We start from the raw sequence: 50,571 nt of genomic DNA, 5'->3' as shown, positions 1-50,571 counted from the left end.
GTCGCGCAGCTCGGCGTCAGCGGCCAGTTTCGCGACCTTGGGGCGTTTCGCGCGCTGCTCCGCGGCGTGCTGGGCGCTGCTGGCCCGGTAACCCGAGGACCCGGTGTTGCGGGACAGTTCCCGCGACACCGTCGACGCCGGCCGCCCGAGCGCCCGCCCGATCGCGCGGACGCCGTGGCCCGCCGCCCGCAAACAGGCGATCTCTTCCCGCTCGGCCAGGCTCAACCGCACCGGCCCCGCCCGACGGGGCGCATTCCCGATCACCCCGCCAGCCGGGCGGAACAACCGCACCCCGGTGTTCGGGCTCAGCCCCGCCGCGCGGGCCGCCGGCTTCGCCGCCAGCCCGCGCCGCACCTGCTCCCAGAACACCACCCGCACCGACCGCGGCAACCACCGGTACTTCCGCACCCTCGCCATCACAACCCGCCCCCTCAACCAGACGGCGTTGCAACCACCCCATGACCCCAAGGTCCCCTCACGGACTCCCACGGCACCAACCCGGCTCAGCGCACCGTCACCGGCACCGAACGGGTCACCCCGTTCACCGTCACCGAGATCTCCGCCGTTCCCGGGCGCAGGCCCCGCACCGTCCCGGTGGCCGGGTCGAGCGACACCACATCCCAGGGCGCGGGCGGCCAGCCGCCGATGTGCACCCCGCGACCGCCCCAAGCGGCGCTCACCGGGTACGCCACCGGGATCGATCGGCCTTCCTGGGTCATCGCAGCGGTCACCTTTCCGGTCCCGCCCCGCGAAAGAGTGCCCGGGCCGGTCACCGTCAGCGCGTCGACGTTCGGGCGCGTCTCGAACTGGACCGGCTGGCCGCGGTCCGACGGGTCGACCCGCACCAGCGTCCAGCCGACGAAACCGCCGTCGCCGGGGGCCGCGGCGGGGGTCTTGCCCGAGTTGCCGTTCACCAGGTACGGCACGCCGTCCGTGCGCGACAGCCCGAACACCCCGGCGTGCGACGCCAGCGAAGCAGCCGGTTTCCCGGACTTCTCCTCGAAACCGGTCAGCCACGTCTGCAGCAACGCGGCCTCCTTCCGGTCGCCCAACTGGGAATTGCCGGTCGGGCTCGGGTCCTTCACCGGATGGTGCATCGCGACGACCACACCGCGCACCGAGCGGTCCTGCGCAGCGTTGTCGAGCGCCTCGCGCAGCATGCGGACCTGGTCGAATCCGCCAGCGCGCAGCGAACCCCGCGAGGAATCCATCAGGATCAACCGCACGCCGTGGACGTCGACCACGCGGTGCGCTTCCCCGAACGCGGCCTGAAAATTGTTCAGGCCGTTGCCGCCCTCCGCTTCGTGGTTGCCGGGGACGTAGTACCAGGGGACGCGGCCGTCCAGCTCTTCGGTGATGATCTTGCGGGCCAGGACGAAGTCCGGCGCGGTGCCGCGGTCCACGAAGTCGCCGTTGATCACGACGAGGTCCGGTTTCGCGGCCACCGCTTCGCGCAGGGCTCGACGGGCCTGGCCGACCAGCGGGCCGTCCGGAGCATCCGCGGTGAACTGCGCGTCGCTGACGACCGCGATCTTCAGGCCGCCGTTGCCGAGCGTGCCGTTGGTGACCAGCGCCGGGTCCGGCACGGCCGGATCGTGCGGCACGGAGGTGGTCGGCGCGACCTCGAAGGTGAGGTCGTTGAAAACCAGCCTGCCCTCGTACTGCTTGGCGGGCGCGGTTTCCACGGCATAGAACCGGGTGAGCCGTTGTCCGTCCGGCAGTCCGGCGGGCACCGCGGCGGTCACGTATCGCCAGCCGGTCCAGGTGACGCTCAGCGAAAGGTCCACAATGGACGCCGTATTGGCACCGTCGCGAAGTTCCGCGCGGATCCAGGCTCCCTTGCCGTCGCCGTTGATCCACATGCCGATCTTCTGCGTGCCGCCCGGCACCGCGATCGGGTTGGCGGCGTTGACATACGCGGCGCGGGTGGCGGTGGTGCCGGTGAGCCGGTAGTCGAGCGCCAGACCCTTGCCGCCGTTGCGTCCGTCCGCCGACGACAGCGCCGCGCCGACGACCGCCGGATACACCGTCGCGGACCAGCCTTCCGGACCGGCCAGCGGTGCCGCGACCCGGGCTTCAGTGCCCACCGAGGCCGCCAAGTGCATGGTCTGTCCGCCCGCGTGCACGGTGATCGCGGTGGCCCCGGACGCGGTCTTCGCGGCGACCGCGAAACCCTTGCCCGACGGCTCGATCTTCACCACGGCGGGGTCGTATTCCAGCTTCACGTCCGACGGTTCGATCCAAGTGCCGTAACCGTCCGCGTCGTAGCCGTAGACCTGGAACTCGCCGCGCGCGTCGGCACCGGACAGCGCGACCTGCTTCGTGCTCGCGCCGAGGCGGACCGGTTTCCCCAGCACGGTCAGCTTCGTGCTGCCCTTCACCAAGTTCTGGTGCGCGGTGACGGTCACGTCGGCGCGCGCGTCCGGGTGCAGGAAGTCGGGCTGCGCGGTGAAGACATTCTTCGTGACAGTGCCGCGGACCGGGTTCGACGTGGTCCAGAACGGCTTCGACGCTACTGCGGCACCGGTCTCGTCGTGTCCGTTCGGCACGAGCGCGCGGCTCAGGCCGGACAGGACGCGAGTCGAGTTGTCGCCCTCCTGCGCGGGGGCGGGCACGAAGCCGGTCAGCCGTCCGCTGCCGGGCACGGTCGCGACGCCGATGCCGTTGGGCACCAAGCGTTCTCCGCCGTCCGAAGGCGAGTTGCGCACCGACGGCGCGGCTTCTCCTTCGCCACGCGCGAGCAGCGTCGAGGAGCCGCCGCCGTCGAGGTTGATCGCGTCGTCGGCACCGAGCCGCTTCAGCTGCCGGGCCATTTCGAGTTCGGTCATCCCGCGGCTGTCGGCCTGGCGGCCATCGACCGTGACGAGCCACATCCGCTTGCCGTCAGCGGAAAAGCCGACGCCGGTGCGCGGCGCGAGGGTGACGTCGTCGAGTTGCTGGAGCTGCCCGTCCTTCAGCAGCGTCTTGTTCCCGCCGACCGCGACCGCGATCTTGCCCGCGTCGGTTCGCGGCGCGTACGAGACTCCAACGCGGTCACCGACGTGCAGCGCCGACAGCGCGTCCGCACCAGCTTCACGGCCGAGGAGCAGCGTGCTGCCAGCCGGAATCGGGCCGTCCGCCGGCTGCGGGCGCACCTGCGTCACGACGCCGTCGCGGATCTCGACCTCGGCGACGCGTTGCGCGCCGGCCACGGACGTCGCGCGCGCCGAAGCGCCCCAGAGCGGTGTGTACACGCCGAGTGCGTCCTTCGCGAGCACCGGGCTGTTGAAATTCGTGGCGGGGACAGCGCGGCCGTCCGGCAGCGTGACCGACGCTTCGAGGAAGATGTCGGCGAGCTTCGCGCGGCCCTGCTCGGTGATCGCCGCGGTGGTGTTGTGGCCGGACGCGGGTGCGTTGTGCAGCTCGCCCTTGTCGATGCCGACACCGAGCGGCGCGCCGGAGGCATTGATGTCGAAGAAATCGCCGTTGACGCCCGCGACCGCACCGGCGCGAGCGACCTGCTGAGACAGCGGGGTGCGCGCGGAAACGGTGCCCGGGCTGAGGTAAGTCGGCTTCAGGACCTTGCTGGTGAGGTCGACGCTCAGCGCGTCGCCGCGGATCCAGCCCTTCGGGTCGAAGCGGTCGAATTGAGTGAGGTTGAGACCAGGTGCCACCGCGTTGGTGGCGCTGCTGGTCTCGAGACCGTCGTCGGCGGCGGGCGCCGCGGCGACGGCTGGAGCTTCCCTGGCCGAGGAGAAAGCGGAGGCGGTCTCGACCGGTGGCGAGCCGAGCGGAGCGGAGAGCGGGTCGGCCTGCGCCGGTGTGGCCAGCGACAGCGCGAGCAGGACGCTGAGCAGCACGGATCTTGATCTTTTCACCAGATACCCCCCGATCGCGAAAATGGCTCAGACCAGCCAAATCCATCGGCGCGACCGCCGGAAGTCCCCGCGGTGAACGGGACCTGAATGGCGCAGGATTATCCGCTCAGGGAGTCATACGAGCGGCGAGGAACCCCTTCGCGACGGCCGCGTCGCCAGCGATCTCGGGCTGCGTGTCGGTGCGATTCCACAGCAGCACCAGCAAATCCCGCGCGGGCGCCGCGACGGTGGCCACCGCTTCGCCCTCGCCCAGCTCGGGCGGTTCGCCGGGAACGACGGTCCACGCGTGCCCGGTGTCGGTGGTGCGCAAGGTGATCGGCGCGGCCAGCGGAACCTCGTGTTTCCAGCGCGCGACGCGCGGCAGCATCGTGCCGAGCACCTCGTGGACGCCGTCGGCGGCGATCAGCGGATCAAGCTGCGCCGTCCGGCCGCGCGCGCCGAACAGATCGACCAGATGGACGGCAGTTTCGTGCACCTGGCGACGGAACCAGAACGCCTTCGTCTTCGGCGCGGCGCCGAATACCCAGCACGAGTCGGCGGGATCGGCCGCTTCGAGCTCGTCCAGGAGTTCGGCGGCGCTCTCGCCGTACCAGGACGCGAGGTCGCCGCCCGGCGAAACGTCGAATTCCTGCTTGCTCAGCTCGCCGGTGCGGACGATCCCGGCGGCCCATCGGTGCACGTTGCCCAGATGCGTGACGAGGTCGCGCTTGGTCCAGTCGCCGCAGTACGGGACCGGATTGCCGAGGTCGCCCGGGGCTTCCGCGGCGAAGGCCCCAGTGAGCGTGCGGAGGTGCGGCAGGTAGTCGCGCGGCGGCAGCGGCAGAGCAGTCACCGGTGGAGGTTAACCGATGCGCTGGGTTCCGAGCACCGACAATAACCGCAGTGCTTCCTCGCCCGGCGAGCCCGGCGCGGCGGTGTACAGCACGACCTCCTGGTCCCGGTCGGAAATGCCGAGCACATCGCAATCCACGCACACGGTCCCGACGACCGGATGCTCGAACGTCTTGCTGAACGTCGATGCGGCCACCACGTCGTGCGACGCCCACAGCGCGGCGAACCGCTCGCTCCCCGCGAGCAAATCCGCGACGAGAGTGCGCACCTCGGGGTCGTCCGGGTACTTCGCCGCGGTCACCCGCAGCCGGTTGGCCATCGCGCGGGCGAACGCCTCGGCTTCCACCAAGCCGTACAAACGGTCACGGCCGCGCGGGAGGAAGACCCGGCGCGGCAAGCTGCGCTCCTCGCGGGACAGAGCGGAGAAATCCTCCAGCAGCGCGGCGGCGAGCGGATTCCAGGCGAGCACCTCGTACGTCGCGGAGAGCACGATCCCGGCCGTCTGCGGCAACCGGTCCAGCAGGTCGAGAATGGTTTGCCGGACCTCCCGGGACGGGCCCCGCGCGGGCCTCGGCGCGCCGGCGAGTTCGTGGAGGTGGTCGCCTTCGACGTCCGAGAGCCGCAGCGCGCGGGTCAGCCCGGCCAGCACCTCGTTCGACGGGTTCGGGCCGCGGGCCTGTTCGAGCCGCGTGTAGTACTCGACCGAGATGAACGCCAGCCGCGCGACTTCCTCGCGCCGCAGCCCGGGCGTGCGCCGCCGCCTGCCCGCGGGAAGGCCGACATCCTCCGGGGCGATGCGTTCGCGCCTGCTGCGCAGGAAACCCGCCAGTTCCGTTCGGTCCACCCGTCCAGTCTGCGCAGTCCGGGCGGGCTCAGCCAGGTACCCCCGATGCCTGGCTGCCGTCTCGTCGTCGAACGACCATCGAAGTCATGACCGAAACACGAACGAACAGCCTGCTCGACGGCAAGATCGCCTTCATCAGCGGCGCCGGGCGAGGGATCGGCGCGGCAGCGGCCCGGTTGTTCGCCGAGGAGGGCGCGAAGGTCGTCCTGGACGCGCGGACCGAAACGCAGTTGAAGACGGTGGCCGAACAAGTGCGCGCGAAGGGCGGCGTCGCGGATTACGTCCGGTGCGATCTCGCCGACCCGGCAAGCGTTCAGGCCGCGATCGACCGGGTGCTGGAGCTGCACGGCCGCCTCGACCTCGCGTTCAACAACGGCGCGACCGGCACGCCGCCGAGCCCGCTGGACGAGGTGCCGCTGGCCGACTTCGACCGCCTGTACCAGGTGAATCTGCGCGGACCGTGGCTGGCGATGGCCGCCGAGGTAAGGGCGATGCGGGCTGGTGGAGGCGGGGCCATCGTGAACACGTCCAGCATCGGCAGCTTCGGCGCGAACCCCGCGCTGCCCGTTTACGGCGCCGCGAAACGCGCGTTGAACAGCCTGACCGAATCGGCGGCGGTCGCTTACGGGCCGGAGGGGATCCGGGTGAACGCGATCGCGCCCGGCACGACGATGACCGAGATGATCCGGCGGTGGGAGGCGGAATCGCCGGGACTGCTCGACCGGCTCGCGGAGACCACTCCCCTCGGCCGCGCGGCCGATCCCGCCGAAATCGCCGAAGCCGCGGCGTGGCTGCTGAGCGACCGGGCTTCCTACGTGACCGGCGCCGTCCTGCGCGTCGACGGCGGCGCCCGGGTCTAGGAAACGCGAACGCCGGGCGGGGACCGAAGTCCCTGCCCGGCGTTCGGGAGGCTCAGTGCCGGACCAGCCGGATCAGCCCGATCACAGGTCCGGGAACCACAGCTTCAGCTCGCGCTCGGCCGACTCCGGCGAGTCCGAACCGTGCACCAGGTTGTACTGGGTCTCTAGCGCGAAGTCGCCCCGCAGAGTGCCCGGGGTGGCCTTCTCGACCGGATCGGTGCCGCCGGCCAGCTGGCGGAACGCGGCGATCGCGCGCGGGCCCTCGACGGCCATCGCGACGAGCGGGCCGGACGTGATGAACTCCAGCAGGTCGCCGAAGAACGGGCGCTCCTTGTGCTCCGCGTAGTGCTCCTCGGCGACGGAGCGCTCGACGGTGCGCAGTTCCAGCGCGGCCAGCTTCAGGCCCTTGCGCTCGATGCGCGAGACGACCTCGCCGACGAGGCCGCGCGCGACGCCATCGGGCTTGACGAGGACCAGCGTGCGTTCAGTCACGACGGTATTTCTCCTTGTGCGGATTCGTGTTAATCGGCGCTGAGCCTATCCGACGCGTCGGCCGGGCCGGTCAGGGCCGCTGCGGCTGCAGCGTCTTCGACCACAGCGAGGCCCCTGTCGCGTCGCGGAGGTCGACCGTCAGCGCCCCGCTCGCACCGTCCACATTCACCTCGCCGAAGTGCTGGAACCCTTGCGCCGGCGAGGAATTCTGCGTCTGCGGAGCGTGCACGAACACCGCTTCCGGGCCGAACGTCGGGTCGAGTTTGTTCGGGCCGAAGGCGCCGGCGTTGAGCGGTCCGGAGACGAATTCCCAGAACGGGTCGAAGTCCTGGAACGCGGCGCGCTCCGGCGAGTAATGGTGCGCGGCGGTGTAATGCACGTCGGCGGTCAGCCACACGACATTGCGCACGCGGTGCCGCGAGATCTGCCGCAGCACCCAGGCGAGCTCGGTCTCGCGGCCGCCGGGCGCGCCGGGCAGGCCGTTGGCGACCGCCTCGATGTCCTTGCCGTCCGGCACGACGAGGCCGATCGGCATGTCCGCCTGGACGATCTTCCAGGTCGCGGTGCTGCGCCGGAGCGCGTCGGCCAGCCAGCGGGCCTGCGCCTCGCCGAGGATGTGGCCGGGTTTGGTCTGGTCCGAGGTGTTGGCGTCGCGGTAGGTGCGCATGTCGAGCACGAACACCTCGACCCGGCTGCCGTAGCGGAAATTCCGGTAGACCCGGCCGTCGACGGCCTGGAGGCGGTCGATCGGATGCCATTCGTGGAACGCCTGGAACGCGCGCTGCGCGAGGACGTCGGCACGTTTTTCGGTGTATTCGGGACGGTCGTTGAGGATTTCGCCGGGGTACCAGTTGTTGACGACCTCGTGGTCGTCCCACTGGACATAGGCGGGAACCTCCGCGGCGAAACGGCGGAAGTGGGTGTCGAGCCGGTTGTAGGCGTGCTGGCCGCGGTATTCGTCGAGGGTTTCGGCGACCTTCGACTTCTCCGGCGTCACGATGTTGTGCCAGGTGCCCGCGCCGCCAGGGAGCGTGACAGTTTCGGTGAGCGGGCCGTCGGCGTACACGGTGTCGCCGCTGTGCAGGAAGAGGTCCGGGCGGCGGTCGGCCATCGCGGAGAAGATCGTCATGCCGCCGAGCGCCGGGTTGATGCCGTAGTTCTGGCCGACGACATCACCGCTCCACACGATCCGCGTGTTCGCGCGGCCGACCGGCGCGGTGGCGAAACGGCCGGCGACCGGTTCACTCGCGCTGCGGCCGTCGAGGTCCACCGCGGTGACGCGGTAGTGGTACTCGGTGCCCGGGGCCAGTCCGGCGACGCGCACCTTGCCCGTGCCGCCGGTGTCGGGCGTGACGAAGGGGCCGGGCACCCGCCGCGCGTGCCGGAACGACGGGTCGCGCGCGATCTCGACCATCAGCCGCGCGGGGCGGTCGGCTCGCGACCACACGATGCCGGAGCCGGCGGTCACGTCCCCGGACGCGACGCCGTGGGTGAGCACCGGACGGTCGCGGCGGACGAGCGGGGCGGCCGAGGCGGTGCCGGGCAGCAGCACGCCCGCCTGCCGCGGCGAGCGCGGGGACGGCGATTCCGGCTTTGAGGACGGAGCGCCGCGATGGGGTCGTTTCGGTCATGACGGTCGTTCTATCCGGCAACCACGGCCAAGCGGCCAATTCGGGCTGACCGCCGGGTGAACGGCTCACTCGGCAGGAGGAAGTTCACAACCAGTCGTTACGCTCGGTGTGCTTCCCGAACCATCTCGTGCTCGCACGAGGCCGCCTCCGAAGACAGCGGACGCTTCACGAATCCGTGCCGCCGGTACAAGACCAGCGCCTGCTCGTTGCCGCCCGCGACGCGCAACATCAGCTCACCGGCCCCGCGTCCTTCGCTCCAGCGCACGACGGCCCGGACGAGCGCGTCCCCGACTCCCCTGCCGCGGGCCGAGGGAGCGACCCACATCGACAGCAGCTCGGCTTTGTCGCCGCGTTCGGAAAGGTGCCCGCTGACCATCCCCGCCGGAACGCCGTCGAGGTCGGCCAGGGCGTTGAACGACACGTCCCGCAGCCGGGCCCGCCAGCGCGGTTCGGCATCATTTTCGCCTTGCCAGTCCGCGAGCTTCGCACTGAACGCCGCCGGATCCTCGCGCAGCGCCGCCAGCCGGAGGTCGCGCCACTCCGCCCAGTTCTCCGCGCTCAGCTCCCGCACCACGATCACACTTGCACCGTCGCCGTGGCGGCCCGGCCGTTACATCGGAATAGGGTGAAACCATGCGGATCGACCGGCTCGACCACCTCGTCCTCACCGTCGCCGACCTCGGCGCGACGGTCGATTTCTACACCCGCGTCCTCGGCATGGCCGAGGTGACGTTCGGGGCCGGGCGCAAGGCGCTGGCGTTCGGCTCCAGCAAGATCAACCTGCACGAGGCCGGGCACGAGTTCGAACCCAAGGCGGACCGGCCGACGCCGGGCAGCGCGGACCTGTGCCTGATCACGGCCGATTCGCTCGAGCAGGTCGTCGACGATCTGGCCGCGCACGGAGTGCCGATCGAGGAGGGCCCGGTCGACCGCACCGGCGCGACCGGGCCGATCCGCAGCGTGTACTTCCGCGACCCGGACCGGAACCTGATCGAGGTCAGCGTCTACCGCTGAGCCGGTACGGCCGCGGGCTCAAGCCTGGGGCTGCTGCTGGCTCGGCAACGTGCCCGCGGCCATCCGGCGCGCGACGTCGCGGCGCAGCCACAGGAACCACAGGAACGCGGCCAGGAAGATGATGCCGATGATCGCGATCGCCGGCTGCGTGACGCCGACCCCGATGATCGCCAGCTGCAGCAGCAGGATCACCGGCACCGCCCAGACGTGCTTCAGCAGACCGCACAGCACGATCAGCACCACGGCCAGCGCGATGACCGTCCAGCCGGTGAAGCTGGTGATGCCGCCGCCGAGTTTCGCGACGACGGGCAGCGCCAGCGCGACGGTGATCGCCTCCATGATCAGCGTTCCGGCCAGCACGCCGCGGAAGCCCTTCATCGGGTCCTTCGCGGGCGGCTTGACCGGCGTCTCGGGGTTCTCGCTCATGCGGGCTCCTTCCCGAACAGCGTGCGCGCGTCGCCCGCGGTGACCACTGAACCGGTCACCAGGACTCCGCCGCCCGCGAGCGGTTCCTCCGGGTCGTCGGTCTGCTCCACGAGGCCGATCGCGGTCTCGATCGCGGTCTCCAGGTCCGGTTCGGCGAGCACGCGGTCCTCGCCGAAGATCGACGCGGCCAGCTCGGCCAGGTCCTCGACCGGCAGCGACCGCGGCGACGAACTCCGCGTGACCACGATGTCGGACACGACCGGCTCCAGCGCGTCCAGGATGCCGCGCGCGTCCTTGTCGCCCAGCACGCCGACGACCGCGACGAGCCGGCGGAAGTTGAACTCGTCGGCGATCGTCGCGGCGAGCGCCCGCGCGCCCATCGGGTTGTGCGCGGCGTCGACCAGCACCGCCGGGGCGGCCCGCACGTGTTCGAGCCTGCCCGGGTTCTCAACCTCGGCGAACCCCTCGCGCACCGCCTCGACCACGAGCTGTTTGTCTTTGCCCGCCCCGAAAAACGCCTCGACCGCGGCCAGCGCGAGCGCCGCGTTCGCCGCCTGGTGCGCGCCGTGCAGCGGCAGGAAAATCTCGTCGTAGACGCCGCCGAGGCCCTGGAGCTTCAGCATTTGGCCGCCGACCGCGACCTCGCGTTCGAGCACGCCGAACTCGCTGCCCGCCCGCGCCACCGCGGCGTCGACCTCGACCGTGCGCTTCAGCAGGACGTTCAGCACCTCGGGGTCCTGCTCGCCGATCACCGCGACCGATCCGGGCTTGATGATCCCGGCTTTCTCCCCGGCCGCGTCGACCGCCGTCGGGCCGAGGTATTCGGTGTGATCCAGCCCGATCGGCGTGATGACCGCGACCTGGGCGTCGGCCACGTTGGTCGCGTCCCACGCGCCGCCCATGCCCGCCTCGAGCACCGCGGCCTCGACCGGGGCGTCGGCGAACGCCGCGAACGCCATCCCGGTGAGCACCTCGAACTTGCTCATCGGCACGCCGTCCTCGCTGGCGCCGTCGACCATCGCCACGTACGGCGCGATGTCCTGGTACAGCTCGGCGTAGCGGGCGGCGGAGACCGGGCGGCCGTCGAGCGCGATCCGCTCGGTGACGAGCTGCAGGTGCGGGCTCGTGTAGCGGCCCGAGCGCAGTCCCATGCGGGTCAGCAGCGAATCGATCATCCGCGCGACCGAGCCCTTGCCGTTGGTGCCCGCGACGTGCACCACCGGGTAGCTGCGGTTCGGCTCGCCGAGCAGCGTCATCAGCGCCTGGATCCGGGCGAGCGACGGTTCGAGCTTCGTCTCCGGCCAGCGCTGGTTCAGCTCGGCCTCGGCGGCCATCAGGTCGCGGCGCGCCTCCGGGCCGTTCTCGTCGCCGAACTCGGCGGGCGCGCCCTCGTCGTCGAGTTCGTGCAGCTCGGCGCCCTCTTCGGGGCGCAGGTCCGGCACCGGGCCGAGCGCCAGGTTGTCGCCGAGCTGGCCGATGCCGCCGATCCCGCCGCGCGAACCGCCGCCGACGGTGTACGCCGCGTCCGGCGCGTCGAGGTCGGGCTCCAGCTCGTTCCCGGCGTCGTACTCGTCGTCGTCGCCGTGGGCGAGCGCGCCCAGTTCGTCGACTCCCGCGAAACTGTCCGGATCGGAGAGATCCGGCCGCCGGGTCTCCTCGGGCTCCTCACCGCGCGGCACTCGTGCACTCCTTGAAGTCGCTGTCCCGGCGCGGTCGCGCGACCGGGAAGACCAGGCGAAAGATTCGGCCTGGCACACCGTCGAGGGTACCCGGCGCCCGCCGCGCCCCCGGCGGCCCCGGGCCTCGGCGCGATCACGCCCGCGGCGATCCGTGGCAAGGTCGGCGACATGCCCTTCGACCACAACCATCACTATCACCCGACACTGCTCCGGCTGCTGCCGCCGGGCCCCGGCCGTGCCCTGGACATCGGCTGCGGCGACGGCCGGTTCGCCCGCAAGCTGGCGGCCGCCGGAATGACCGTCGAAGGCATCGACACGTCGGACGCAATGATCGCCCGTGCCGCCGCCACCGGTTCGCCTGGACCAGGCACGGTGGACTACCGCCGCGCGGACGTCACGACCGAACCGCTGGAGCCCGAGGCCTACGCCTACATCTCCTGCCTGGCCTCGCTGCACCACGTCCCGTTCGAAACCGTCACGAGACTGCGCGACGCCCTCGCCCCCGGCGGTGTCCTCGCGGTGCTCGGCTGCGCCCGCTCCAGCCGCCCCGGCGACTACGCCCGCGAACTCGTCGCCGTCCCCGCGAACGCCCTGGCCAGGCTGGTCGTCTTCGCCGGAGACCAGCTCAACGGCGGCCCGGACCCGGTCGCCAAGGCCCCGGTCCGGATGGACTTCCCGACGCTGAACGACGTCCGCCGGGACGCCGGGCGCCTGCTTCCCGGCAGCACAGTCCGCCCGCTGGTGTTCTGGCGGTACCTGCTGGCCTGGCGGAAGCCCGCGGATCACCCCGCAGCCGGGTGAAAACCCGCCCCGACCACCCGATCGGCGGAGGGCGCCAGCGCCCGCGGCGCCGAAAGGTAAAGCGGGTCGTACCGCTCGGGAGGACGGGGTTCGCATGCGCATCATCCGGATAGTGCTGGCCGCGATCGCGGCGCTCGCACTGCTTCTGTCGACGGCGGCGGCCGCCAGCGCCGCGCCCCGGCACTACCGCCACTACGTCGCCCTGGGCGATTCGTACACCTCGGGACCGCTCATCCCGCTGCCCCGGCTCGATCCGTTCGGCTGTTTCCGCTCGACGTCCAACTACCCGTCGATGCTGGCGAGCTCGCTGGCCGTGGACCGCTTCACCGACGTCAGCTGCGGCGGCGCGGACACCTCGAACATGACCAAGCCGCAAAGCGTGCCGCTCGGCCAGAACGCCCCGCAGTTCTCCGCGCTGCGCTCGGACACCGACCTGGTCACCCTGGGCATCGGCGGCAACGATTCGGGCCTGTTCGGCACGCTGGTCAACACGTGCCCGACCCTGCGAGACTCGGATCCGACCGGAAACCCGTGCCAGCGGCACTTCACCGTCAACGGCGTGGACACGATCAAGGCGCTGCTGCCCAAGACGCAAGCGAGCATCCAGCAAGTACTGGCCGGAATCCACGCCCGCTCGCCGCACGCACGGGTGCTCGCCATCGGCTACCCCCGCATCGCCCCGGCGAAGGGTTACTGCCCGAACGTCCTGCCCTTCGCGAACGGCGACTACGCCTGGCTCTCGAGCGTCGAAGAAGCCCTGAATGCCGCCGTCAGCAAGGCGGTCGCCGCCGACGGCCGATCGTCCTATGTGGACACCTACACCCCGTCCTTCGGCCACGACGCCTGCCAGCCCCCCGGCGTCGCCTGGATCAACGGCAATGACCTGAACCTGCTGGCCGCCGCCCCCTACCACCCGCTATACGCCGGAATGGCCGGAGAAACCAAAGTCATCCGCCAACAACTCCGCTGACAACGCAGTGAAGGGCTCCCTGAAGGAATCTGATTCCCTCAAGGAGCCCTACACGGACCTAAACCGGCACCGACGCACCCAGCCAACCAGGCACCCATCCCACCCCAACCGCACCGACGCACCCAGCCAACCAGGCACCCACACCACCCCGCACCCCGATACGAAGCCAAAAACACGGCGCGGGGGTGCTTGTCAAGGCATCTTTCCCGCCTTGACAAGCACCCCCGCGCCGTAGTCACAATAAACTTCGGGGTGCCCCCAACGAGGCCCGTGCGCAATGTCGCCGCCAGGCGACGAGCCGAAACCAAGCCCCCTCAGGAAGCAGGCAACGCAGCCAACCGAGCCTCAATCCGCCCAATATCCGCGACCGCGGTCTCCCGCCGCACCTTGATCTTCTCGATCACCTGCTCCGGAGCCTTCGCGATAAACGCCTCATTGCCCAGCTTCCCCTCAGTCTGCGCCAACTCCTTCCGCGCAGCCCCGAGGTCCTTCTCCAGCCGCTTCCGTTCAGCAGCCACGTCGATGGTGCCGGAAGTATCCAGCTCCACCGTCACGACGCCCCCAGCCAGCGCGACCTCCAACGAGGCACTGACCGAGAACCCGTCCTCCGGCTCGGTAAGCCGCACCAACGACCGGATCGCACCGGAGTGCCCGTCCGGGAACGCCTCCCCGGACAACCGAGCAGCAACCTTCTGCCCCGGCTTCAGCCCCTGGTCCGCGCGGAACCGGCGAATCTCGGTGATCAGCTTCTGCACATCAGCCACGCGAGCGTCCGCGACCGGGTCCGCATACCCCTCGACCGCGGACGGCCACTCGGCGATCACCAACGACTCGCCGCCGGTCAACGCCGTCCAGAGCTTCTCCGTCACGAACGGAATGAACGGGTGCAGCAGCCGCAGCACCGTGTCCAGCACATGCCCGAGCACCTTCCGCGTGGCCTCGACCCGGGCGGAATCCCCTTGGTACAGCTGAACCTTGGCCAGCTCGAGGTACCAGTCGCACAGCTCGTTCCACGTGAACTGGTACAGCGCGTTGGCGACCTTGGCGAACTGGAAGTCCTCGAACAGACCGTCCACTTCGGACACCAGCGAAGCCAGCCGCCCGAGAATCCACCGGTCGGATTCGGTCAGCTCGGAAGCGGGCGGCAGCGAACCCTCCGCCGTGGCCCCGTTCATCATCGCGAACTTGCTGGCGTTCCACAGCTTCGTGCAGAAATTGCGCGAACCCGCCGCCCACTCGTCGGCCAGCGCCATGTCCGCACCCGGGTTCGCTCCGCGAGCGAGCGTGAACCGGGTGGCGTCCGCGCCGTAAGCGTCCATCCATTCCAGCGGGTCGATGACGTTCCCGCGCGACTTGGACATCTTCTTGCCGTTGGCGTCGCGGATCAGCCCGTGCAGGTACACGTGGTCGAACGGCTGCCGCCCGTCCATTTCCTGCACGCCGAACATCATCATCCGGACGACCCAGAAGAAGAGGATGTCGTAGCCGGTGGACAGCACGCTGGTCGGATAGAACTTCGCCAGGTCCGCGGTCTCGTCCGGCCAGCCCATCGTCGACATCGGCCAGAGGCCCGACGAGAACCAGGTGTCGAGGACGTCCGGGTCCTGCGTCCAGCCCTCGCCCGACGGCGGCTGCTCGTCCGGGCCCACGCACACGACCTCGCCGTCCGGGCCGTACCAGACCGGGATCCGGTGCCCCCACCACAGCTGACGCGAAATCGTCCAGTCGTGCATGTTGTCGACCCAGTCGAAGTACCGCTTCTCCAGTTCGGCCGGGTGGATCTTCGTGCGCCCGTCGCGCACCGCGTCGCCCGCGGCCTTGGCCAGCTCGGCGACCTTGACCCACCACTGCAGCGACAGCCGCGGCTCCACGACCGTGTCGCAGCGGGAGCAGTGCCCGACCGCGTGCACGTACGGCCGCTTCTCCGCGACGATCCGGCCCTGTTCGCGCAGCGCGGCGACCACCGCGGGCCGCGCCTCGAACCGGTCGAGACCCTCGAACGGACCGGGCACGGTGACCTCGGCGCGCTCGTTCATGACGGTCAGCATCGGCAGGTCGTGGCGGCGGCCGATCTCGAAGTCGTTCGGGTCGTGCGCCGGGGTCACCTTGACCGCGCCGGTGCCGAACTCCGGGTCGACGTGCCGGTCCGCGACCACCGGGATCTTCCGGCCGGTCAGCGGCAGTTCGATCTCGGTGCCGACCAGGTGCGTGTACCGCTCGTCGTCCGGGTGCACGGCCACGCCGGTGTCGCCCAGCATCGTCTCCGCGCGCGTGGTGGCCACGACGATCGAGGCGTCGCCGTCGCCGTAGCGGATCGACACGAGTTCGCCGTCGTCGTCGTTGTGGTCGACCTCGATGTCCGACAGCGCCGTCTGGCAGCGCGGGCACCAGTTGATGATGCGCTCGGCGCGGTAGATCAGGCCCGCGTCGTAGAAGTTCTTGAACACCGTCTGGACGGCCTTGGACAGGTTCTCGTCCATGGTGAAGCGCTCGCGCGACCAGTCGACGCCGTCGCCGAGCCGCTTCATCTGGCCGAGGATCTTGCCGCCGTACTCGGCCTTCCACTCCCAGACGCGTTCGACGAACTTCTCGCGGCCGAGGTCGTGCCGCGACAGGCCCTCGCCGGCCAGCTGGCGCTCGACGACGTTCTGCGTCGCGATGCCCGCGTGGTCCATGCCCGGCAGCCACAGCACCTCGTAGCCCTGCATCCGGCGGCGGCGGCTCATCGCGTCCATCAGGGTGTGGTTGAGCGCGTGGCCCATGTGCAGGCTGCCGGTGACGTTCGGCGGCGGCAGTACGATCGAGAACGGCGGCTTGTCCGACGAGGCGTCAGCCGTGAAGTACCCGGCCGCTACCCAGCGGTCGTACATCGGGGCTTCCTCGGCGGCCGGGTCCCAGGCACCCGGAAGGTCGGTTTTCTGCTGCGGAGCGTTCTCGGTCACAATGGACAAGTCTACGAACCCGCCGCGGCGGGGTTACGCAGGGGGAAAGGCGGTGCTTCGATGACTCGGCCGGAGGATCCGGACGACCGGATGGAAACCCATCCGGACCTCATGGACCCGGAGTGGCGCAAGCACGCCCAGCGCGACGCGTGGCTCGGCGCCAAGAAGGACATGAAGAAGCGGCGCAAGCGCGAACGCCGCAACGCCCCCTCCCCGGGTTACGGCCGCGACGGCGCGGCGCCGAGCCGCTGGCCCGGTATCGCCGCGATCGTCGGCCTGGTGCTGCTGCTCGCCGCGGCGATCGTGGTGCACCAGGTGCAGCCGATCGGGGTCAACGACGAGAAGATCGGGTACGTCGTCGGGCTCGGCTCCCCGTCCGAGACCAGCAGCCAGCCGCTCTAGGACGAGGATTTCAGGTCCAGGACCGCGGCGCCGTCCGCGCTGCTCTTCACCGTCACCAGCCGCTTGACCTGCGTGCCCGGCACATCCCGGGGTTCGTCCGAGCACCCCATGACCTGGAAGGTGGCGTCGCCGCCGACGGAGAAGGAAGCCGTACAGCCCTCTTTCACCGTGGTGCCGAGGTAGGGCCGAGCGGGACAGCCATGCTCGCCTCGACGCTGTCGGCGTTGATTTTCCGCACCGCGATGGGACCGATGCCGCCCCGGGAAGCAGTGATCGTGACCGGTTTCGCCACGGCGATCTCGCAGGAGCCGCCGAGCAGCTGCCCGGGGAACGGTGGCAGAAGGTCAGCTCCGTAATACCGGCATGGTGACCGGCCTTACCGGGACCAGCCCCGGCCAGGGATGCACAGGCTGAGCTCAACAGGCTAGACTGTGCTTATGTCCGAAGACCCGCCCGTCCCGCCGCGCGTCGCCGAGTCCGCCGGCTGGATCCGCGGCGTCGTCGGCCAGCTGCACCGCAGGCTGCGGCAGGTCGACAACGCCGAGATCCTCACGCCGACCCAGACCGCGGTGCTCCACCGGCTGCACCGCGAAGGTCCCGGGACCCAGGCCGAACTGGCCGCCGCGGAGCACGTCCGGCAGCAGTCCATGGCCGCCACCCTCGGCGTGCTCGACTCGCTCGGCTACCTGAACCGCACGCGCGACCCCGCCGACGGCAGGCGCGTCGTGATTTCGCTGTCCGATCTCGGCGCCAAGACCGTCATCGGGATCCGGCAGCACCGCGACGAATGGCTCGCCGCCGCACTGGCGGACGAACTGACCGAAGACGAACTCGAAACGGTCCGGCGCGCGCTGCCCTTGCTGCAGCGGATCGCCCAGCGCTGACCGGCTCAACCCTGAGGAGCACCGACGAACACCGCGACCGCCCCCGCGAAATCCCGTTTCGGCGCGCGCCTGGTGACCCCGCTGGTCGCGAGCGCCGTGCTGAACCCGATCAACTCCACGCTCATCGCCGTCGCGCTCGTCCCGATCGGGCAGGCCTTCGGCGCCGGGCCGGGCCGCACGGCCTGGCTGATTTCCGCGTTGTATCTGGCCACGGCGGTCGGGCAGCCGGTCGTCGGACTGCTCGTCGACCGCTACGGCGCGCGGCGCGTGCTGCTCGGCGGCGCGTCCGTGGTGATGGTGGCCGGGATCGCCGGGATGATCCCGATCTCCGTGGAATGGCTTACCGGGGTGCGAGCGGTGCTCGGCATCGGCACCTGCGCCGGATTCCCGGCCGCGATGGCCGTGCTGCGGCGGCGCGCCGACCAGATCGGCGAAGGCGTTCCCGCGCGGGTGTTGTCCGTGCTGGCGATGTCCGCGCAGACGGTCATGGTGATCGGCCCGACGCTCGGCGGCGTGCTGATCGCCCTCTTCGGCTGGCCGGCGATCTTCGCGGTGAACCTGCCGCTGGCCGGCATTTCCCTGGTGCTGACTCTGCTGTGGGTGCCGAAAGACACCCCCGCCGAGAAGCCGGCGGAGCGGATCGACGTCGCCGGGATCGCGCTGTTTTCCGCCGCGCTGCTGGTGTTGCTGTGCTACCTGATGGAGCCCGGCGTCGGCGATCTCTGGCTGCTGGCCGCCGCGATCGTGCTCGGCGGCCTGTTCGCGAGGGTCGAGCTGCGCGCCCGGAAGCCGTTCATCGACCTGCGGATGCTCGCCGCCAACGGCCCGGTGCTGCGCACGTATTTGCGCCAGGCACTGAGTTTCCTGGCGATCTACACGATCATGTTCGGCTACGTGCAGTGGCTCGAGGAGGCCCGCGGGTTCGCCGAGTCCGCCGCCGGGCTCTTGCTCCTGCCGATGTCCGGGGTCGCCGTGTGCGCGGCCGCGCTGTCCGGCCGTCCGACCGGCGTCCGGCTGCGGTTGCTGGTAGTCGGTGCGGCGCTCCTCGCCGGATCCGTCGCTCTGCTGTTCGTCAACGACGGCACCGCGCTGATCTGGCTGCTCGTGCTCGCCGCGTTGTTCGGCCTGGCCCAAGGTCTCACCAGCGTCGCCAACCAGACGACCCTCTACCGCGAGACCCCGGCCGAGACGATGGGCACCGCGAGCGGTCTCTTCCGGACCGCGCAATACCTCGGCGCGATAGTCGCGGCCACGGTCATCGCCCAGTGCTATGGCGGGCACGCCGACTCCGGCGGGCTGCACCGGCTGGCCGTCGTGCTGATCGTGACCAGCGGGTTGCTGCTGATCGTGACCGCCGCGGACCGCGCGCTGGCGCGGGCCGAACGACGCGCGCGCGAGCGGCAGGAAGCGGTGTGACGACCCCCGTCTTGGGTTCCGCGGCCCCAAGGCGGATGATGTGCCCATGACTCGCGAAGCTCCGACTGGTGACGTGGACGAAGCCCGCCTCGAAGTGGGCAAGCCGAAAGGCTGGGCGGCCGGAATCCCCGGAGTCGCGGTATCGCTGGCGCGCGGGGTCGAGCAGATGGGCCCGGTCCGCACCGCCCGCACGCTGCGGCTGCTGAACCAGCGGGACGGCTTCGACTGCCCGGGTTGCGCGTGGCCCGAGCCGCGCCAGATCGACGGCGAGAAGCGCAAGCTGGCGGAGTTCTGCGAAAACGGCGCGAAGGCGGTCGCCGAGGAGGCGACGAAACGCCGTGTCGGCCGCGAGTTCTTCGCCGCGCACCCGGTGTCCGGGCTGGCCGAGCGCACCGACTACTGGCTGGGCCAGCAGGGCCGCCTCACCGAGCCGATGGTGCTGCGCGAAGGCGCTTCCCACTACGAGCCGATCTCCTGGGACGACGCGTTCGGCCTGATCGCCGACGAACTGCGCGGCCTGGCGAGCCCGGACGAGGCGATTTTCTACACCTCCGGCCGCACCAGCAACGAGGCCGCGTTCGTGTACCAGCTACTGGTGCGCGCGTACGGCACGAACAACCTGCCGGACTGCTCGAACATGTGCCACGAATCGTCCGGTGCGGCGCTGTCGGCGACCACCGGCATCGGCAAGGGTTCGGTGTCGCTGGCCGACCTCCACCAGGCCGACCTGATCGTGGTCGTCGGGCAGAACCCGGGCACGAACCACCCGCGGATGCTGTCCGCGCTGGAGCAGGCGAAGGGCAACGGCGCGAAGGTCGTCGCGGTCAACCCGCTGCCCGAGGCCGGGCTGATGCGGTTCAAGAACCCGCAGAACGTGCGCGGCGTCGTCGGCAAGGGCACGCCGCTGGCCGACGAGTTCGCGCAGATCCGCCTCGGCGGCGACCTCGCGCTCTTCCAGGCGGTCGGGCATCTGCTGCTGGAGTGGGAGGACGCCGCGCCGGGGTCCATTGTGGACCGCGAGTTCGTGGAGAAGTCCACGCACGGCTTCGAGGACTGGGCCAAGCAGCTGCGCGAGATCGACTGGCCGGAGACCGAGAAGGCGACCGGCCTCGCCCGCGAGCAGATCGAGCGCATCGCGCGGATGATCGCGACGTCGGAGCGCACGATCTACTGCTGGGCGATGGGATTGACCCAGCACAAGCACGCCGTGCCGACGATCGCCGAGGTCGTGAACCTGGCGCTGGCGCGCGGGATGATCGGCAAACCGGGCGCGGGCCTGTGCCCGGTGCGCGGCCACTCGAACGTGCAAGGCGACCGCACCATGGGCGTGTGGGAGAAAATGCCTGAGCGGTTCATGGACGCGCTCGAAGCCGAGTTCGGCATCAGCGTGCCCCGCAAGCACGGCTGGGACACCGTCGACTCGATCCGCGCGATGCTCGAGGGCCGCGGCAAGGTGTTCTTCGCGATGGGCGGCAATTTCGCTTCCGCCACCCCGGATTCGGACCGGACCGCGGACGCGCTGCGGTCGTGCTCGCTGACCGTGCACGTATCGACGAAACTCAACCGTTCGCACGTCGTTCCTGGCCGCACCGCGCTGATCCTGCCGACGCTCGGCCGCACCGAACGCGACGAGCAGGAATCCGGCCGGCAGTTCGTGACGGTCGAGGACTCGATGTCGCAGGTGCACGCCTCGCGCGGACGGCTGGCCCCGGCGAGCGACGAGCTGCTGTCCGAGGTCGCCATCGTGTGCCGGCTGGCGGAGCGGCTGCTCGGCGCCGACCACCCGGTGCCGTGGCGGTCGTTCGAGAAGAACTACGACCTGATCCGCGACCGCATCGCCGCGGTGGTGCCGGGCTGCCACGACTACAACCGGCGCGTCCGCGAACCGGACGGTTTCGTGCTGCCGCACGCCCCGCGCGACTCGCGGGAGTTCACCGGCACCGCTACCGGCAAGGGCACGTTCACGGTGTCGGAGCTGGAGTATCCGGAAGTCCCCGAGGGGCGGTTGCTGCTGCAGACGCTGCGCAGCCACGACCAGTACAACACCACGATCTACGGCCTGTCCGACCGTTACCGCGGCATCGAGGACGGACGCCGGGTGGTGTTCGTGCACCCGGACGACCTGGCCGCACTGGGCGTCGCGGACGGCGAGATCGTGGACCTGGTCTCGGAATGGCGCGACGGAGACCGGCGGGCGCCGAGCTTCCGCGCGGTGGCGTACCCGACGGCTCGCGGGTGCGCGGCGGCGTACTTCCCGGAGGCTAATGCGTTGGTGCCGCTGGATTCCGTGGCGGAGAAGTCGAATACGCCGGTGTCGAAGGCTGTGGTGATCCGGTTGGAGCCGCACCACCACGGGTGACCCGCTCGTGAGTGGCTGTGCCGGTGAGAGCCGGCGCAGCCACTCACGACCTCAGTCGATGCAGTTGTCACCCTCCGAAGTGACGGGCTGCGGCTGGTCGGTCTTCACCGGCACACCAGCCGCGGATCCGCCGTCCGACACCCCCGGTCCGGCGTAGACCTTTCCGAGCACCACCTGGATGTGCCCGGCCGGAACGTCCGCTGATTCCTTAGTGGACAGTCCGCCCAGTTCCTTGGCCACCTCCGCGCCCTCGGCGGCGAGCGCGGCCGGATAGCGCACGATCGACGTCCGCTGCGACGGGGCGTTGCCGGCGGCGGTCGCGGCGAACCCCTTGCCCTTCAACACATCCGCGACCCGCGCCGCCAGCCCGGCTGCTTCCCCCGCGTTGGAAACCTCCACCGCCGCCTTCGGCGCGCCCGGCGGCGCGGCGGGGGGCGGCGCGCCGATCAACCCGGCCGCAAACGCTTTCACCTGCACCGGATCCACCTGCACCGCGGTCGCTGACGGATGGGACCGGTCGTACCGGTAGTCCGGGTTCACCACCGGAACGGTCGTGAACTGGATGCCGCCGCCGGACACCCCGCGCATCTGGCCGACGAAGTCGAGCACGTCCCACGACTGGTCCAGCACCACCGAACGCTTGACCGCGTCGATCAGGTCGTTCAGCTTGCCCGGGTCGGCGAGCGTCCCGGCGGACAGCACCTGGTGCGCGAGCGCGGCGAGGAACACCTGCTGCCGCCGCATCCGGCCGAAGTCGGTGCCGGGCAGATTGTCGCGCTGCCGCACGAAAGCGAGCGCGGCGCCGCCGGAAAGACGCTGCTTGCCCGCAGGGAAATCCGCTCCCGAGTTCTCGTCTTTGGTCGCTTGCTTCAAGCACACTTCGACGCCGCCGACGGCCTTGCTGATCTCGGAAAAGCTCAGCAGGTTGACCTCGGCGTAATGGTCGATCGTGACGCCGGTGAGGTCCTCGACCGCCTGCCGTGTCGCCTGCCTGCCTGCGGTGAGCGATTCCTGTTCGATCTTGTCCTTGTCGGTTTCCCCGCTGGCCCGCAGTTTCGCCGCGGCCGCCGCCTTGCCGCGCCCGAACGCGGCGTTGATCTTGCCCTTTCCGCCGCCGGGCAGCGGGACGTACGAATCGCGCGGGATGGAGAAGGCCTTGACCTCCTGCTGGCCGTTGGGAATCCGCATGACGATCAGGGTGTCGGTGAGGTCGTCGCCGTTGTCCCCGACGCGCAGTTCCTGCAGCACGCTCTGCGGCAGCGGATTGCCCTTCGGGTCCTTGCGCGCGTCGCGGCCGACGAGCAGGATGTCGAGCGCTCCGTCGGCGGGCTGCTCCCCCTGTCTGGTACTGCCGCCGGTGCCGATGACGTCGCTGCGCGTGATGTCCTCGAGCGACGACAGCGTCGAGAATCCGTACGCCGTCCCGGCGAACACCACCGTCGACAGTGCTCCGGCGATAACTTTCCCTGCGATCCGCACGCCCCTCTGGACGTCCGAGAACCTCGATGTGCTGCATTCGTGACACAGCTCACAGCTCAGCGCAGGTGTGAGGCTCCGTTCAGATCCAGGATCGAACCGGACGCCCAGGGCGTCTCCGACGAGGCCAGGAACACCACCGCTTCGGCGATCTCCTCCGGTTCGGCGACCCGGCCGAACGGGCTCTGCCGCCGCACCTCGTCGGTGACCCGGTCGGCGACGCGCTCGGTCGCGGTGAAACCCGGAGCCACCGAGGTGACCGAAATGCCGTGCGGGGCCAGCTGGACCGCCAGCGACTGGCCGAACGCGTGCAGCGCGGCCTTGCTCGCCCCGTACGCCAGGTATTCGGGCTCGCCGCGGAACGCCCCGCGCGACCCGATGTTGACGATCCGGCCGGGCACGCCCCGGTCGATGAGGTGGCGGGCGACGTGGAAGGAAACGTTGGCCGCGCCGAGGAGGTTGACGTCCAGCGTGCGCTGCCAGGCGTCCTGCCAGTCCGCATAGGACATTTCGGCGATCGGCGTGCGGGTGGCCGGAGTCGTCCCGACCGCCGCGTTGTTGACCAGCACGTCGACGCCGCCGAGCTGTTCCTCGGCCACGTCGGCGATCCACTGCGCGGCTTCGGGGTTGCCGAGGTCGCCGGACACGAGCACGTGCCCGGAACCGGGCAGCTCCTCGAGCGTCTCGCGCGCGGCCTCCCGGTTGGATCCACAGTGGACGGCGATCCGGTCGCCCCGGGTGGCGAAGGCGACGGCGATGGCGCGGCCGATCCCGCGCGAAGCTCCGGTGACGAGGACGTTCATTTCGCGAACAGCTGCGTCTCGTCGCGGAAAGCCTTGAACTCCAGCGCGTTCCCGGCCGGGTCGTGCAGGAACATCGTCCACTGCTCCCCCGGTTCGCCGGCGAACCGCTGGTACGGCTCGATCACGAACTCGGTGCCCGCGGCGCGCAGCCGCCCGGCCAGTTCGTGGAAGCTGTCGACGTCGAGCACCAGCCCGAAGTGCGGCACCGGCACGTCGTGCCCGTCGACCGGATTGCGGCCCGCTTCCGCGCGAGCGCCCGGGACCACGTGCGTGACGACCTGGTGGCCGTGGAAGTTCCAGTCGACCCACGCGTCCGCCGAGCGCCCCTCCGCCAGCCCCAGCACGCCACCGTAGAACTCGCGGGCCTTCGGCAGGTCGTCGACCGGAATGGCCAGGTGGAAGGCGGGACGGACAGCCATGCGGCACTCCTTCGGCGCGGGGATCGGGGTCTTCACGTTGACTGGCCAATGTCCGAATGTCAACATTAACCCGTGGAAGTCACCCCCCTGAGGAAGGCGGCGCGCCGCGGGCTCGCCGACGAAGCCGCCGACCGGGTGCGCGAAGCGATCTTCGCCGGGCATTTCCGGCCCGGCGCGCCGTTGCGCGAGGTCGAACTCGCCGCGTCGCTGGAGATCAGCCGCGGTTCGGTGCGCGAAGGCATCGCCCAGCTCGCGCGGGAAGGCCTGGTCCGCTGCGACTGGCACCGCCCGACCACGGTGGTCGACGTGACCGCCGAGGACGTCGACGAGGTCTACTCGGTCCGCGCGGCGCTGGACCGGCTCGCCGCGGTGACGGCGCGCACCGCTGCCACCGAAGCGGATCTGGACGCCTTGGACGCGCTGGTCGCTGATTTGGCGGCGGCGGTCCGGTCGAAAGCGGAGGGACCGCGGTTGCTGGCGCTGGACATCGCTTTTCACGACCGCGTATACGCCGCCGCGGGCAACGGCCGCCTGACGGAGGCGTGGAATGCGGTGCGGTCGCAGGTGTTTCTGTTTCAGCTGCAACGGGTTTCGCTCGGGCACGAGCATTACCGCGCTCGGGTGGTCGCCGAGCATCGCGAACTGGCGGAGTTGATTCGCCGCGGCGACCGGGGGCGGTTGGCCCGGGTCGCGGAACAGCACGTGGAGTCTGCCCGGGAAAGCTTGCTCGAACGCATCCAAACCGAGTAGTTCCACGCATCCGCCGTGCTCCGCGACCTGTCAGGCTCGTTGAGTGGACACGGATACGAGCCGAGCGCGCGTCGCACTCACCGGGGCATTGCACGGCGTCGGCGCGTACCTGGTCTGCGCCCTCGCGCTGTGCGGGCTCGCGCTGGCGCTGTTGATCGGCGCGAAGGGGCTGACCGAGCCAGCCGTGCTCGGGGTCATCGTGCTCGCCTCCTTCCTGCACTTCGGGCTTTTCGCGCTGCCGGTCGCGGCCGTAATCGGCGCACTGACCGCCTCGCTGGCCCAGCCGAAACGGACAGCGCGCCGCGTGTGGCTCACGGTTTTCGTGCTGACTTTGCTGCTCCCGGTCGTTTTCACCGCATCGACGGCTATGCGACGGGGGTAGCCTCTTTCGCTTTCGCGAGCGCCGCTTCGATCCGCTTGTTGCTCGTCATGCTCATCGTCACCAGAGTCATCGACACGAGCACCCCGGCGGCCGCGAGGTACGGCACTCGCACTCCGGCCGTCGCGGCGAGCCAGCCGCCCAGCGCCGCGCCTGCCGGTGCGGCCGAAGCCGAGACCAGCCGCGACGCCGCGGCGACCCGGCCCATCAGCCGCGCCGGGACCACGACCTGCCGCAGCGAAGCGCCGAGCACCATGGTCGTCGCCATGGCGCAGCCGCACAGCGCGAACATCGCCCCGGCGAGCCACGGGTCCCGGGCGAGGCCGAACACCAGCACCGCGCCGCCCTCGATCACCGCGGTGACGGTGAGCGCGGTGCCGGTTCCCAGCCATTTCTCCAGCGGTCCGGCGAGCACCATCGCACCCACCAGCCCCCCGACGGCTTCGACGGCGAGCAGGAAACCGTATCCGGCGGAGTGCAGTCCCAGCGCGTCCTTCGCGAACACCACCAGCACGGCCCCGAACGCGCCGAACGCCAGGTTCCCGACCGCGGGCCGCAGAGCGAGGCCGAGCAGCAGCCGATCCTTGACTACGTATGCGAAACCCTCCTTCGAGTCCGCCCACACCGACCGGCCCGGCGCACGCTCCGGAACCGGCGTCGGCGGCAGCGTCCGGATCAGCGTCGCACTGGCCACGTAGGTCAGCGCGTTCACCGCGAACGGCAGGGTTTTCCCCACGGCGAAAAGGAAACTCCCGATCGGCGGTCCGGTGAACTGCCCGGCCGCGGTCGACGCCCCGCGCAGGTAGCCGTTGGCACGGCGGAGCAACGTCTGGTCCCGCGCGAGCAAATCCGGCAGGTACGCCTGCGCGGCGGTGTCGAAGAACAGGGTGCCGGTGCCGAGCAGGAACGCCACCGCGAGCAGGACCGGAATGCTGAGCCAGCCGAACGCGCCCGCGACCACCGTCAGCCCCAGCAGCACTGCCCGCACCAGGTCCGCGATCCACATCGTGCGCCGCCGGTCCCAGCGGTCGACCAGCGCGCCGGCGAACAGCCCGGCCACCGGATACGGCGCGAGCACCGCCACCGTCACCAGGCTGACCACCAGCGGATCGCTGTCCAGCAGCACCGCCAGCAACGGCAACGCCGCGGAATACGCGCCGTCGCCGAGAGAACTGACCGTCGCGGCTGTCCACAAGCGACTGAACGCGGGTGGCATTTTAGGTTGCGTCATCTGGCCGCACCCGGCCCCGGACGGAAGAACGCGACCGCGACGGTGGCGGCCGCCTCGTCGGCGTCGCGCGCGTCCCGCAGTTCGTCGAGCAGTCCGGCCAGGCGGCGCTCGAACTCCTCGAACCGCGCCTCGCTGATCCGCGTGTGCTGCATCCGGACGAACCGGGGCGAGCCCTCGGGCGCGGTCGAGAGGTCGTCGAGGGCGTGCTGCAGCAGCACGTCCCGCTGTCCCGCGGCCGGTTCGGGCAGCTCGATGCTCCGCCCGACGTGCGCGTAGTAGCGCTCCAGCACCCCGCGCACCTTCCGCGTGCGCACGACGTGCACGATCCCGGCCCGCTCCAGCACCCGCATGTGGTAGCTGGAACTGCCTTTCGCGATCCCCAGCTGCTCGGCGACCTGCGTGATCGTCGCGGGCCCGTCGCGCAGCACCGCGAGCACGCGGTGCCGCACGACGTTGCTCACGGCGCGCAGCTGGTCGGTCGTCTCGACATGGACAGTGTCTTGAGGCGGAACGTAGCCCGCTTGATCGTCCCCAGTCACGGGGACAATGGTCAACGACTCTTGACCATTTGTCCAGCCCTTGTTTCCGGGCAGTGCGGTCCCGCGGCGCTCAGCCGCCGAACAGGCTGACCACCTTCCGGATCAGCTCGACCACGCCGTAAACGAACGGGGCGAGCACCCACAGCCAGGCGATCACCAGCAGAAGGGTCCGGCCGCCGGAACGGCCCTCGGCACTCGTCATCACGCCTCGCTCCCCACCGCGCCGCGGTCGACGGGTTCGTGGAATTTCTCCTTCACCGGGCGCACGCATTCGTTCGCGACGAACCCGACCACCAGCAGGCCGATCATGATCCAGAACGACAGCTGGTAGAGGTCCGGCCCGGTCTTGCCGGCGGCCTTCTGGCTGTCCGCGATCCCGTCCACGATCAGCGGCCCGAGCACGCCCGCCGCCGACCACGCGGTCAGCAGCCTGCCGTGGATCGCGCCGACCTGATAGGTGCCGAACAGGTCCTTGAGGTACGCCGGGAGCGTCGAGAATCCGCCGCCGTAGAAGGACAGGATCAGCATCGCGCACAGCACGAACACGAGCTTCGACGCGTTCGTGGTCAACGCGATCACGAGGTACAGCAGCGCGCCGACGCCGAGGTAGAACCGGTAGATGTTCTTGCGCCCCACCAGATCCGAGGCCGACGACCAGACGAACCGGCCCAGCATGTTCGTCAGCGACAGCAGCGCGACGAACCCGGCCGCGGACGCGGCGCCGACCGGAGCCGAGGTGCCCTTGAAGAAGTCGGTGATCATCGGCGCGGCCTTCTCGAGGATGCCGATGCCCGCGGTCACGTTGAGGCACAAGACAATCCACAGGCACCAGAACTGCGGCGTCTTCAGCGCGTTCGCCGCCGAGACGTTCGCCGTCGAGATCATCGGCTTGGCCGCGGCCTGTTTCACCTCGCCCGCCGGACGCCAGTCGTCGGCCGGGACGCGCACGATCAGCACGCCCATCGTCATGAACACCGCGTACACGATGCCGTGGATCAGGAACGCCGTCGCGATGTCGCCAGTCGTGGGCGAGGAGCCGAGCATCGCCGACGACCACGGCGACGCGATCAGCGCGCCGCCGCCGAAGCCCATGATCGCGATCCCGGTGGCCATGCCCGGCCGGTCCGGGAACCATTTGATCAGCGTCGACACCGGCGAGATGTAGCCGATGCCGAGACCGATCCCGCCGACGCCGCCGTAGCCGGCCACGACGAGCCAGAACTGCCCGGTCGCGACGCCGAGCGCGGCGAGCAGGAACCCGGCGGAGAAACAGATCGTGGCGACGGTCATCGCCCAGCGAGGCCCGTTGCGCTCCACGAGGGTGCCGCCGAACGCGGCGGACAGCCCCAGCATCACGATGCCGAGCTGGAACGGCAGCCCGGACTCCGTGCCGGTCAGTCCGAGAGTCTTCTCCAACGGCGTCTTGAAGACGCTCCACGCGTAGGCTTGGCCGATCGACAGGTGGATGGACAGCGCGGCGGGCGGTACGAGCCAGCGGGTCCAGCCGGGCGGTGCGACGATGCGGGAACGGGCAAGGAAGCCGGGGACAGCCATCGGCGGTCTCCTCCCAACAGTGACGAGGTGCTGGGAATGGTTTACCAGATCCTCGGCGTTGCGCCGGATGACTGTCGAATGTCTTGTCGGTGACAACAGCGAGACACGGCCGAAGACGACAATAAGGACGAGCGGAGCGAGCGATGGGCAGAGTGACGGTGCGGCGGCCGGTACGGCGGATCTCCGCGGCCGGCGAACGGCGCCGGCCGGACTCGCTGGCCGCCGAGGAACCGCTGGAACTGCGGGTCGGCGGCAAGGCGCTGGCGGTGACAATGCGCACGCCCGGCCACGACGTCGAACTGGCGCACGGTTTCCTGCTGTCGGAGGGCGTGCTGGGGTCCCGCGAGGACGTGGCCGTGGCGCGTTACTGCGACGGCGTCGACGACCAAGGCCGCAATACCTACAACGTGCTCGACATCGCACTCGCCGAAGGTGTCGCCCCTCCGGACACCGGGGTCGAGCGGAACTTCTACACCACCTCGTCGTGCGGCGTCTGCGGCAAGGCCGCGCTCGACGCGGTGAAGCTGCGCAGCCGGTTCTCCCCCGCCGCGTCGGAATTCACCGTGAAGACCGACGTCCTCACGCAGATGCCGGATCGGTTGCGGGAACAGCAAAAAGTGTTCTCGTCCACCGGCGGCCTGCACGCCGCCGGACTGTTCACTTCGGACGGTCAGCTCGTCGTCGTGCGCGAGGACGTCGGACGGCACAACGCGGTGGACAAGGTGCTCGGCTGGGCCCTGCAGGCGGGCCGGATCCCGGCGCCCGATCTGGGGCTGCTGGTCTCCGGCCGCGCCTCGTTCGAACTCGTGCAGAAGGCCGCGATGGCCGGCATCGGGCTGCTCGCCGCGGTGTCCGCGCCGTCGTCGCTCGCGGTCGAACTGGCCGAGGAGAACGGCATGACGCTGATCGGTTTCCTGCGCGGCGACAGCATGAATCTCTACACCGGGGACCAGCGCCTGCTCACCTGATCAGGCTCCGGCGGGCACCCAGTTGCCGTGGAAGCCGTGCGGGACCCGGTCCGGCAGGTGGACCGCGGCGACGGTTTCGAGGGTGCCCGCGTCGAGCAGGACGAGGTCGCTGCGCGCCTCGGCCGCGTCGTAGACGTAGCCCATCAGCACGCCCTCGTCCTCGCCCGCGTCCGCGCTGGACGGAACGAACACGAACTCGCCCGGCTCGCGCCCGGGGCCGAACCGGTGCGCCTCCGCGGAACCCTTGCGCAGGTCGTGTTTGTACACCGCGCCGACGCTGCGCGACCGGTCGTCGACCGCCGTCGCGTAGCCGTACCGGTGCGGCAAACCGACCAGCCGCTCGTCCACCCGCGGGAACTCCTGGCCGTGCTCGTCGATACGGTCCTCGACCACCTTTCCGAACGTGAGGTCGACGGTCCACCGGTCGAGGGTCGGCTCGCCTTCGGCCGGGCCGTGCAGCGCGCGGTCGAACATCTTCGGGTGCCGGACCACGTCGAGCACGATCCGGTCGTCCTCGTCGTAGGCGTTGAGCGGATGGAAGACGTAGCACTGGCCGACGTCGAACCAGCGGACGTCGCTGTTGTCCCCCTCGCGCGGCATCACGCCGACACGCGCCGGGTAGTCCGGATTCCACCGGTACGGCAAGGAACTCACGCCGCGGCCGGTGCGCGCGGTCAGCGGGTCGGGCACGTCGACCGGCACCGGCGCCTGGTTCGGATCGAAGGTGACCGGCAGGTCGTAGAACACGACATACCGTTGCGTGAGCGAGAAATCGTGCATCATCGGTGCACCGGTGACCTCGACGTCGACCGTGCGCCGCGCCCGGCCGTCGGTGCCGATCACCGAGTACTGCACCCGGTTTCCGAGTCCGAACTGGTAGGAGACGGCATGCAGTTCGCCGGTTCGCGGGTCGCGCTTCGGGTGCGCCGTGTACCCGGAGAGGGTGCCGCCGAAGTCGCAAACGCCGAGCGTGTCGAGTTCCTCGCTCAGCTCCCATTGCGGCAGTCCGCCCTCGACTAGCGCGATCGTGCGCCCGGCGTGCCCGATGACGTTGGTGTTGGCTCCGCCTTCGTCGGTGCCGACCCGGCGGCTGCGGTACCACTCGGCGCGGCCGTCGCGCAGCCGCACGCCGTGCACCATGCCGCGGCCGAGGAACCAGTGGTGCGTTTCGGGATCCGGGTCGGCCGGGTTCGGCCCGTTGCGCAGGTAGCGGCCGTCGAGGTAGTCGGGCAGTTTCCCGGTGACCGTCAGCCGGGTGCTCGTGTACTCGCGCTCGACCGGCGCGAAGTTGCCTTGGAGGAAGAGATTTCCCATGACCCGCTCCGTCCATAACGTGGTTATGGGCACCGGTATAACAGGGTTATGGGACACTGGCAAGCATGAGTGAGCGGACCCGGGGCGAACACACGCGGACGCAACTGGTCGAGGCGGCGATCCGGCTGCTGGCCGACGGCGGCGCGGAAGCACTGCAGGCCCGCAAGCTGGCGGCCGAGATCGGCGCGTCCACAATGGCCGTCTACACCCACTTCGGCGGGATGGCCGCGCTCATGGAAGCCGTTGCGCGAGAAGGGTTTCGGCGGCTGATCGCGAACATGGCGACCGTCGAGCAGACCGACGACCCGGTCGCCGATCTGTACCGCCTCGCGCTCGCCTACCGCCAAACGGCGGTGGAGCACCCGGAGCTGTTCACGCTCATGTTCCGCGAGGCGGGGGCGCACGGACACGCAGTCGGCGATTTGCTCAAGAAGGACCCGGACACCGAGGCCGCGGCGTCATTCCACGGCATGGTCGCCGCCCTCGCGCGCACCATCGACGCCGGACGGCTCCAGGGCGACCCCCTCGTCGTCGCCTCACAGGTCTGGAGTGCGGTGCACGGCTATGTCACCCTCGAACTGCTGGGCCACTTCGGCCGGGGCGACCGCGGGGTGACCGAGGTCCTCGCGCCGCTCTGCGTGACGCTCGTCGTCGGGCTCGGAGACAGCCCCGCCGCTGCTCGGGCGTCCGTGGGGCTGGTCACAACAACCGAGTGAAGATCTTCAGAAGGCAACGTTTCGTCCCTTCTCCACGTCTTACGCTATATGGGTGAGGGGGAACCGGTGAACCAGGAAGCCGAGGGCCGAAGGCGGGTGAGCCGCCGGTCCATGCTGATCGCGGGCGCCTCGGGCCTCGGCATCGCCGGGCTCGCGGTCGGGAGCGGGACCGGCGTGGTGCCGTTCAACCAGCCGATGCAGCGGGCGCTGGGCGTCACGTCGTCGACGCCGGTCACGCAACTGGGCAGCATGCGGGTGGAGCGGGTGTTTTCGCACGCCCGCGGCCGCGAAGTGGATCTCGCCTTCCTTCTGCCGAGCAAGAAGCCGCCGGCCGGCCTGCCGATCTCGCTGATGCTGCACGGCCTGCACGGTTCCGCGCGCTCGGCCGCGCCGAGCGGTCTGCTGAAGCAACTCGGCAGCGACGTCGCCCGCAAAGCCGTGCCCGCGTACGGCTTCCTCGCGGTCGACGGCGGCGACAACTACTGGCACCAGGTCCGCCCCGGCGACGACCCGATGGCGATGCTGCTGGAAGAAGTCCCGCAGTGGCTGCGTGCCCGCGGCTTCGGCGGCGCGGACGGCCAGCCGTTCGCGTGCGCCGGAGTGTCGATGGGCGGCTTCGGCGCGCTGCTGTACGCCCGCCGCCGAGCCGAACGCCGCCAACCGCCCGCCGCGGTCGCCGCGATCGCCCCGGCACTGATCACGTCGTGGCCGGAAATGGCGAAACGCCACATTTTCACCGGAATGACGGACTGGACGTCGTTGGATCCGCTGCGCCACCAGTCCGCGCTGCAAGGCATTCCGACGGCGGTTTACTGCGGCACGGAAGATCCGTTCATCACCGGGGTGCGGCGGTATATCGCGGAAACGCACCCGACGATCGGCTACACGGCGCACGGGAAGCACAGCGACACGTTTTTCCGCACGACGGTGCCGAGCATGGTGGGGTTCTTGGGGAAGCATTTGCAGCAGAAGGTTTAGCTGCCGATCTGGTGCGCGTTTATCGCGGTTCTAACCGTGATGAACACGCACGACCTCCACCGGCGTCAGCACTTACGAGACCCAGCGGGCCACGACCGACATCACCCAGAACCCGACCATCGCGGCCAGTGCCATCAGCAGCGACCAGCGCAGCTGCTGCGCCCGGGTCTGCGCCGCACGCAACCGGCGCAGGAACAGCCACGCCACCACGAACAGCGGGATCGGCAGCAGCGGCAGCGCCGACAGCCGGGTGCCGACCGCGACCAGGCAGACCAGCGTGAACAGCGCGAGCAGGATCTCGGACGCGCGGATCAGCCACGGGAACCGCGTCAGCACGGACGCGGCTACCCGCTCGCTGAGTTCCACGAGGCCGACCGGGGCGGCGGGCGGCTCGGTCTCGGCAGGTACCGCTTCGCCGGGGTCGGCGGTCTCGTCCCCCCGGGGTGCGGTCAGCGGCACGGTTGTCATCCTGTCCATTATCGCGCCTGCCGAGGACACCCGGACAGCCGACTCCTGCTCAACGCCCGGCGGCCGCCGGGTCAGGCCGACTTCTCGCCGCGCTCGCTGCGGGTGCGGCGCGACGGCTGGCGAGCCACGATCGTGGGGTTGACGTTCTCCCGCACGGTCTGCTCGGTGATCACGACCTTCGCCACGTCCTCGCGGCTCGGGATGTCGTACATGACCGGCTGGAGGACCTCCTCCATGATCGCGCGCAGGCCGCGGGCGCCGGTGCCGCGCAGCACGGCCTGGTCCGCGATGGCCTCGAGCGCGGTCTTGGTGAACTCCAGCTCGACGTTGTCCATCTCGAAGAGCTTCTTGTACTGCTTCACCAGCGCGTTGCGCGGCTGCGTCAGGATCGAGACGAGCGATTCCTTGTCCAGGTGGTTCACCGTCGCCACGACCGGGAGCCGGCCGATGAACTCCGGGATCAGCCCGAACTTGATCAGGTCCTCCGGCATGGTCTCGGAGAACACGTCGCTGCCCTCGATCTCGGCCTTGGTGCGGATCTCCGCGCCGAACCCGAGGCCGCGCTTGCCGACCCGCTCGTTGATGATCTTTTCCAGCCCGGCGAACGCGCCCGCCACGATGAACAGCACGTTCGTGGTGTCGATCTGGATGAACTCCTGGTGCGGGTGCTTGCGCCCGCCCTGCGGCGGCACCGACGCGGTGGTGCCCTCGAGGATCTTCAGCAGCGCCTGCTGCACGCCCTCGCCGGACACGTCGCGGGTGATCGACGGGTTCTCGCTCTTGCGGGCGATCTTGTCGACCTCGTCGATGTAGATGATGCCGGTCTCGGCGCGCTTGACGTCGTAGTCCGCCGCCTGGATCAGCTTCAGCAGGATGTTCTCGACGTCCTCGCCGACGTAGCCCGCCTCGGTGAGCGCGGTGGCGTCGGCGATCGCGAACGGGACGTTCAGCAGCTTCGCCAGCGTCTGCGCGAGATAGGTCTTGCCGCAGCCGGTGGGGCCGAGCATCAGGATGTTCGACTTGGCCAGCTCGACCGGCTCGTCCTTGGAATCCTTCGGCCCGGACTTGTCGTCGGCCTGGATCCGCTTGTAGTGGTTGTACACCGCGACCGCGAGCGTCTTCTTCGCGTCGTCCTGGCCGATGATGTACTGCTCGAGGAACTCGTGGATGTCGGCGGGCTTCGGCAGCTCGTCGAGCTTCACGTCGCCGGCTTCGGCCAGCTCCTCTTCGATGATCTCGTTGCAGAGGTCGATGCACTCATCGCAGATGTAGACCCCTGGCCCGGCAATGAGCTTCTTCACCTGCTTCTGGCTCTTGCCGCAGAAAGAACACTTCAGCAGGTCGCCGCCGTCACCGATCCGTGCCATGGCCGTTGACCTCGTCCCCTCCGGTGCGCGAGCGCACCTGCACTACTCTCTGGCGGCCCCGGGACTGCCAGGCGTTCCCGGAACCCACACGCATTGCCACCGACGGTACCCGCCCGAAGGCGCGGGCGGGAACACCCGAGCGCGTCGGGCACGTCGACGACCGACAGTAGACCAGCGGACCGGCGCGCGTCGCGGATTCGCCGCGCACCGGCCCGTCGCGGTCAGTTCGCCGAGGCCTTCCGGTACGGGAGCACCTCGTCGATCAGGCCGTAGGCCTTCGCCTCCTCGGCGGTGAGGATCTTGTCCCGCTCGATGTCGGCCTTGATCTCGTCCGGTTCCTTGTTCGTGTGCTTCGCCAGGATGACCTCCATCTGGCGGCGCACGCGCTGGATCTCGTTGGCCTGGATCTCCAGGTCCGAGACCTGCCCGTAGGTGCCCTCGGTGGCCGGCTGGTGGATCAGCACGCGCGCGTTCGGCAGCGCCATGCGCTTGCCCGGCGTGCCCGCCGCCAGCAGCACCGCGGCGGCCGAGGCGGCCTGGCCGAGGCACACGGTCGAGATGTCCGGGCGGATGTACTGCATGGTGTCGTAGATCGCCATCAGCGACGTGAACGACCCGCCCGGGGAGTTGATGTAGATGCTGATGTCGCGGTCCGGGTCCTCGTGCTCGAGGTGCAGCAGCTGGGCCATCACGTCGTTGGCCGACGCGTCGTCCACCTGCACGCCGAGGAAGATCGTCCGCTCCTCGTACAGCTTGTTGTACGGGTTGGACTCCTTCACGCCGTAGCTGGTGCGCTCGACGTAGGACGGGAGGATGTACCGCGACTGGGGCGACAGCGGCATATTCGGGGCCCGGAAGTCACCCGGGAGCCGGAAGTTGCTCATGATGCTCTCCTGTGTGCTTCGGCGCTCAGTTGCTGTTGTTCATGCCGCTGTCGCGGGTCAGCACGTGGTCGACGAAGCCGTAGTCCTTCGCCTCCTGCGCGGTGAACCAGCGGTCGCGGTCGCCGTCCTTGATGATCTGCTCGGTGGTCTGCCCGGTCTGCTCGGCGGTGATCCTCGCGAGCTCCTGCTTCCACTTGTTGAACAGGTCCGCCTGGATGGCGATGTCGGACGCGGTGCCGCCGACGCCCGCGGACGGCTGGTGCATCAGGATGCGCGCGTGCGGGAGCGCGTAGCGCTTGCCGGGGGTGCCCGACGAGAGCAGGAACTGCCCCATCGAGGCCGCCATCCCCATCGCGTAGGTCGCCACGTCCGGGCGGATCAGCTGCATGGTGTCGTAGATCGCGAACCCGGCGGTCACGGAGCCGCCCGGCGAGTTGATGTAGAACCGGATGTCCGATTCGGCGTCGTCCGCGTCGAGCAGCAGGAGCTGCGCGGTGAGCCGGTTGGCGACCTCGTCGTTGACCTCGGAGCCGAGAACGACGATGCGCTCCTGGAGCAACCGCTCGAACACCGAGTCGGTGAGGTTGAGCCCCGCGGTGCCGGTCCGCCCCTCGGGCATGTGCTGCTTCACGTCTGCCTGCCTTTTCACCGGCGACGGGCCGCCTGTGAGAGCCGCGCCGCCGCTGTCGTGTTCATGCTTGAGATCTTGCAACCGACCCTAACGAACTTGGGCGGTGCAGAATGCCTGACACCGCCCAAGTTCGCTTACAGCTTTACTCCGCGGGGGTCGCCGCCGCTTCTTCGGTGACCTGCGTCTCCTCGGCGGGGGCTTCTTCGTCCGCGCCGAACAGCTCGCTCAGGTCGACCTCGGACCCGGACGCGTCCTTCACCGTGGTGCCGCGCACGACGGAGGCCAGAGCCTTGCCGCGGCGGACGTCGGCGTAGATGGCGCTCAGCTGGCCGGACTGCTGGGCCCGCTGCACGTACTCGTCCGGGCTGACGCCGAAGCGCTGCGCCTGGTAGATGATCCGCTCGGTGAGCTCGCCGTCGTTGACCGACGTCTGCTCCTTGTCGGCGATGGTGTCCAGCAGCAGCTGCGTGCGGACGGCCTTCTCCGACTCCTCCTTCACCTCGGCGTTGAACTCGTCGAGGGTGCGGCCCTCGGCCTCCAGCGCCTTGGCGAACTGCTCCTCGTCGTGGTCGAACGGGTGGACCGCGTCGTGCTTGCGGTTCTCGATCTCGGCCTCGACGACCTTCTCCGGCAGCGGCACCTCGGTGCGCTCGAGGAGGATCTCGAGGACCTTGTCGCGCGCCTGGACGCCCTGCTGCATCTTCTTGACGCGGCCGAGCCGGGTGCGCAGGTCCTCGCGCAGCTCGTCGATCGTGTCGAACTCGCTCGCCAGCTGGGCGAACTCGTCGTCGGCCTCGGGCAGCTCGCGCTCCTTGACCGACTGCACGGTGACGGTGACCTCGGCGTCCTGGCCGGCGAACTCGCCCGCGACCAGCTTGGTGGTGAACACCTTGGTCTCGCCCGCGGCCGCGCCGACGATGGCCTCGTCGATGCCGTCGACGAGCTGGCCGGAGCCGATCTCGTAGGACAGGCCGGTGGTGGAGGCCTCCTCGACGGGCTTGCCGTCGACGCTGGCCGACAGGTCGATCGACACGAAGTCGCCGGTCTGGGCCGGGCGCTCGACGCCGGTCAGGGTGCCGAAGCGGGCGCGCAGCTCGTCGAGCTGCTCGGCGACCTCTTCGTCGGTGGTCTCGACGTCGTCGACGCTGATCTCGAGGCCGGCGAGGTCGGGCAGCTCGATCTCCGGCCGCACGTCGACCTCGGCGCTGAACTCCAGCACCTCGCGGTCCTCGAGCTTGGTCACCTCGAACTCGGGCTGGCCGAGCGTCCGGACCTCGCCCGCGCGGACGGCCTCGATGTACTTGGCCGGAATGGCCTCGTTGACGACCTCGTCGAGCACCGGCGCGCGGCCGATCCGGCTTTCCAGGACGCGAGCGGGGACCTTGCCGGGGCGGAAACCGGGGACGCGCACCTGCTGGGCGATCTTCCGGTACGCGGCGTCGAAGTTCGGCTTGAGCTCGTCGAACGGCACCTCGACATTGATCTTCACTCGCGTCGGGCTGAGCTGCTCGACGGTGCTCTTCAAGGTCTTCTCCTCGAGCGGTAAACGATGGGGGCGGACAGTCCCTCGGGACCGCCCCGGTCACCTGCTGACCGGGATATCCGAGTCTAGGCCAGAGGGTTGACAAGACCGGCTGCGGGGCTCCCGCCGAGGCGGTGTCGATCAGCGGAACCCGCCGCGCGCCCGTAGCGTCGGGGACGTGGTTTCCGGGCAGCAGAGCGAAGGTCCGGCCGCCGCGGCGGCGCGGCTCAGCGGGTTCGAGGCGGTCCCACAGGGCAGGTCGGGCACCCTCAGTGAAGTAGTGTTGACCAAAGGTGACCGGCGCGTCGACGCGGTGGTGAAGCGCGGCCACGCTCCGGGCGCGACCCGGGCCGAGGCGGCCGGGCTGCGCTGGCTGGCCGAGGCGGACGCGGTGCGGATCCCCCGCGTGCACGGCGCGGACGACACGTGGCTCGTGCTGGACCGGGTGAGCGAGAGCACGCCATCGCACGCGGAGGAGTTCGGCCGGAATCTCGCCCGGCTGCATTCGGCCGGAGCCCCGGCGTTCGGCGCCCCTCCCCCGGGCGGCTTGACCGACGCCTGGATCGGGACCGCTCCGATGCGCAATTCCCCGGGCGAGTCGTGGCCGGAGTGGTACGCGGAACACCGGGTCCTCCCTTACGTCCGGATTGCCTCCGACCTTCTCGACCCGGCGGTGTTCGAACGGGCCTGCGCGCGGATCCCCTCGATGGCCGGTCCGCCGGAACCGCCCGCCCGGCTCCACGGGGATCTGTGGAGCGGGAACGTCCTGTGGGATTCGGACGGGGCGGTGCTGATCGACCCGGCCGCGCACGGCGGGCACCGGGAAACGGACCTCGCGATGCTGCATCTGTTCGGCTGCCCGCATCTCGAGCGGATCGTCGCCGCCTACGACGAGGTCGCACCGTTGGCGGACGGATACCGGGAGCGGATCGCGCTGCACCAGCTTTTCCCGCTTCTGGTGCACACCGTCCTGTTCGGACGGTCCTACGCCGGGCAAGCGACCGCGGCCGCGCGCTCGCTGGGCTGAGTCAGCCAGCGTTGGGGCCGGCACCGCCGGGCTGGGTTCCGGCCTCGGTGACGGAGGTCGCGGTCGCGGTGGCGCCGTTCACCGTCGCGACGATCGTCACGTCCTCGCCGGTCCTGATTCCGGTGGCGGTCGCGGAGTCGATGACGTAGACCTTCGTGAACCCGTCGGTGCTTTTCGCGGTCAGCGAGGTGGCGCTCAGCGCGGTGACCTCGCCGGTCTGCGTGAACTTCGTGCCGGAGCTGGTCGCGAATTCGCCGTGCAAGACGGGGCCGAGGCCGCCGCCGGGACCGCCCTGTCCGGCCGGGCCGCCCGCCGCCGACGCCGCGGGATCGGCACTGGTCGACGAGGACGACGTGGCCGCCCAGATCGCACCGCCGCCGCCCGCGATCAGCACCGCGGCGATCCCTCCGGCGATCCACTTGGCCCGGTTCGGCCGGGCCGGGCCGGGTCCGGGCGCGGCGCCCCAGGCCGGTTCGGGCGCGGCGGGCGGGTTCGGAGCGGGATGCGGTGCGGTCATGGCGTTCTCCTTCGTTCGCGGCTTGCTGACCCCACCGTGCGGACAGCTGCTGTGGTCGCCCTGTGTTCCCGGCAAGTCGCGCCTGTGGCCCCGAATCGCCGGAACCGGGCGCAACCGCACAGCGCGCTCACAGGAAGCACACATCGCCCCCACACCGTCGGAACGCACGCTCGGGGCATGAGTTCGCGCACGAGATCCGCCGCCGCCCGGTTCGGGCGCCGCTCCCTGCGCGCGAAACTCACGGTGTCCGTCGTCGTCCTGTTGTCCCTTGTCTGCTTGGTGATCGGCGTGATCAGCGAGTTCGCCCTCCGCGCGTTCCTGATGTCCCAGACCGACACCCAGCTCTCCGCCGCGACCGCCCGTGCCCTGGACTTCGCGACTCACCCCGGCCCGCCCGGCGACGGGGAACGCAACCCGCTCGACGCCCCGGGACAAGGCGCGGGCACCGTCAACGCCCACTTCTCCCCCGAGGGCACGAACGGCACCGGCGGCTGGCTCACCCAGCACGGCCAGCGCGTCACCCTCACCTCCGACGAACTGGCGGCACTGCAAGACCTCCCCACCAACGGCCGCCCCTACACCCGCACCATCGGCAGCCTCGGCGACTACCGCCTCACCGCGTTCCCGGTCCCCGACGGCGTCGTCATCACCGGCGTTCCCCTGGCACCCATGCAGCAGACGCTGCTGACCGTCGGCCTGATCCTTTTCGGCGTCGCCGCTGCTGGGGTGACCGGTGCGGCGTTCCTCGGTGCCTTCGCCGTCCGCCGAACCCTGCGGCCGTTGGAACGTGTTGCGGAAACCGCTTCGCGAGTCTCCGAACTTCCGCTGGACCGCGGCGATGTCGACCTGTCCGTCCGTGTCCCCGCCCAAGACACCGATCCGCGCACCGAAGTCGGCCAGGTCGGTGCGGCGCTGAACCACATGCTCGGCCACATCTCGTCCGCGCTCGAAGCCCGGCACGCCAGCGAACTGCGGGTCCGGCGGTTCGTCGCCGACGCCAGCCACGAACTGCGCACCCCGCTCGCCGCCATCCGCGGTTACGCCGAACTCGCCGGACGGTCTGGCAGCCACGCCCCGCCGGACGTCGCGCATTCGATGACCCGGATCGAGTCGGAGGCCGACCGGATGACGGCACTCGTCGAGGACCTCCTCCTGCTCGCCCGCCTGGACGCGGGACGTCCGCTCGACGTCGCCGAAGTCGACCTGACCCGCTTGGTCGCGGACGCGGTCGGCGACGCGCACGTGGCCGGTCCGCACCACGGCTGGCAGCTCTCGATGCCGGACGAACCGATCCTCGTGCTGGGCGATGTCCAGCGGCTGCACCAGGTTTTGGCGAATCTGCTCGCGAACGCGCGCGTCCACACGCCGCCCGGCACGACGGTCGTCACCGCGCTCGCCCGGTCCGCGGACGGCAGTGCCGTGGTGACCGTGACCGACAACGGCCCGGGCATCCCGCCGGAGCTGCAGCCAGCGGTGTTCGAACGCTTCGCCCGCGGAGATTCGTCCCGGTCGCGGGCAGCCGGTTCGACCGGGCTGGGCCTGGCGATAGCGTCCGCCGTGCTGACCGCGCACCACGGCGCCATCACGGTCCGCAGCCGCCCCGGCAAGACGGAATTCGCCGTGCGGCTGCCGATCGCGGTCCCGGCTCAGCGGACGCCGGTCGCGGATGACCGCAGGTCCCACAGCGGGCACACAGGGTAAGCACATCCCGGCCCCAGCTCACGCCGCGAGGCTGACCGCATGACCGCAGTCGCGACCCCTTCGACCGTTCCCGCCGTGCCGGTCCAGCGCGCCGAGCCGAGATGGGTGCGCCCGGCCCTCGTGCTGCTGCTCGTCGCCACGGCCGCGCTTTATCTGTGGGATCTCGCCGCGTCCGGCTGGGCCAACGCGTTCTACTCCGCCGCCGCCCAAGCCGGAGCACAGAGCTGGAAGGCGTTGTTCTTCGGCTCCACCGATGCGGCCAACGGCATCACGGTGGACAAGACACCCGCCGCGCTCTGGGTGATGAGCCTGTCCGCGCGGCTGTTCGGCGTTAATGCGTGGAGCATCCTGGTGCCGCAAGCGTTGATGGGTGTCGGCTCCACGTGGCTGCTCTACGCGACTGTCCGACGCACCTCAGGCGCGGCAGCGGGGTTGCTCGCTGGCGCGGTGCTTACCCTCACCCCAGCCGCGGCGCTGATCTTCCGCTTCAACAACCCGGACGCGTTGCTGGTGCTGCTCCTGATCGCCGCCGCCTACTGCACGGTACGAGCGCTCGAGAAGGCCAGCCCGAAATGGCTCGTTTTCGCTGGCGTGGCAATCGGATTCGGCTTCCTCGCCAAGATGCTGCAGGCGTTCCTCGTGCTGCCCGCGTTCGCGCTCGCGTACCTCGTCGCCGCACCGACCACCGTCGGCAAGCGACTACTGCATTTGCTCGCAGGATTTGCTGCGGTCGTCGTTTCGGCAGGCTGGTATCTCGCCGTAGTGGCGTTGTGGCCAGTCGCGGACCGGCCGTACATCGGCGGCTCACAGAACAACAGCCTGCTCGAACTCACCTTGGGGTACAACGGTTTCGGCCGCATCACCGGCGACGAGACCGGCAGCGTCGGCGGCAGTCCGGGCGGCGGCTGGGGCAGCACCGGATTGTTCCGGTTGTTCGGCAGCGAGATGGCGGGCGGCATCGCGTGGCTGCTGCCGGCGGCGGTGCTCGGGCTCGGCGCGGGCCTGTGGTTCACCCGTTACGCGCCCCGCACCGACCGCGGCCGCGCTTCGCTGCTGCTCTGGGGCGGCTGGCTGATCGTGACCGCCGCGGTGTTCAGCTTCATGGGCGGGATCATCCACCCCTACTACACCGTCGCGCTCGCCCCAGCGATCGCTGCGCTCGTCGGAATCGCCGCCGTCCAGTTGTGGCGCATCCGCGGCAATCCGGCCGCTGTAGGGCTTTTGAGCGGCGGTGTCACGTTGACGACGGTGACGAGTTATCTGCTGCTGGACAGTTCTTGGCAACCGTGGCTTGCCCCGACGGTCCTCATCGTTGGGCTTTTGGCCGCGATCGCACTGTTTTTCGTCCAGCACTTCGGCCGGGTCGCCGCGGTGCTGGGACTGGTCGTGCTGCTGACCGGAACCGGCGCGTACAGCTTCGCCACCGCGGCGACTCCGCACAGCGGCGCGATTCCGTCCGCCGGACCGAACACCCGGCGGATGTTCGGCGGTGGCGGCCCGGGAGGTTTGCTCGGCACCAGCCTGCCCGGCGCGAACCTGACAGCCTTGCTTCGGCAGTCCGGCGATCACCGGTGGGCCGCGGCGACCGTCGGGTCCAACAACGCCGCCGGATACCAGCTGGGCAGCGGCAAACCGGTGCTCGCGGTGGGCGGATTCAACGGCACCGACCCGTATCCGACGCTCGCGCAGTTCGAGCAGTACGTCCGGCAAGGGCAGATCCGCTACTTCCTCGGCGACGGCCTGACCATGCGCGGCTCCAGCAGCGGAAGCGACGCCGCCGCCCGGATCGTCCAGTGGGTGGCCGAGAACTACCAAATGACCACTGTGGACGGTGTCACGGTCTATGACCTCGGTGCCTGATTCCGTGCCGTGCGGCCAAGATCACCCGAGCGGGCGTACGTCGCACAGCGCAGGCACAGGAACACCACAACGTGGCCAAAGCCCGGCAGACGACGGTGAACCCATGAACGCCACCGCCCCTTCCCGCAGCAGCGCCCCGCGGCCCGGGACGACTCCGGTCGGCCTCGGCGGCCCGCAGCCCGTGCTGGACGTCGTCATCCCGGTTTACAACGAGGAAACCGACCTCGAACCGTGCATCCGCAGGCTGCGGGCGCATCTCGCCGAACGCGCCGGCTACCCCTACCGGATCACCGTCGCGGACAACGCGAGCACCGACAAGACCCTTGCCGTGGCCGAGGAACTGGCCCGCGAGTTCCCCGAGGTCGAGGTGCGCCACCTGGACGAGAAGGGCCGCGGCCGCGCGCTGCGGGCCGTCTGGTCCGATTCGGACGCCGCCGTGCTGGCCTACATGGACGTCGACCTGTCCACCGACCTGGCCGCGCTGGACCCGCTCGTCGCGCCGCTGCTGTCCGGACATTCGGACGTCGCGATCGGCAGCCGGCTCGCCCGCGGCGCCCGCGTGGTCCGCGGGCCGAAGCGCGAGTTCATCTCCCGCTGCTACAACCTGATCCTCCGCGGCACGCTCGCCGCCAGGTTCTCCGACGCGCAATGCGGGTTCAAGGCGATCCGCGCCGACGTCGCCCGCGCGCTGCTCCCGCACGTGCGCGACACCGGCTGGTTCTTCGACACCGAACTGCTCGTGCTCGCCCAGCGGTCCGGGCTGCGGATCCACGAGGTGCCGGTCGACTGGGTCGACGACCCGGACTCGTCGGTCGATCTCCTCGCGACCGCCGCGGCCGACCTCAAGGGCATCGCCCGGATCACCCGCGCGACCCTCACCGGCGAGATTCCCGTGCACCGGCTGCGCGAGCAGCTCGGCCGCGAACCGATCGGCGTGGAGGCCCCCGGGGTGTCCCCGAGCCTGGTCAAACAACTCGTGCGGTTCGCCGCGGTCGGCATCGCCAGCACTGTCGCGTACCTGCTGCTTTTCCTGCTGCTGCGGACCGTGGTCGGCGCGCAAGCGGCCAACTTCACCGCACTGCTCGTCACCGCCATCGCGAACACCGCGGTGAACCGGCGAGTGACGTTCGGCGTCCGAGGACGGGCCGGAGCCGGGCGGCACCAGTTCGAGGGGCTGATCGTGTTCGGCCTCGGACTGGCGCTGACGAGCGGTTCGCTCGCCTTGCTCAACCACACCACCAATCCCGGGCTCGCCCTGGAGACGACCGTGCTCGTGCTGGCGAACCTCGCCGCCACGGTGCTCCGTTTCCTGCTGCTGCGGGGCTGGGTCTTCAATCCGCGCCGTGCCGCTACCGAGGAGTCGTCTTGAGCACTGTCCTGTCCGCCCGGCCTGCTGCCCCGGACGCGCCGGATCGCGCGGAGCCTCGCTGGGCCCGCCCGTCGATGCTCGGCCTGCTGGCACTCACCGCTGTCCTGTACTTCTGGAACCTGACCGCTTCCGGATTCGGCAACTCGTTCTACGCCGCGGCCGTGCAGTCGGGCACGCAGAGCCTGAAGGCATGGCTGTTCGGTTCGCTGGACGCCGGGAACGTGATCACTGTCGACAAACCGCCCGCTGCACTATGGGTGGGAACGGCTTTCGCGCGAGTCTTCGGCTTCTCCAGCTTCACCGTGCTCGCCCCGCAGGCTCTGATGGGCGTCGCTTCCGTCGGCCTGCTGTACCTGACGGTGCGCCGGGTTTCCGGGCCACTGCCGGGTTTGCTGGCCGGGGCGATACTCGCGCTGACGCCGGTCGCCGCGTTGATGTTCCGTTTCAACAACCCGGACGCGCTGCTCACCCTGCTGCTGATCGCCGGTGCGTACTGCACCGTGCGAGCGATTGAGAAGGCGAGCCCTCGATGGCTTGCTTTCGCAGGCGTGGCAATCGGTTTCGGCTTCCTGACGAAGATGATGCAGGCGTTTCTCGTGCTGCCCGCGTTCGCCCTGGCGTACCTGGTCGCCGCGCCGACCGGTCTCGGGAAGCGATTGCTGCACTTGGTTTACGCCGGGGTCGCGGTGGTCGTGTCGGCTGGCTGGTTCGTGGCGCTGGTGGAGATCTGGCCTTCGGCTTCGCGGCCGTACATCGGCGGGTCGACCGGGAACAGTCTGCTCGAGCTGGCGCTCGGGTACAACGGGCTCGGGCGGATCTTTGGCGGGCAGGGCAACGGCGGCATGGGCGGCGCCGGCGGCGGGATGGGCGGGGGCAATACCGCGTTCGGCGGCAGTTCCGGCCTCGGACGGATGTTCGGCGCGAGCTTCGGCACCGAGGTCTCGTGGCTGCTGCCCGCCGCGCTGATCGGCCTGGTCGCCGGATTGTGGTTCACCCGGCGCGCCGCGCGCACCGACCGGACCCGGGCGTCGCTGCTGGTCTGGGGCTGCTGGCTGTTCGTGACCGGGCTGGTGTTCAGCTTCATGAGCGGCACCGTGCACCCGTACTACGCGGTGCAGCTCGCGCCCGCGATCGCCGCGCTGGTCGCGCTTTCCGGGCACGCGCTGTGGCGCGGCCGGGCGCACCCCGGACCGCGGATGGTGCTGGGCGGGATGATCGCGGCGACCGCGGTGTGGGACTTCATCCTGCTCGACCGCACGCCGGACTGGTTGCCCGCGCTGCGCTGGGCGATCGTGGTGCTGGGGTTGCTGGTGAGCACCGTCGTGGTGGTCGGGGTCCCGCGGGTGCGGACGGTCTTGATCGGCCTCGCCGCGGCGATCGTCCTGACGCTCGGGGTCGGCACGGCCGGGTACGCCGTGGAGACGGTTTCCTTGCCGCACAGCGGTTCCATCCCGACTTCCGGCCCGCGTACGACCGCCATGGGCGGCAGGGGCGGTTTCGGCGGCGGGATGGACGAGACCAGCGGAACCCTCGCGCAGGTGCTGGGCGGCACGACGACGAAGTGGGCCGCCGCGACGACCGGTTCGCAGTCGGCGGCGAGCCTGGAGCTGGCGAGCGGCAAGTCGGTGATGGGCATCGGTGGCTGGGACGGCAGCGATCCGGCCCCGACGCTGGAGCAGTTCAAGCAGTACGTCGCGGCGGGCGAAGTGGCGTACTACGTGGACGGCGGACGGGGCGGCGGTCCCGGCGGCGGGTCGAACGACATTTCCGAGTGGGTGGCCGCGAACTTCACCGCGACGACGATCGGTCGCGAAACTGTCTACCAGCTCACCCGGTGAGTTCGGGAATCCTCAGCCTCTTCCCAGGAACGAGGCGCATTCTGAAAAGCACGGAGAGGCATCCGCCGCGAACGCCCGGGAGGTCACGATGGCCGGATACCCACGCTGGCACACCGCGAGCGAGAAGGGGCCGCGCGAGCGCAATGCCGATGCGGTGAGCGCCTACGCGGCCGCCGGGGCACCCGGGATCACGTTCGCGCTCGCCGACGGCGTGGGGGACGACCCCGGTGCCAGGCGAGCCGCCCAGGTCGCCGCCGCGGCTGCCGCGCGCACCCCGGTCGAAGCCGGTCCGGTCAAGGCGATTTTGGCCGCACAGCAAGCAGTTCGCCGCCTGGGCGGCACCGGAGACGCGGTTCTCGTGGTGGCGATGCCCTTCGCCGGCGGATACCGGATCGCGTGGGTCGGCGACGCGCGGGCGTACGCGTGGGACGGGTCGATGATCCACAAGCTCACGCAGGACCACACGCTGGCGGAGTACTTCCGCTCGCGGCACCAGCCGTACTCGCCGCGGATGGAGCATCTGGTGACCACGAGCGTCCGCACGGCGAAACCGGAGGAGATCGGCACGACGGAAACCCCGAGCGGCGGTCTCCTCCTCACCAGCGACGGCGTGCACAAGGTCCTGCCGCCCGCGACGATCGACGAAATCCTCGCCGACCCGGCCCGCGGTGCCTCGGCGTTGGTCGCGACCGCCATCGCCCTGGGCGGCCGCGACAACGCCACGGCGCTGTTCGTGGAACCCGCGGACGTGAGGACGCGGGTGACGGAGAGGTTTCCCACCGCCGCCTGAGCGGGGTCAGGCGTGATCGCGTTTGAGGTTCCGGTACTCGCGATAGACGAGCACGATGATCACCGCGTCGAGCGCCGCGAAGAACGGCAGCGCGATCGAGTGGGTCTCGAAGGCGCGGTAGATCTCGTACACGACGAACGCCGCGAGCACGACCATCGCGACCGGGTAGGCGCGCACCCACTTGCGCGCGAGCGCCCACACGAGGCCGAGCTTGAGCAACCCGTGCGCCAGCAGGTACGCGACGGCGAACGTCTTGGTGCCCCCGCCGGTGAAATGCTCGGCGGCGGTTTCCAGATGCCGCGCGAGCGTGCCGGAGGGGTCGCCAAGCAGGTCGCGGGTGATGACCGCGTTGACGAACCCGTTGACGAACGTCGCGGGGATGAACGCCAGGATCAGCGCCCCGACCAGTTGAAGGCCTCCGTCGAGGCCCTTCAGCGTGATCGCGATCCGGAACAGCCGCTCGGTGGAACGGGTAGAGGTCTCCTCGCTCATCGGTACAGGAAACCGGAAAAGCCCGAGCGTTGCTGGGTTGAAGGCCGGGTTTCGCCCAGGTGATCCGGTTTGCGTGCCCTGTGGCGGGGGTCTCTCAGCGCTAGCTCACCCTCGCGCCGAACAGCCTTCCGCTAGCTCCCGCCGCTTCGCCGGGTCCGGCCCGCAGCTCAAGCCCTCACGGCCCGTTGCCCTTGCCGAGCTTTTCCCGTCACTCGCGAAGCATTGCCGCACCTCCCTTGCTCTGACATTCCGCACATCGCTCGTACCGTTTCGTGTGATTGTGCGGATCCTGCCCGTACACCGGAAAACACGCGGCCCCGCACAAGCCGAGAAACACCGGCCCGCACCGAAGCGGACGGCGTCCGACCTGGTGCGCGACCCGGATCGCGTTCTCCGGCGCGCCCGCCTGCGGCAGCCAGCCGTGCGCGGGCAGGCTCGCCAAGACGACCTCGTTGAGGTGATCTGCCCGCCGGACCAACGCGCGGCCGAGGTCGAGAAGGCGCTCGCCAAGGTCCCGCACCGCGTCGGGCCGCGGGCATCGTTCGTCGAGCGCGCGGGTCAGGAAGCCGAGGTCCAGCGCGAGGGTGGCTTGCAGGTCGCGAATCCAGGCAACCAGTTCGGGGCCGGTGAGCCCGACGGCCGAACTGCGCTGCTCGGGGAGCCTGCTCCAGCGTCCGGTCATGCGCCGTTCCCAGCGAGTGCCAAGCGCCATCCCTCCGCACTGCTCACGCCAGGCACCGTTCTTCGTTCGAGCGGGCCTCTTCCTGTCGGCGGAGCCATTCCTGCGCGCAGTCAGAGCACGTCGGGTCGAACCAGTGGCCGCCGAGCTGCGGTACGTCCTGGCGGGCGACCGTGACTTCGGCTCCGCACAGCGCGGTGAACGTTTCCCCGGGTCGCGGCGCGAACGGCCCGTCGAGCGCGTGCCGTTTTCCCTCCGCCTGCTGCCATCTGAACACCGGACTCCTCCCCTTGTGGTGCATGGAGTCCCATTTGGGATGTCGCCGCCGCGTAACGCAAGCCCCCGTTCCGAGTGATCACCGGAATCGGGATTTTCCCGCAGCCACAAGCATTTCCGCGGTCGCCGGGGACCGAGCCGCGGGTTACCGACGGGTTAGATGTCACCAGGTGGTGACACCCCCGGGAGGGCGGACGCCGCCGCGATTGTTACGGCACCCGTGCTGCCTCAGCGATGCGAGGCGCGGCAGCAGTCACGGGCACCGCGAGGGGGAAAGCGGCGGGCGTCCGCGGGCATCACCTCGCTTCCGGGAGTGCGGTCGCCGCTATGACTGCTGTCGCCAAGCGCATACGCAACCCCTGCGCGGGGGTTGTCACACGACAGTGGCGCGAATAGCCAGCACGCTGGGCTGGATCGCACCCCGGCGGAGTGGCGGAAGCAGCGCTTGGGCATGCGGAGTGGATACAACGAGCCAGCCGGAGTCGCGCCAGGGATCGAACTCTGCGTCACAGCGGTGCGGCCGACAACGCGCCGGAAGCAGCGCCCAAGAACGCCGGGTGGCCACTCCGCGCCAGCCGGAGTCACGCCGGGAATCGAACTCCGCACCACAACGACTGACAACGGAGCGGAAGCAGTGTCCGGGCCGTACATCGTGGGCACCCCGAGCCCTGCCGGAGTCACGCCGCAGCCGCCAGGACCCCGCAAGCCATGCAAATCACGCCACGGTGGTGCGGCTGATCAGCACATCGAGGCCCGGGCCAGTGAGATCGTCGGCCGCCGCGCGGCGGCCGGCCAGGGCGAGCAGCATGGCCTCCGCCGGGCCGCGGACTTCGATGCCGTTCCCGGACGCCCAGTCCAAGTCGGTCGCGACGGCCCGCAACCCGGTCAGCCGACGCGACACCCCGACCGGCGGTGCGCGCAGCGACAGTTCCAGCGCCCGGCGCAACCGGGCCGCTGGGATCGTCCGCGGCAGCCCGAGCGGGCGGCGGATGTCCTGCTGATGGATCAGGCCGTCGAGAAACCCGACCATCCCGCCGAACTTGCCCAGCATCCGGCCCGGCTGCGGGTACCGCCGCATGACGCCGATCAGCTCCTCCGGCGCGCGCACCCGGTACTCGGCGAGGCCGATCTCGTTGGACCGCTTCAGCGACAGCCGCGCGCGGCCAAACCGCTGCGCCAACTGGCGGCCGCTCAGTTCGTCGTAGCTCACGACATGAGCGACGACCGAGCGCACGTTCCAGCCGGCACACAGCGTCGGCTGTTCCCATTGGTCCGGCGTGAGCGTCTCCAGAAAGTCCGCGAAGTCGGCGCGCTCCTCGCGAGCCAGCGTCCGTGCGTCCATGCCCTCCCCCGTCTGCGGCGCACACTCACGGTAGCAGCGCTGCGGTCACATTCGCCGGGTTGATCAACGCGACAGCCTCCAAAGTGGATCTCCGCGGATATTCATCCGATCAGGTCGAATACGAGCTGATGGATAACATCATGAATGGCCCGGAAGATGGTGAATACCCGTTCCTGAAAGACCAGACAGGACGGTTCCTACGGAGAATTCCCGCCCCGGGTTAGCGCGATCGGCGGCGAGCGTGCAAAGATGGCATTGCCGCAGGCAGGAGGGGTTAATCGGGTGGAATATTCCATTCCCTCGACGCCCCTCGCAGCCACCGGAACCGGTTCCCCCGGGGGCAGCCTGGGAACTGCGTTCCGGTATCTTTCCGGCGGACAAGAAAGGATGCACAATGACCGTTCCTGGCGCGGAAAATGCAGGCCAGGCACCCCGTCGGACAGAAAAGCCGGACACCGGCGACGACAGACCGTATGCCGTCACCGTGAGTCAACACCCCGGCCGGGTGACCGTGACGTTTCACGAACCGGGCATGCCCCAGCTGGCACCGGCAGTGCCCTCGCTGCGGCCGAGCACGCGCCCGGCCTATCCGTCGTGGAAGACGGCGCGGACGTCGGTCGAACTGGCCGCGCAGCAGCCGGACGGCGCGACTCAGCCGTGGCAGCTGATCGCGGTTCTGCTGACCCCGCTCGTCGGGGCGACCGCGATCGTCTTCGCGACCGCTGGAGTCCCGGCCGGTCTGGCCACCGCGGGCGGAGTGGTCCTCATGCAGGTCGCCGCCACCGTGCTCCGCAAGCGGCACACGACGAACCGGCGCACCTGACCACCCTCGAAGCGGACGCCGGCGGCGACTCACGGCCGCCCGCGTTCTGCGCTCCCGGTGCCCGGCCGGGCAGGGCCGGGCACCGGGAGACGAGGTCGCTGCGCCGAGATCGGCCCACGGCCGCGCCGCTTGCCGCTTGCCGACGACGGGCGACGGGCGACGGGCGACGGGCGACGGGCGACGGGCGACGGGCGACGGGCGACGGGCGACGGGCGACGGGCGACGGGCGACGGGCGACGGGCGACGGGCGACGGGCGACGCTAGCGCGGAGGGGAGACCGGGGTGTGGAGATCGCCTACCTCATGGACAGGATTGCGGGCTCACTCGCCCGGCTTGCCGCTCAGCCCCGTTGCGCCTGACCCCACCGCTCGACCCGGCCCGCCCGCGTGCTCGGCTCGGCTCGGCTCGGCTCGGCTCGGCTCGGCTCGGCTCGGCTCGGCTCGGCTCGGC

General features: G+C 70.2%; 47 protein-coding genes and 1 pseudogene. 20 read left to right on the top strand and 28 right to left on the bottom strand.

The window, feature by feature from the left end:
* The 4 genes from H5411_RS34070 to H5411_RS34055 form a co-directional block, all read right to left on the bottom strand.
* Window positions 1–417, bottom strand: a 417-nt coding sequence (locus H5411_RS34070) for a helix-turn-helix domain-containing protein (RefSeq protein ID WP_183126163.1), incomplete at its 3' end; no start/stop codon positions are given.
* 86 nt (window positions 418–503) lie between these two features.
* Complete coding sequence (locus H5411_RS34065; protein ID WP_101434231.1) at window positions 504–3,839, bottom strand: phosphodiester glycosidase family protein; 3,336 nt, start codon at window positions 3,837–3,839, stop codon at window positions 504–506.
* 124 nt (window positions 3,840–3,963) lie between these two features.
* The gene (locus H5411_RS34060) at window positions 3,964–4,689 is read right to left on the bottom strand and encodes a maleylpyruvate isomerase family mycothiol-dependent enzyme (RefSeq protein ID WP_183126162.1); all 726 of its coding nucleotides are present in this window, start codon (window positions 4,687–4,689) and stop codon (window positions 3,964–3,966) included.
* A gap of 9 nt (window positions 4,690–4,698) precedes the next feature.
* Complete coding sequence (locus H5411_RS34055) at window positions 4,699–5,532, bottom strand: helix-turn-helix transcriptional regulator (RefSeq protein WP_101434229.1); 834 nt, start codon at window positions 5,530–5,532, stop codon at window positions 4,699–4,701.
* An 86-nt stretch (window positions 5,533–5,618) separates the two neighbouring features.
* On the opposite strand from H5411_RS34055, the gene H5411_RS34050 reads away from it, so the two are divergent.
* A complete protein-coding gene (locus tag H5411_RS34050; protein WP_101434228.1) occupies window positions 5,619–6,392 on the top strand; it encodes an SDR family NAD(P)-dependent oxidoreductase in 774 nt (257 codons plus the stop codon).
* Window positions 6,393–6,473: 81 nt separating this feature from the next.
* Here the strand turns inward: H5411_RS34050 and ndk are convergent, their stop codons facing one another.
* From ndk to H5411_RS34035, 3 genes and pseudogenes are all read right to left on the bottom strand, one after another.
* Window positions 6,474–6,884: a nucleoside-diphosphate kinase gene (ndk, locus tag H5411_RS34045; RefSeq protein ID WP_101434227.1), complete on the bottom strand. Its 411-nt coding sequence runs from the start codon at window positions 6,882–6,884 to the stop codon at window positions 6,474–6,476.
* Window positions 6,885–6,954: 70 nt separating this feature from the next.
* Window positions 6,955–8,515, bottom strand: a pseudogene (locus H5411_RS34040) (alkaline phosphatase D family protein).
* Between the two features lie 97 nt (window positions 8,516–8,612).
* Complete coding sequence (locus H5411_RS34035; protein ID WP_101434225.1) at window positions 8,613–9,095, bottom strand: GNAT family N-acetyltransferase; 483 nt, start codon at window positions 9,093–9,095, stop codon at window positions 8,613–8,615.
* A 53-nt stretch (window positions 9,096–9,148) separates the two neighbouring features.
* Here H5411_RS34035 and H5411_RS34030 point away from each other — a divergent pair, with 53 nt between their 5' ends.
* Window positions 9,149–9,529 (top strand): VOC family protein, encoded by a 381-nt coding sequence (locus tag H5411_RS34030; protein WP_101434224.1) that lies wholly within the window; start codon window positions 9,149–9,151, stop codon window positions 9,527–9,529.
* Between the two features lie 18 nt (window positions 9,530–9,547).
* Here H5411_RS34030 and H5411_RS34025 read toward each other — a convergent pair whose 3' ends face one another.
* Together H5411_RS34025 and folC are read right to left on the bottom strand one after the other, a co-directional pair.
* Window positions 9,548–9,955, bottom strand: coding sequence for a DUF4233 domain-containing protein (locus H5411_RS34025; RefSeq protein ID WP_101434223.1), 408 nt, complete (start codon window positions 9,953–9,955; stop codon window positions 9,548–9,550).
* Window positions 9,952–11,634 (bottom strand): bifunctional tetrahydrofolate synthase/dihydrofolate synthase, encoded by a 1,683-nt coding sequence (folC, locus tag H5411_RS34020; protein ID WP_183126160.1) that lies wholly within the window; start codon window positions 11,632–11,634, stop codon window positions 9,952–9,954. Before folC ends, H5411_RS34025 begins: the two co-directional genes overlap by 4 nt.
* A gap of 168 nt (window positions 11,635–11,802) precedes the next feature.
* Here folC and H5411_RS34015 point away from each other — a divergent pair, with 168 nt between their 5' ends.
* Window positions 11,803–12,435 carry a class I SAM-dependent methyltransferase gene (locus tag H5411_RS34015; RefSeq protein ID WP_183126159.1) on the top strand — a complete coding sequence of 211 codons (633 nt, stop codon included), beginning with the start codon at window positions 11,803–11,805 and terminating at the stop codon, window positions 12,433–12,435.
* 94 nt (window positions 12,436–12,529) lie between these two features.
* A complete protein-coding gene (locus tag H5411_RS34010; RefSeq protein ID WP_183126158.1) occupies window positions 12,530–13,405 on the top strand; it encodes an SGNH/GDSL hydrolase family protein in 876 nt (291 codons plus the stop codon).
* 314 nt (window positions 13,406–13,719) lie between these two features.
* On the opposite strand, the gene H5411_RS34005 is transcribed toward H5411_RS34010, so the two are convergent.
* Window positions 13,720–16,347, bottom strand: a complete 2,628-nt coding sequence (locus tag H5411_RS34005; RefSeq protein ID WP_101434219.1) for a valine--tRNA ligase — start codon at window positions 16,345–16,347, stop codon at window positions 13,720–13,722.
* 60 nt (window positions 16,348–16,407) lie between these two features.
* Here H5411_RS34005 and H5411_RS34000 point away from each other — a divergent pair, with 60 nt between their 5' ends.
* From H5411_RS34000 to H5411_RS33985, 4 genes are all read left to right on the top strand, one after another.
* On the top strand, window positions 16,408–16,749 hold the full coding sequence (locus tag H5411_RS34000) for a hypothetical protein (protein WP_183126157.1): 342 nt from the start codon (window positions 16,408–16,410) through the stop codon (window positions 16,747–16,749).
* A gap of 437 nt (window positions 16,750–17,186) precedes the next feature.
* Complete coding sequence (locus H5411_RS33995) at window positions 17,187–17,633, top strand: MarR family winged helix-turn-helix transcriptional regulator (protein WP_101434216.1); 447 nt, start codon at window positions 17,187–17,189, stop codon at window positions 17,631–17,633.
* 72 nt (window positions 17,634–17,705) lie between these two features.
* Window positions 17,706–19,049 (top strand): MFS transporter, encoded by a 1,344-nt coding sequence (locus H5411_RS33990; protein WP_183126156.1) that lies wholly within the window; start codon window positions 17,706–17,708, stop codon window positions 19,047–19,049.
* 46 nt (window positions 19,050–19,095) lie between these two features.
* Entirely contained in the window at window positions 19,096–21,408 is a 2,313-nt protein-coding gene (locus H5411_RS33985) for an FdhF/YdeP family oxidoreductase (RefSeq protein ID WP_183126155.1), read from the top strand.
* A gap of 51 nt (window positions 21,409–21,459) precedes the next feature.
* On the opposite strand, the gene H5411_RS33980 is transcribed toward H5411_RS33985, so the two are convergent.
* Genes H5411_RS33980 through H5411_RS33970 form a run of 3 tightly spaced genes read right to left on the bottom strand, consistent with a single transcriptional unit; the run spans window position 21,460 to window position 24,106 of the window.
* Entirely contained in the window at window positions 21,460–22,887 is a 1,428-nt protein-coding gene (locus H5411_RS33980) for an LCP family protein (RefSeq protein ID WP_183126154.1), read from the bottom strand.
* Between the two features lie 56 nt (window positions 22,888–22,943).
* The gene (locus H5411_RS33975; protein ID WP_101434214.1) at window positions 22,944–23,687 is read right to left on the bottom strand and encodes an SDR family NAD(P)-dependent oxidoreductase; all 744 of its coding nucleotides are present in this window, start codon (window positions 23,685–23,687) and stop codon (window positions 22,944–22,946) included.
* Entirely contained in the window at window positions 23,684–24,106 is a 423-nt protein-coding gene (locus tag H5411_RS33970; protein WP_101434213.1) for a VOC family protein, read from the bottom strand. The genes H5411_RS33975 and H5411_RS33970 overlap by 4 nt, the downstream gene beginning before the upstream one ends.
* Window positions 24,107–24,178: 72 nt before the next feature.
* Between H5411_RS33970 and H5411_RS33965 the strand changes: the two genes are divergently transcribed.
* Both H5411_RS33965 and H5411_RS33960 read left to right on the top strand, forming a co-directional pair.
* The gene (locus H5411_RS33965) at window positions 24,179–24,856 is read left to right on the top strand and encodes a GntR family transcriptional regulator (protein WP_101434212.1); all 678 of its coding nucleotides are present in this window, start codon (window positions 24,179–24,181) and stop codon (window positions 24,854–24,856) included.
* A gap of 43 nt (window positions 24,857–24,899) precedes the next feature.
* On the top strand, window positions 24,900–25,238 hold the full coding sequence (locus H5411_RS33960; RefSeq protein ID WP_101434211.1) for a hypothetical protein: 339 nt from the start codon (window positions 24,900–24,902) through the stop codon (window positions 25,236–25,238).
* Here the strand turns inward: H5411_RS33960 and H5411_RS33955 are convergent.
* The 4 genes from H5411_RS33955 to H5411_RS33945 form a co-directional block, all read right to left on the bottom strand.
* Window positions 25,222–26,466, bottom strand: a complete 1,245-nt coding sequence (locus tag H5411_RS33955) for an MFS transporter (RefSeq protein WP_183126153.1) — start codon at window positions 26,464–26,466, stop codon at window positions 25,222–25,224. The genes H5411_RS33960 and H5411_RS33955 overlap by 17 nt on opposite strands.
* On the bottom strand, window positions 26,463–27,005 hold the full coding sequence (locus H5411_RS33950) for an ArsR/SmtB family transcription factor (protein ID WP_312878674.1): 543 nt from the start codon (window positions 27,003–27,005) through the stop codon (window positions 26,463–26,465). The genes H5411_RS33955 and H5411_RS33950 overlap by 4 nt, the downstream gene beginning before the upstream one ends.
* Window positions 27,006–27,075: 70 nt before the next feature.
* Window positions 27,076–27,207, bottom strand: a complete 132-nt coding sequence (locus tag H5411_RS48630; RefSeq protein ID WP_281377464.1) for an MFS transporter small subunit — start codon at window positions 27,205–27,207, stop codon at window positions 27,076–27,078.
* Complete coding sequence (locus H5411_RS33945) at window positions 27,207–28,559, bottom strand: L-lactate MFS transporter (protein WP_183126151.1); 1,353 nt, start codon at window positions 28,557–28,559, stop codon at window positions 27,207–27,209. The genes H5411_RS48630 and H5411_RS33945 overlap by 1 nt, the downstream gene beginning before the upstream one ends.
* 143 nt (window positions 28,560–28,702) lie before the next feature.
* Between H5411_RS33945 and fdhD the strand changes: the two genes are divergently transcribed.
* Window positions 28,703–29,527 (top strand): formate dehydrogenase accessory sulfurtransferase FdhD, encoded by an 825-nt coding sequence (gene fdhD / locus H5411_RS33940; RefSeq protein WP_183126150.1) that lies wholly within the window; start codon window positions 28,703–28,705, stop codon window positions 29,525–29,527.
* On the opposite strand, the gene H5411_RS33935 is transcribed toward fdhD, so the two are convergent.
* The gene (locus tag H5411_RS33935) at window positions 29,528–30,841 is read right to left on the bottom strand and encodes a carotenoid oxygenase family protein (protein WP_183126149.1); all 1,314 of its coding nucleotides are present in this window, start codon (window positions 30,839–30,841) and stop codon (window positions 29,528–29,530) included.
* A 65-nt stretch (window positions 30,842–30,906) separates the two neighbouring features.
* Here H5411_RS33935 and H5411_RS33930 point away from each other — a divergent pair, with 65 nt between their 5' ends.
* Entirely contained in the window at window positions 30,907–31,557 is a 651-nt protein-coding gene (locus H5411_RS33930; RefSeq protein ID WP_183126148.1) for a TetR/AcrR family transcriptional regulator, read from the top strand.
* Window positions 31,558–31,605: 48 nt separating this feature from the next.
* Entirely contained in the window at window positions 31,606–32,535 is a 930-nt protein-coding gene (locus H5411_RS33925; RefSeq protein WP_183126147.1) for an alpha/beta hydrolase-fold protein, read from the top strand.
* Between the two features lie 72 nt (window positions 32,536–32,607).
* Here the strand turns inward: H5411_RS33925 and H5411_RS33920 are convergent, their stop codons facing one another.
* The 5 genes from H5411_RS33920 to tig all read right to left on the bottom strand — a co-directional run bounded on the left by H5411_RS33920 (window position 32,608) and on the right by tig (window position 37,410).
* Window positions 32,608–33,003, bottom strand: coding sequence for a hypothetical protein (locus H5411_RS33920; RefSeq protein ID WP_220817849.1), 396 nt, complete (start codon window positions 33,001–33,003; stop codon window positions 32,608–32,610).
* 71 nt (window positions 33,004–33,074) lie between these two features.
* The gene (clpX, locus tag H5411_RS33915; protein ID WP_009081145.1) at window positions 33,075–34,370 is read right to left on the bottom strand and encodes an ATP-dependent Clp protease ATP-binding subunit ClpX; all 1,296 of its coding nucleotides are present in this window, start codon (window positions 34,368–34,370) and stop codon (window positions 33,075–33,077) included.
* A 221-nt stretch (window positions 34,371–34,591) separates the two neighbouring features.
* A complete protein-coding gene (locus H5411_RS33910) occupies window positions 34,592–35,254 on the bottom strand; it encodes an ATP-dependent Clp protease proteolytic subunit (protein ID WP_037364520.1) in 663 nt (220 codons plus the stop codon).
* A gap of 25 nt (window positions 35,255–35,279) precedes the next feature.
* A complete protein-coding gene (locus H5411_RS33905; protein WP_101434202.1) occupies window positions 35,280–35,885 on the bottom strand; it encodes a ClpP family protease in 606 nt (201 codons plus the stop codon).
* A 142-nt stretch (window positions 35,886–36,027) separates the two neighbouring features.
* Window positions 36,028–37,410: a trigger factor gene (tig, locus tag H5411_RS33900; protein WP_101434201.1), complete on the bottom strand. Its 1,383-nt coding sequence runs from the start codon at window positions 37,408–37,410 to the stop codon at window positions 36,028–36,030.
* Between the two features lie 175 nt (window positions 37,411–37,585).
* Between tig and H5411_RS33895 the strand changes: the two genes are divergently transcribed.
* Window positions 37,586–38,434, top strand: coding sequence for a fructosamine kinase family protein (locus H5411_RS33895; RefSeq protein ID WP_101434200.1), 849 nt, complete (start codon window positions 37,586–37,588; stop codon window positions 38,432–38,434).
* A gap of 1 nt (window position 38,435) precedes the next feature.
* Here the strand turns inward: H5411_RS33895 and H5411_RS33890 are convergent, their stop codons facing one another.
* A complete protein-coding gene (locus H5411_RS33890) occupies window positions 38,436–38,951 on the bottom strand; it encodes a hypothetical protein (protein WP_101434199.1) in 516 nt (171 codons plus the stop codon).
* Between the two features lie 177 nt (window positions 38,952–39,128).
* On the opposite strand from H5411_RS33890, the gene H5411_RS33885 reads away from it, so the two are divergent.
* The 5 genes from H5411_RS33885 (at window position 39,129) to H5411_RS33865 (ending at window position 46,509) form a co-directional block, all read left to right on the top strand.
* Window positions 39,129–40,652 (top strand): sensor histidine kinase, encoded by a 1,524-nt coding sequence (locus tag H5411_RS33885; RefSeq protein ID WP_183126146.1) that lies wholly within the window; start codon window positions 39,129–39,131, stop codon window positions 40,650–40,652.
* Between the two features lie 39 nt (window positions 40,653–40,691).
* Entirely contained in the window at window positions 40,692–42,512 is a 1,821-nt protein-coding gene (locus tag H5411_RS33880) for a glycosyltransferase family 39 protein (protein WP_101434197.1), read from the top strand.
* Between the two features lie 103 nt (window positions 42,513–42,615).
* Complete coding sequence (locus H5411_RS33875; protein WP_101434196.1) at window positions 42,616–43,881, top strand: bifunctional glycosyltransferase family 2/GtrA family protein; 1,266 nt, start codon at window positions 42,616–42,618, stop codon at window positions 43,879–43,881.
* Window positions 43,878–45,719: an ArnT family glycosyltransferase gene (locus H5411_RS33870; protein ID WP_183126145.1), complete on the top strand. Its 1,842-nt coding sequence runs from the start codon at window positions 43,878–43,880 to the stop codon at window positions 45,717–45,719. Before H5411_RS33875 ends, H5411_RS33870 begins: the two co-directional genes overlap by 4 nt.
* 88 nt (window positions 45,720–45,807) lie before the next feature.
* A complete protein-coding gene (locus tag H5411_RS33865; protein WP_183126144.1) occupies window positions 45,808–46,509 on the top strand; it encodes a PP2C family protein-serine/threonine phosphatase in 702 nt (233 codons plus the stop codon).
* 6 nt (window positions 46,510–46,515) lie between these two features.
* Here H5411_RS33865 and H5411_RS33860 read toward each other — a convergent pair whose 3' ends face one another.
* The 4 genes from H5411_RS33860 to H5411_RS33845 all read right to left on the bottom strand — a co-directional run bounded on the left by H5411_RS33860 (window position 46,516) and on the right by H5411_RS33845 (window position 49,298).
* Window positions 46,516–47,001 (bottom strand): DUF2127 domain-containing protein, encoded by a 486-nt coding sequence (locus H5411_RS33860; RefSeq protein ID WP_101434193.1) that lies wholly within the window; start codon window positions 46,999–47,001, stop codon window positions 46,516–46,518.
* Window positions 47,002–47,209: 208 nt separating this feature from the next.
* The gene (locus H5411_RS33855; protein ID WP_101434192.1) at window positions 47,210–47,683 is read right to left on the bottom strand and encodes a hypothetical protein; all 474 of its coding nucleotides are present in this window, start codon (window positions 47,681–47,683) and stop codon (window positions 47,210–47,212) included.
* A gap of 43 nt (window positions 47,684–47,726) precedes the next feature.
* Window positions 47,727–47,957 carry an HC3 family zinc finger protein gene (locus tag H5411_RS33850; RefSeq protein WP_312878673.1) on the bottom strand — a complete coding sequence of 77 codons (231 nt, stop codon included), beginning with the start codon at window positions 47,955–47,957 and terminating at the stop codon, window positions 47,727–47,729.
* A gap of 714 nt (window positions 47,958–48,671) precedes the next feature.
* Window positions 48,672–49,298, bottom strand: coding sequence for a maleylpyruvate isomerase family mycothiol-dependent enzyme (locus tag H5411_RS33845; RefSeq protein WP_101434190.1), 627 nt, complete (start codon window positions 49,296–49,298; stop codon window positions 48,672–48,674).
* A 484-nt stretch (window positions 49,299–49,782) separates the two neighbouring features.
* Here H5411_RS33845 and H5411_RS33840 point away from each other — a divergent pair, with 484 nt between their 5' ends.
* Entirely contained in the window at window positions 49,783–50,121 is a 339-nt protein-coding gene (locus H5411_RS33840; protein ID WP_143271347.1) for a hypothetical protein, read from the top strand.
* Window positions 50,122–50,571: the final 450 nt, after the last annotated feature.

This window comes from Amycolatopsis echigonensis (assembly GCF_014174495.1).
Taxonomy (GTDB): Bacteria; Actinomycetota; Actinomycetes; order Mycobacteriales; family Pseudonocardiaceae; genus Amycolatopsis; species Amycolatopsis echigonensis.
This window is presented reverse-complemented; position numbering and strand designations above follow the sequence as displayed.

Coding starts and splice junctions, on each gene's coding strand:
- clpX (WP_009081145.1), bottom strand. CDS start 34,370: ATGGCACGGATCGGTGACGGCGGCGACCTGCTGAAGTGTTCTTTCTGC.
- H5411_RS34015 (WP_183126159.1), top strand. CDS start 11,803: ATGCCCTTCGACCACAACCATCACTATCACCCGACACTGCTCCGGCTG.
- H5411_RS33985 (WP_183126155.1), top strand. CDS start 19,096: ATGACTCGCGAAGCTCCGACTGGTGACGTGGACGAAGCCCGCCTCGAA.
- H5411_RS33955 (WP_183126153.1), bottom strand. CDS start 26,466: ATGACGCAACCTAAAATGCCACCCGCGTTCAGTCGCTTGTGGACAGCC.
- H5411_RS33860 (WP_101434193.1), bottom strand. CDS start 47,001: ATGAGCGAGGAGACCTCTACCCGTTCCACCGAGCGGCTGTTCCGGATC.
- H5411_RS33970 (WP_101434213.1), bottom strand. CDS start 24,106: ATGGCTGTCCGTCCCGCCTTCCACCTGGCCATTCCGGTCGACGACCTG.
- H5411_RS33880 (WP_101434197.1), top strand. CDS start 40,692: ATGACCGCAGTCGCGACCCCTTCGACCGTTCCCGCCGTGCCGGTCCAG.
- H5411_RS34010 (WP_183126158.1), top strand. CDS start 12,530: ATGCGCATCATCCGGATAGTGCTGGCCGCGATCGCGGCGCTCGCACTG.
- H5411_RS33855 (WP_101434192.1), bottom strand. CDS start 47,683: ATGACCGGACGCTGGAGCAGGCTCCCCGAGCAGCGCAGTTCGGCCGTC.
- H5411_RS33845 (WP_101434190.1), bottom strand. CDS start 49,298: ATGGACGCACGGACGCTGGCTCGCGAGGAGCGCGCCGACTTCGCGGAC.
- H5411_RS33945 (WP_183126151.1), bottom strand. CDS start 28,559: ATGGCTGTCCCCGGCTTCCTTGCCCGTTCCCGCATCGTCGCACCGCCC.
- H5411_RS34025 (WP_101434223.1), bottom strand. CDS start 9,955: ATGAGCGAGAACCCCGAGACGCCGGTCAAGCCGCCCGCGAAGGACCCG.
- H5411_RS34050 (WP_101434228.1), top strand. CDS start 5,619: ATGACCGAAACACGAACGAACAGCCTGCTCGACGGCAAGATCGCCTTC.
- H5411_RS33875 (WP_101434196.1), top strand. CDS start 42,616: ATGAACGCCACCGCCCCTTCCCGCAGCAGCGCCCCGCGGCCCGGGACG.
- H5411_RS33975 (WP_101434214.1), bottom strand. CDS start 23,687: ATGAACGTCCTCGTCACCGGAGCTTCGCGCGGGATCGGCCGCGCCATC.
- H5411_RS33890 (WP_101434199.1), bottom strand. CDS start 38,951: ATGACCGCACCGCATCCCGCTCCGAACCCGCCCGCCGCGCCCGAACCG.
- H5411_RS34030 (WP_101434224.1), top strand. CDS start 9,149: ATGCGGATCGACCGGCTCGACCACCTCGTCCTCACCGTCGCCGACCTC.
- H5411_RS33885 (WP_183126146.1), top strand. CDS start 39,129: ATGAGTTCGCGCACGAGATCCGCCGCCGCCCGGTTCGGGCGCCGCTCC.
- H5411_RS33995 (WP_101434216.1), top strand. CDS start 17,187: ATGTCCGAAGACCCGCCCGTCCCGCCGCGCGTCGCCGAGTCCGCCGGC.
- H5411_RS33920 (WP_220817849.1), bottom strand. CDS start 33,003: ATGACAACCGTGCCGCTGACCGCACCCCGGGGGGACGAGACCGCCGAC.
- H5411_RS33910 (WP_037364520.1), bottom strand. CDS start 35,254: ATGAGCAACTTCCGGCTCCCGGGTGACTTCCGGGCCCCGAATATGCCG.
- H5411_RS33930 (WP_183126148.1), top strand. CDS start 30,907: ATGAGTGAGCGGACCCGGGGCGAACACACGCGGACGCAACTGGTCGAG.
- H5411_RS34000 (WP_183126157.1), top strand. CDS start 16,408: ATGACTCGGCCGGAGGATCCGGACGACCGGATGGAAACCCATCCGGAC.
- H5411_RS33935 (WP_183126149.1), bottom strand. CDS start 30,841: ATGGGAAATCTCTTCCTCCAAGGCAACTTCGCGCCGGTCGAGCGCGAG.
- fdhD (WP_183126150.1), top strand. CDS start 28,703: ATGGGCAGAGTGACGGTGCGGCGGCCGGTACGGCGGATCTCCGCGGCC.
- H5411_RS48630 (WP_281377464.1), bottom strand. CDS start 27,207: ATGACGAGTGCCGAGGGCCGTTCCGGCGGCCGGACCCTTCTGCTGGTG.
- H5411_RS33925 (WP_183126147.1), top strand. CDS start 31,606: ATGGGTGAGGGGGAACCGGTGAACCAGGAAGCCGAGGGCCGAAGGCGG.
- H5411_RS33865 (WP_183126144.1), top strand. CDS start 45,808: ATGGCCGGATACCCACGCTGGCACACCGCGAGCGAGAAGGGGCCGCGC.